43 protein-coding genes, 1 tRNA gene, 1 pseudogene and 1 riboswitch are annotated in these 57,613 nt (G+C 64.0%); of the genes and pseudogenes, 28 read left to right on the top strand and 17 right to left on the bottom strand.

The window, feature by feature from the left end:
• Positions 1-144: 144 nt before the first annotated feature.
• Both DF196_RS09405 and DF196_RS09400 read right to left on the bottom strand, forming a co-directional pair.
• Positions 145-369 (bottom strand): DUF3107 domain-containing protein, encoded by a 225-nt coding sequence (locus tag DF196_RS09405; protein WP_109057574.1) that lies wholly within the window; start codon positions 367-369, stop codon positions 145-147.
• 619 nt (positions 370-988) lie between these two features.
• A pseudogene (locus tag DF196_RS09400) lies at positions 989-2,497 on the bottom strand (phosphotransferase); the annotation flags it as partial.
• 136 nt (positions 2,498-2,633) lie between these two features.
• Here DF196_RS09400 and DF196_RS09395 point away from each other — a divergent pair.
• Complete coding sequence (locus DF196_RS09395) at positions 2,634-4,196, top strand: ATP-dependent helicase (RefSeq protein WP_109057572.1); 1,563 nt, start codon at positions 2,634-2,636, stop codon at positions 4,194-4,196.
• A gap of 124 nt (positions 4,197-4,320) precedes the next feature.
• Here DF196_RS09395 and DF196_RS09390 read toward each other — a convergent pair.
• From DF196_RS09390 to DF196_RS09380, 3 genes are all read right to left on the bottom strand, one after another.
• A tRNA-Val gene (locus DF196_RS09390) sits at positions 4,321-4,394 on the bottom strand.
• Between the two features lie 70 nt (positions 4,395-4,464).
• A complete protein-coding gene (locus tag DF196_RS09385) occupies positions 4,465-4,881 on the bottom strand; it encodes a DUF3052 domain-containing protein (protein ID WP_109057571.1) in 417 nt (138 codons plus the stop codon).
• Positions 4,882-5,019: 138 nt separating this feature from the next.
• A complete protein-coding gene (locus tag DF196_RS09380) occupies positions 5,020-5,970 on the bottom strand; it encodes a YlbL family protein (RefSeq protein WP_109057570.1) in 951 nt (316 codons plus the stop codon).
• Between the two features lie 160 nt (positions 5,971-6,130).
• Here DF196_RS09380 and DF196_RS09375 point away from each other — a divergent pair, with 160 nt between their 5' ends.
• The 7 genes from DF196_RS09375 (at position 6,131) to DF196_RS09345 (ending at position 15,557) form a co-directional block, all read left to right on the top strand.
• Positions 6,131-7,894 (top strand): zinc-dependent metalloprotease, encoded by a 1,764-nt coding sequence (locus DF196_RS09375; protein ID WP_109057569.1) that lies wholly within the window; start codon positions 6,131-6,133, stop codon positions 7,892-7,894.
• Positions 7,895-8,007: 113 nt separating this feature from the next.
• The gene (locus DF196_RS09370; protein ID WP_109057568.1) at positions 8,008-9,684 is read left to right on the top strand and encodes a DivIVA domain-containing protein; all 1,677 of its coding nucleotides are present in this window, start codon (positions 8,008-8,010) and stop codon (positions 9,682-9,684) included.
• Complete coding sequence (gene dxr, locus DF196_RS09365; RefSeq protein ID WP_109057567.1) at positions 9,681-10,874, top strand: 1-deoxy-D-xylulose-5-phosphate reductoisomerase; 1,194 nt, start codon at positions 9,681-9,683, stop codon at positions 10,872-10,874. Before DF196_RS09370 ends, dxr begins: the two co-directional genes overlap by 4 nt.
• A complete protein-coding gene (ispG, locus tag DF196_RS09360; RefSeq protein WP_170115037.1) occupies positions 10,874-12,094 on the top strand; it encodes a flavodoxin-dependent (E)-4-hydroxy-3-methylbut-2-enyl-diphosphate synthase in 1,221 nt (406 codons plus the stop codon). The genes dxr and ispG overlap by 1 nt, the downstream gene beginning before the upstream one ends.
• Before the next feature lie 152 nt (positions 12,095-12,246).
• The gene (locus DF196_RS09355; RefSeq protein WP_193852573.1) at positions 12,247-13,995 is read left to right on the top strand and encodes an alpha/beta hydrolase family protein; all 1,749 of its coding nucleotides are present in this window, start codon (positions 12,247-12,249) and stop codon (positions 13,993-13,995) included.
• 48 nt (positions 13,996-14,043) lie between these two features.
• Positions 14,044-14,763: a DNA repair protein RecO gene (gene recO, locus DF196_RS09350; protein WP_109057565.1), complete on the top strand. Its 720-nt coding sequence runs from the start codon at positions 14,044-14,046 to the stop codon at positions 14,761-14,763.
• Positions 14,764-14,765: 2 nt separating this feature from the next.
• The gene (locus DF196_RS09345) at positions 14,766-15,557 is read left to right on the top strand and encodes an isoprenyl transferase (protein WP_109057564.1); all 792 of its coding nucleotides are present in this window, start codon (positions 14,766-14,768) and stop codon (positions 15,555-15,557) included.
• A 332-nt stretch (positions 15,558-15,889) separates the two neighbouring features.
• Here DF196_RS09345 and DF196_RS09340 read toward each other — a convergent pair whose 3' ends face one another.
• The 6 genes from DF196_RS09340 to DF196_RS09315 form a co-directional block, all read right to left on the bottom strand.
• Entirely contained in the window at positions 15,890-16,666 is a 777-nt protein-coding gene (locus DF196_RS09340; RefSeq protein WP_109057563.1) for an ABC transporter permease, read from the bottom strand.
• 60 nt (positions 16,667-16,726) lie between these two features.
• Positions 16,727-17,800 (bottom strand): ABC transporter substrate-binding protein, encoded by a 1,074-nt coding sequence (locus DF196_RS09335; protein WP_421728473.1) that lies wholly within the window; start codon positions 17,798-17,800, stop codon positions 16,727-16,729.
• Between the two features lie 307 nt (positions 17,801-18,107).
• Positions 18,108-19,670, bottom strand: a complete 1,563-nt coding sequence (locus DF196_RS09330) for a glycoside hydrolase family 32 protein (protein ID WP_109057562.1) — start codon at positions 19,668-19,670, stop codon at positions 18,108-18,110.
• 176 nt (positions 19,671-19,846) lie between these two features.
• Positions 19,847-20,890, bottom strand: coding sequence for a LacI family DNA-binding transcriptional regulator (locus DF196_RS09325; protein WP_109057561.1), 1,044 nt, complete (start codon positions 20,888-20,890; stop codon positions 19,847-19,849).
• Positions 20,891-20,992: 102 nt separating this feature from the next.
• Complete coding sequence (locus DF196_RS09320) at positions 20,993-22,357, bottom strand: serpin family protein (protein WP_109057560.1); 1,365 nt, start codon at positions 22,355-22,357, stop codon at positions 20,993-20,995.
• Positions 22,358-22,477: 120 nt separating this feature from the next.
• A complete protein-coding gene (locus tag DF196_RS09315) occupies positions 22,478-23,533 on the bottom strand; it encodes a hypothetical protein (RefSeq protein ID WP_109057559.1) in 1,056 nt (351 codons plus the stop codon).
• 279 nt (positions 23,534-23,812) lie between these two features.
• Between DF196_RS09315 and DF196_RS09310 the strand changes: the two genes are divergently transcribed.
• Both DF196_RS09310 and DF196_RS09305 read left to right on the top strand, forming a co-directional pair.
• Complete coding sequence (locus DF196_RS09310; RefSeq protein WP_241519674.1) at positions 23,813-24,508, top strand: response regulator transcription factor; 696 nt, start codon at positions 23,813-23,815, stop codon at positions 24,506-24,508.
• A gap of 108 nt (positions 24,509-24,616) precedes the next feature.
• Positions 24,617-25,810: a sensor histidine kinase gene (locus tag DF196_RS09305; RefSeq protein ID WP_241519673.1), complete on the top strand. Its 1,194-nt coding sequence runs from the start codon at positions 24,617-24,619 to the stop codon at positions 25,808-25,810.
• 18 nt (positions 25,811-25,828) lie between these two features.
• Here DF196_RS09305 and DF196_RS09300 read toward each other — a convergent pair whose 3' ends face one another.
• From DF196_RS09300 to thiM, 5 genes are all read right to left on the bottom strand, one after another.
• A complete protein-coding gene (locus tag DF196_RS09300) occupies positions 25,829-27,208 on the bottom strand; it encodes an MFS transporter (protein WP_109057557.1) in 1,380 nt (459 codons plus the stop codon).
• 324 nt (positions 27,209-27,532) lie between these two features.
• On the bottom strand, positions 27,533-27,916 hold the full coding sequence (locus DF196_RS09295; RefSeq protein WP_109057556.1) for a thiamine-binding protein: 384 nt from the start codon (positions 27,914-27,916) through the stop codon (positions 27,533-27,535).
• 73 nt (positions 27,917-27,989) lie between these two features.
• Positions 27,990-28,784 (bottom strand): bifunctional hydroxymethylpyrimidine kinase/phosphomethylpyrimidine kinase, encoded by a 795-nt coding sequence (thiD, locus tag DF196_RS09290; protein ID WP_109057555.1) that lies wholly within the window; start codon positions 28,782-28,784, stop codon positions 27,990-27,992.
• A 35-nt stretch (positions 28,785-28,819) separates the two neighbouring features.
• Entirely contained in the window at positions 28,820-31,567 is a 2,748-nt protein-coding gene (gene thiC, locus DF196_RS09285; RefSeq protein ID WP_109057554.1) for a phosphomethylpyrimidine synthase ThiC, read from the bottom strand.
• Positions 31,568-31,716: 149 nt separating this feature from the next.
• Positions 31,717-32,640 (bottom strand): hydroxyethylthiazole kinase, encoded by a 924-nt coding sequence (thiM, locus tag DF196_RS09280; protein ID WP_109057553.1) that lies wholly within the window; start codon positions 32,638-32,640, stop codon positions 31,717-31,719.
• A riboswitch (TPP riboswitch) is annotated at positions 32,632-32,738 on the bottom strand. (Overlaps the previous gene by 9 nt.)
• Positions 32,739-33,026: 288 nt before the next feature.
• Between thiM and DF196_RS09275 the strand changes: the two genes are divergently transcribed.
• The 13 genes from DF196_RS09275 to DF196_RS09215 all read left to right on the top strand — a co-directional run bounded on the left by DF196_RS09275 (position 33,027) and on the right by DF196_RS09215 (position 50,244).
• Positions 33,027-34,445, top strand: coding sequence for a C1 family peptidase (locus tag DF196_RS09275; protein ID WP_109057552.1), 1,419 nt, complete (start codon positions 33,027-33,029; stop codon positions 34,443-34,445).
• Positions 34,446-34,603: 158 nt separating this feature from the next.
• Positions 34,604-36,076 (top strand): glycine--tRNA ligase, encoded by a 1,473-nt coding sequence (locus tag DF196_RS09270; protein WP_109057551.1) that lies wholly within the window; start codon positions 34,604-34,606, stop codon positions 36,074-36,076.
• A 100-nt stretch (positions 36,077-36,176) separates the two neighbouring features.
• Complete coding sequence (gene dusB / locus DF196_RS09265) at positions 36,177-37,463, top strand: tRNA dihydrouridine synthase DusB (protein WP_109057575.1); 1,287 nt, start codon at positions 36,177-36,179, stop codon at positions 37,461-37,463.
• 174 nt (positions 37,464-37,637) lie between these two features.
• A complete protein-coding gene (gene ftsZ, locus DF196_RS09260; protein WP_109057550.1) occupies positions 37,638-38,885 on the top strand; it encodes a cell division protein FtsZ in 1,248 nt (415 codons plus the stop codon).
• Positions 38,886-38,910: 25 nt separating this feature from the next.
• Positions 38,911-39,387, top strand: a complete 477-nt coding sequence (locus tag DF196_RS09255) for a cell division protein SepF (protein ID WP_109057549.1) — start codon at positions 38,911-38,913, stop codon at positions 39,385-39,387.
• A gap of 152 nt (positions 39,388-39,539) precedes the next feature.
• Positions 39,540-39,842, top strand: a complete 303-nt coding sequence (locus DF196_RS09250) for a YggT family protein (protein ID WP_109057548.1) — start codon at positions 39,540-39,542, stop codon at positions 39,840-39,842.
• A 147-nt stretch (positions 39,843-39,989) separates the two neighbouring features.
• On the top strand, positions 39,990-41,330 hold the full coding sequence (locus DF196_RS09245; RefSeq protein WP_109057547.1) for a DivIVA domain-containing protein: 1,341 nt from the start codon (positions 39,990-39,992) through the stop codon (positions 41,328-41,330).
• A gap of 22 nt (positions 41,331-41,352) precedes the next feature.
• Positions 41,353-41,889, top strand: a complete 537-nt coding sequence (gene lspA / locus DF196_RS09240) for a signal peptidase II (RefSeq protein ID WP_109057546.1) — start codon at positions 41,353-41,355, stop codon at positions 41,887-41,889.
• Entirely contained in the window at positions 41,886-42,875 is a 990-nt protein-coding gene (locus DF196_RS09235) for an RluA family pseudouridine synthase (protein WP_109057545.1), read from the top strand. The genes lspA and DF196_RS09235 overlap by 4 nt, the downstream gene beginning before the upstream one ends.
• Positions 42,876-42,908: 33 nt before the next feature.
• Complete coding sequence (gene dnaE / locus DF196_RS09230) at positions 42,909-46,463, top strand: DNA polymerase III subunit alpha (protein WP_170115036.1); 3,555 nt, start codon at positions 42,909-42,911, stop codon at positions 46,461-46,463.
• A gap of 139 nt (positions 46,464-46,602) precedes the next feature.
• On the top strand, positions 46,603-46,995 hold the full coding sequence (locus tag DF196_RS09225) for a DUF4186 domain-containing protein (RefSeq protein WP_109057543.1): 393 nt from the start codon (positions 46,603-46,605) through the stop codon (positions 46,993-46,995).
• A gap of 286 nt (positions 46,996-47,281) precedes the next feature.
• On the top strand, positions 47,282-48,166 hold the full coding sequence (locus DF196_RS09220; RefSeq protein WP_170115035.1) for an aldo/keto reductase: 885 nt from the start codon (positions 47,282-47,284) through the stop codon (positions 48,164-48,166).
• Between the two features lie 200 nt (positions 48,167-48,366).
• Positions 48,367-50,244 carry an oleate hydratase gene (locus DF196_RS09215; protein ID WP_109057541.1) on the top strand — a complete coding sequence of 626 codons (1,878 nt, stop codon included), beginning with the start codon at positions 48,367-48,369 and terminating at the stop codon, positions 50,242-50,244.
• 194 nt (positions 50,245-50,438) lie between these two features.
• Here the strand turns inward: DF196_RS09215 and DF196_RS09210 are convergent, their stop codons facing one another.
• Positions 50,439-50,945 (bottom strand): Lrp/AsnC family transcriptional regulator, encoded by a 507-nt coding sequence (locus DF196_RS09210; RefSeq protein ID WP_109057540.1) that lies wholly within the window; start codon positions 50,943-50,945, stop codon positions 50,439-50,441.
• Between the two features lie 367 nt (positions 50,946-51,312).
• Here DF196_RS09210 and DF196_RS09205 point away from each other — a divergent pair, with 367 nt between their 5' ends.
• The 5 genes from DF196_RS09205 (at position 51,313) to DF196_RS09185 (ending at position 57,160) form a co-directional block, all read left to right on the top strand.
• Positions 51,313-52,431, top strand: coding sequence for an ABC transporter ATP-binding protein (locus DF196_RS09205; RefSeq protein ID WP_109057539.1), 1,119 nt, complete (start codon positions 51,313-51,315; stop codon positions 52,429-52,431).
• Complete coding sequence (locus DF196_RS09200) at positions 52,428-53,411, top strand: ABC transporter permease (RefSeq protein WP_109057538.1); 984 nt, start codon at positions 52,428-52,430, stop codon at positions 53,409-53,411. Before DF196_RS09205 ends, DF196_RS09200 begins: the two co-directional genes overlap by 4 nt.
• Positions 53,408-54,388 (top strand): ABC transporter permease, encoded by a 981-nt coding sequence (locus DF196_RS09195; protein ID WP_109057537.1) that lies wholly within the window; start codon positions 53,408-53,410, stop codon positions 54,386-54,388. Before DF196_RS09200 ends, DF196_RS09195 begins: the two co-directional genes overlap by 4 nt.
• A 41-nt stretch (positions 54,389-54,429) precedes the next feature.
• Positions 54,430-55,545: an ABC transporter substrate-binding protein gene (locus DF196_RS09190; protein ID WP_158276307.1), complete on the top strand. Its 1,116-nt coding sequence runs from the start codon at positions 54,430-54,432 to the stop codon at positions 55,543-55,545.
• Between the two features lie 241 nt (positions 55,546-55,786).
• Positions 55,787-57,160 carry an aspartate aminotransferase family protein gene (locus DF196_RS09185; RefSeq protein WP_109057535.1) on the top strand — a complete coding sequence of 458 codons (1,374 nt, stop codon included), beginning with the start codon at positions 55,787-55,789 and terminating at the stop codon, positions 57,158-57,160.
• Positions 57,161-57,613: the final 453 nt, after the last annotated feature.

Genomic DNA, 57,613 nt, shown 5'->3' with positions numbered 1-57,613 from the left:
GGCTCGACTGTCGTCTCGCACATTGCCTACAAACAGCTCCGCTATTTGCTTCACGGCAATGTCCTGACAAGGGGAGCTGGCCGCGAAGCGGACTGAGGGGATGTCAGTTTTGGTTTAACGGAGCCAAATACGGGAAGCTGTAGGTCACAGCGCGCCGAAACCGACGGCGTGCTTGGTTTCGGAGCCGATGATGGCGTATCCCAGCGCCTTGGCCGGCACGATGATGCGACGGCCCTTGTCATCGGTCAGATCGATGGTCGCACCGGACTCGACGGCCTGCGCGATGGTCTGGCTGACCTTGTCGGCGGAGTCGTCGGTGCTGAAGTTGACCGGTCGAGCCACGTTCTGAATGCCCAGTTCGATATCCATGAATGTTCCTCACTTCCGGCCTTGCGGCCGCAGGTTGTTCGGTTGTGTGTCAATGGTTCCATTGTGCCGCGTGCGGGCGGCGGGTGCCGGACGGTTATGCGCTCGGCGTGGTGCCTTCCTCGACGCCGTTCTCCGAGATGCCAGGAACGGGCTGCGAATCGTTCGTGTCATCCGGATCGGTGGTGGCGTCGGAAGTCATGCCATTGGTGGCATCGGTGACGTCAGTAGCAACAGCGGGCTCTTCGGAACCGGCCGTGTCGCCATCGGCGGGTGTGCCGGCGTCATGCGGCGTATCGGCGCTCTCCGTCGTTTCCGGGCCGTTCGGAGTATTCACCGGGTTCCCGTCCTCGTCGTAGCCATCCAGTCCGGCGTGCGCGTCGCGCAGGGCACGTTCCTCACGTTCCAGTAGTGGAATGACCGTGGTCTTCGCGGTGGAGGAGTGCGCGAACCGTTCGCCGGTGTCGTCGGCGTCCATCAGGACATTGCCGGCCGTCGGGCCATGCAGGCTGACCGGTCCCGGGAACAGCGGCTTCGGATGGGACATCGGGCGTGTACCGGATTGCGCGGCGTTCGTGCCGTCGAAGGAGCCGCGTGCGCCGGTCGTGCCGGTCGAGGCAGCCGTGCCGGAATGCGCGCGGGACTCCTGCGATTTGGAGGACTGACCGGCCTTCTCCTGTCGATCCATCTCCAGCAGTTCCTTGAGGGTGATGGTCACCGAGGAATGTGGGGATGACGTGGAATGGGATGGCTGCGGTTTGGTCGAACCGGTGGTGCCGAATCCGGAGCGGAAGCCACCTGCAAGCGGGGTGCCGGCCAGCGGATGATCGGCGGTGCGATCGGCGGCTGGCGACGAGCCGACCGCCGGCGTCATCCCCACCTGACCCGCCGCCGAGATCTCGGCGGAACCGGTGCGGTCCGGATCGGGGGTGTCGTCGGAAACATCGGCGGACTCGGCCACGGTTGCGGCGGAACCGGACGTGCCGGAGCCACGGCGTTCATCGTCCTGCAGCAGCGTGCCCACGGTGATGGTCGACGGCGAACCGGGTTTCGTCTCGCGCGCGCTGGCTTCCTTGGCGTCAGGCGCCGGCGTGGTGTCCCGGCTGATGATGCCGAGCTGGTGCGCAAGACGCTCCACCTGCGCCTTGAACTGCATGATGCGATCGTTGTCGCCGCGGTTGATGGCCTGGATGAACTCGCCCACCTGCTCCATCTGCAGCCACAGGTTGGCGCGCAGCATGATGAGGTCGTCCAGTCGCGAGCCCATCATGCGCCCGTAGGCAGCGAGTACGGCGTTGCGGTGCGACTCGTCCAGCTTGCCGAAGATCCACGCCAGGTCGCGTGCCGGATCGTTGACTTGCATGTCCTGCCAGTTGGTCACGGCGGTGATGGTGGAGCCGGAGAACAGGAAATCGCCGTCCGAAAACCCGCCGTGCACGGTGCAGGTGGCGAACGACCACAGTCCCTCGGTCTCGATGACGCGCGCCCAGCTGTTGGTGATTTCGGTGGGCACATGGCCGGCCGAACGTAGGCGCCTGATCCAGGCGGTCAGCTGCGAGCGGATCTGGCCGGTGGTGAACACCGGATACTTGGCGGCGGTCAGGAACGCGGGGGAGAGGCGATGGATGGCGCCGAGCGCGGTACCCACGGCGGCACAGTCGTCCAGTGTCAGCAGGTCAAGCGGACGCGACTGGCCGTCGCGGTGGGCGGCGATCAGCACGGTGGTCGAACCGGTGGGGCTCGGACGGCTGGTATCCACGGTGGCCGTGGCCTTGACGGTCTCCTCGTCCTTGTTGAACGCTTGGGCGGTGGCGGTCTGACCGGGCTTGGCCACGTCGCCGGGCGCGAACGCGATCACGCGGTCCAGATCAAAGCCCAAGCCGCCGGGCTCGCGTGCAGCGGCCAGCGTCTGCGCGGCCTTCACGCGACGGACCAGACGGGTGCGGCCCGCCGCGGTGTCGGTGGCATATACGTCATACAGGCGGCCCGAGGCATCCTGCACCACGGCCTGATCGATGCCCTTGGCCTCGTCGGTCGAGCTGGCCTGCGCGCTCTCTCTCACGCCGGCGACCGCCAGGTTCGGCAAGACGGCCGAAGTCAGCGCCGCCAACACATAGTTGCTACGTTTCATCACCCTTTAACACTAATACATGCCTTGTGCGGAAAGGCCGGTCGACACCAGCGAATGAGCCATTTGCGCGCCTTTGCGCGCCTGCCCATGCCATGGTCCGTTTCGGTCCAGACCGGTCCGTGCCACAATGGAGGGCATGGAACAGGCGCAGACGATCCTCGAAGGCCTTGACGAGCAACAGCGGCGGGCGGCCACCACGCTGAACGGGCCGGTGCGCATCATCGCGGGCGCGGGCGCGGGCAAGACGCGCACGGTCACGCGGCGCATCGCCTACGCCTGCGCCACCGGGGCATGGAAGCCCGAGCGGGTGCTCGCCGTCACGTTCTCGGTCAAGGCGGCCACTGAAATGCGCGTGCGCCTCGAGCAATTAGGCGTCGGCGGCAACGCACGGCAGGGATCCGGCAACGGGGTCACGGCCGCGACCTTCCACTCGGCCGCCCTGAACCAGCTCAATAGCGTCTGGGCGGACGTGTGCGAGGCGCCTTTCCCGCATCTCATCGAGGATCAGCGGGACACCGTCGCCCGCGTCATCACGCACGTCACCGCGCAGTCGGACGTCGATCCGCTCACCGTGCGCGATGTGCTCGCCGAAATCAACTGGGCCAAGATCTCGCTGGTGGCCGTCGAGGATTACGTGCGCGTGTGCGCGGCGGCGAACCATCTGCCGCCCGCGGGACTTGACGCCGAACGGTTCAAGGCCATCTACGACGAATACGAGCGGGAGAAGACCTCCCGCGGCGAAATCGACTTCGACGACATCCTGCTGCTCGTCTGCCACATCATGGACGACTTCCCCGAGGCGGCGGCGCAGATCCGCTCCACCATTGGCTGGCTCACCGTGGACGAGTACCAGGACGTCTCCCCGCTGCAGCACCGGCTGATGACCCTATGGCTGGGCGGCGGCGGACCGGACGGCAAGGCCGCGATGAACCGTAACGTGTGCGTGGTGGGGGATCCCGCACAGACCATCTACTCGTTCGCCGGCGCATCCAGCTGGGATCTGCTGCGGTTCGCGGACGAATTCGGACCGCTCGCCGCGGACATCAACCTCGGCACCGACTACCGTTCCACGCCCGAAGTGGTGAACCTCGCCAACCGGGTGCTTGCGGCCGCGCCGAACCGCGATGATTATCTCAAGCTCGTCTCGGCACGTGGTTCGGGACGCCGCGTGAGCCGGACCGTGTACGAGACCGACATGGAGGAGGCGCAAGGCGTGGCGGCCCGTATCCGCAAACTCGTGGCCGCCGGGGTCAAACCGTCCGACTGCGCAATTCTGACGCGCATCAACGCGCAGCAGCCGGTGTTCGACGCGGCGTTGCGTGCGGCCGGCATCAAATTCCGCGTGCGCAAGGATGCGGGCTGGCAGTCGTCCGCGCTCGCCGGCGAGGCCGCGACCAAGCGTGCGCTGCTGGAGGCCATGGGGTTGGACGCCACCGGATTGAAGCTCGAGGATGATCCGGGCGTCACGATCTCCACCATCCATGCGGCCAAGGGTCTGGAATTCAAACACGTGTTCCTGGTGGGTTGCTCCGAAGGTCTGCTGCCGTACGGTGCGCCCGAACCGGGGGAGACGCTTGAGGAGGAGCGGCGGCTCATGTACGTGGGCATCACCCGAGCCGAGGACTCGCTGCACCTGTCCTACGCCCGCACCAAGGACGGCTACGGCGCCCAGCAGCGCCGCCCCTCGCGGTTCTTGTAAGGCTCAGTTTTCTTGGCTCCCCTTGTCAGGGGAGCTGGACGCGAAGCGGACTGAGGGGTAGTCACACAAAATTAATACCGCCGAAATGGCTTGATTTCGTTGATATTCCAACGGTCTGGAAAGGTGGGCAATGAGGGACTCGAACCCCCGACATCCACCGTGTAAAGGTGGCGCTCTAACCAACTGAGCTAATTGCCCGCGGATGTCAAGAATAGCGCATGGGCAGACCCGACGCGACACTTGACGTCGAAGAAGTCTCGAAAACCGGTCAGCGACCCTTGCCGAAGGCGCGCAGACGGATGCCGTTCCAGTCCGGTCCCACGGTCAGCGGGGTGGCGGCGTTCATGCCGGCGGTCTTCGCGGCGGACTGCACGGTGGAGGAGCTGGCCGCACCCGGGCGACCGGGCTTCGGGGTCAGCACCCACAGCGGGCCGTCGTCGCCGAGCACCGCGTACGCATCGACGATCGTGTCGGACAGCTCGTCCTCGTCGTCGCCGTCGCGCCACCACAGAATGACGCCATCCACCGCGGAGTCATAGTCCTCGTCCACGAGCTCCTCGCCCGTGAGTTTCTCGATCTCGGCGCGGATGGAATCGTCCACGTCGTCGTCCCAGAGCCATTCCTGGATGATGTCTCCAGGCTTGAAACCGAATTCTTCCGCGTTCTGTGATGCCGTTTGATTCACAGGGGATACATTAGCAAGTCACCGCGAACAATCGCGTTAACGGCACAGGAAAATCCTTCGGATTGTGGACACCGTTCGTCCATCTTGGTGCCCCGCCGCCGGTCGCGGACCGTCATGGGATGTACGCGACCAGCGCGATCACGCGGTGCAATGCGGCATGTCGTCCGCCTGTCCCTTGCCGATGGCGACAAGCGCCTGGTACGCCTCGTCCAGCGTGGAGACCTTCACGTCCCGCAGTCCGTCCGGCACGTGCCCCACCACGTCCGCGCAGTTCGACTCGGGTGCCAGGAACCATGTGGCCCCGTCGCGCTTGGCGCCCAGCATCTTCAATCGGATGCCGCCGATCTTGCCCACCTTGCCCTTCGCGTCGATGGTACCGGTGCCGGCGATGGTCTCGCCGCCGGTCTCCTCGGCCGGGGTGAGCTTGTCGATGAGTCCCAGCGTGTACATCATGCCGGCGGACGGGCCGCCGATGCTGTCCACATGCATCGTGACTTTGAGGTTCTTCAACGTGCTTTGGCTGATGCCGAGCTCGTCCGCATGCGCCTTCATATACGCGAGTCCGGCTTTGGCCGCCGAATCCTGCGAGCCGGTCATGTCCGAATCGACCTTCTTCTGGTACTCGTCGGCGGTCTGGCCCACCGGCACCACGGCCTCGCGCGGCATAACCTCCACATGCGGGTTGGCCCAGCCCCACACGGCCTGCGCGTTGATGATCGGGTAGCCGGGCACGCCCGAGGCGCTCACCGTCACCAGCAGCAACTTGCCGGAATCACGGTGCGTTTCGACGCCGCTGCCGGACACGGCGATCACCTGCCCCTCCTTGACCTTGCCCAACACGTCCTGGGTGGGGCCGGGCATCTCGATGACGTACGGGCTTGGCAGCAGCAGAATCACCGCGCCCAGGATCACGGCCAGCGCACCGACGAAATACCGGGGCGAACGGCTCGTGACGTAACGGCGCACGTCCCGCCAGTACCCGGCAAGGAAACGCTGCACCCGCGCACCGAGACCGTTAGCCGTGGCTTCATCGGCCCGTCCGATCGGGATATGCTGCTCGGACTGTTCATTCCTGTGACGTGCAAACATACCCAACAGTGTATGCAACGGCCCTGCATGAGCCGCGCGCGGAATCCGTCAAGACGCGCGGCGCGAAAAAATCCTCGGCCGCAGGCGAACGGGCGCGGGAAGACCCTACACTTGGGGTAACAGACCTTGGGGTAACACACCGCGGCAAAGAAGGATACGCATGGACGACAACGCGATTCACGAATGGCTCATCAAGTGCTTCGGCCCCGTGCAGGGGGAGATGGCCTGGCAGCAGATCAACCAGCTGCCCGCCGAGATCCGCGAGCAGCTCATGAGCCAGGATCCCGGCAAGCTGCCCGATCCGTCCGAAGTCCAGCAGATGATGGCCGCGTTCACGGCCGGCGGCCTCAACACCATGGGCGACATGCAGCGTACGGTGGAGGAGGGGCCGATTAATGTCAAGCTCGCCAAATCCATCGCACTGCAGCAGGCCAACGCGGCCGGTTCGGCCTCCAGCGTGACCGCCATCGAGGGCGAGGCCGCTCGTCGTGCGATGAGCGAGGCCAACCTGTGGCTGGACACCGCATGCGAATTCAACCCCGCGCCCGGTGAGCCGGACGTGCTCACCCGCGCCGGATGGGTGGAAGGCACCATCGACCAGTGGGCCAAGTTCGCCGCGCCCGTGGCCGAATCGATGAACGACGCGCTCGCCTCCGTAATCTCCGAACGACTCGGCGGCATGTTGGGCGACGGCGAGATCGCCGGCATGTTCGCCGGTCCGGTGCCGATTCCGATCCCGAACGGCATGAAGGACCCGGCCCAGCTCATCAAACTGCTCGGCAACACATCCTTCGCCATGCAGCTCGGCCATGCGGCCGGCAACCTGAGCCATGAGGTGCACGGCAGCTTCGACCAGGGCATCGCGCTCACCAAGAACCCCGCCGGCGCGCTGATCGCGCAGAACGCCACTGAATACGCCAAGGCGCTCAACGGTGAGACGACGACCGACGGCACGCAGGGGAGCGGCGCCTCCGGTGCGGCAGGCCACGCCGATTCCGGCAACCCGATCGGCTTCACGTCCGCGCACAAGGATGACGCCGACACCAGTCCGGACGAATCCGCCCAGGCCAATGAATCCGCCGCCGACAAGGCCGCGTTCGAGGCCGCCTTCGCCGGCTTCAACGCTACCGAGAAGATCCCCGAATCCGAGGTCCTCTCCTATCTGGCGCTGCAGGAGATGGCCCATGCCCGCCTGTACGCCTCCGTGCCATGGCTGATGCCCCGCTTCGAGGCGCTCATCGGCAAGTACGCGCGTGGCATCTCCATCGATTTGGACGCGATGGAGGAGCAGCTGCGCGATGCCACGTCCATGGACCCCGAGTCCATCTCTGACGCGGTCAACCTCACCAAGGTGGGTATCCCGGACACGCCCGAACAGCGGGAGGCGCTTTCCTCGCTCGAATCGTTGCTGGCCATGGTCGAAGGCTGGGTCGATTGCGTGGTGTGGCGTGCGGGCATGGCCCACCTGCCGCACATCGAGCAGCTGCGCGAGATGACCCGCCGCGAACGTGCGATGGGCGGTCCGGCCGAACGCACCTTCGAAAGCCTGCTCGGTTTGCAGCTGCGACCCAAGCGCATGCGCGAGGCGGCCGGTCTGTGGGAGATGATCACCGCCGCGGAAGGTTCCGAAGGCCGCGACGCGAAGTGGTCCCACCCCGATCTGCTGCCCGTCCTGCCCGGAGACAAGACCGAGTCGGATGGTGCCGGTGCATCCGGTCCGTCCGCCGGTTCCGTCGCCTCCGGCAGCGGCACCGCGCATCCGGCGGCGGACGGCAAATCCGGCGACATCGATTGGGATGCCGAACTGTCCAAGCTCCTCGGCGAGGACGGTGGTGAGGGCACTGGTGAGGACGGCCCCGACGCCGAGCCCGGCGATCCGTCCGATTCGAGCGATTCGGACCGTCCGTCAGCCGGCGACGAGTGACCTTACCGGTCTCCCCGGCGCGGTGAAACCGGGGAGACGAAGACGGCAGGCGTCGCAACAGTCACGTAAAGTTGTGTTCGGAGTGTTTCATTCAGCAGGAGGTCGGACAGCCGATGGCGCAGAAACTTCGTGAAGGGGAAAGCAAGTCGGGCATCGCCCGTGCAGGCAAGCGCAAGTGGGGGTACGATCCGGCTCAGGTCGATGGCTTCCTGGAACGGGCTCACGCGCTGTATGACAGCGAAGGTGCCAAACTCACCCAGCGCGACATCCAGGACGTCTCCTTCGACGTGGCCAAGAACGGGTACGTCATCAGCCAGGTGGACGCCGCGCTGAGCCGTCTCGAACGCGCCGTGGTGGACAAGCAGACCACATGGGAGATCTCCCAGCATGGTCGCGTGACATGGAAGGCGCAGACCGAAAAGCTCTACCAGGAGATCGCCAAGCACGCCGAACGCGCCGAACGCGAGCGCTTCCGCTCCGGCAACGCCAAGCAGCCCTCCTACGACAAGAAGCAGGTGGACCGTCTCATCGACCAGATCGTGGACAAGGCCGCCGCATCCCTGGGCGTGGACGGCGTCAACCCGGAGGATGTGCGCAAGCTCGCGGACCTCAACGCCAACGCGGTCAACAACGTGGTCTTCACCCAGCGCAAGGGCAAGAAGGGCTACGACGAACGTCAAGTGGACTATTTTCTCAACACCTGCGTCCAGCTGCTGAGCCGCCTCGAATCCTACGCCCGCGTGGCCGATTTCGTGGGTGATTCCTCGGCCTCCGCGACGACGGCCGAAGCTGCGTCCCCGGCACCCGCCGCAGATGTCTCCTCCCTGTTCGCCTCCGCCGCGCCTCAGGCGCCGGCCGCCGAACCCGCCGTACAGGCACAGCCCCAGATGGCGGCCTCCCCGGTCTACCACGAGTCGTTCGACGCGCTGCATCAGGCCGAACGGGACCTGTTCACCGCTCCCGCCGCGCAGGAGAAGCCGGTTTCGTACGCGCCCGCCTTCTCCGCATCCACGCCTTCGGGCCCGTCCGCGCCGCAGCCCGTTTCGTATGCCCCGTCCGTCAAGCCGGAACACCGGCACGCCGAACCGGTGACGCCCACGCCTGCCGCCGCTCCTACGGTCGCACAGTCCGAAACCGTCCAGTCCGAAACCGTGGTGCTTTCCCCGATTCCGGACGACCCGTTCGGCACCAAGGCCGCAGCCAGCCAGACGACCGCGCAGCCGCAGCCCGATTCCCATGCCGCGGTATCCGCCCCGGCCGCACCGTCCGACCATGCCGCTCCGGCACAAGCCGCGGCGCAGCCGGCACCGGAACCGCCCGCCGCGCCTTCGTTCAAGCCCCTGCACACCCGCGATGCCGCCGTCCAGCACGCCCCGGAAGCCGCCGAACCGGTCATCGACACCGCGCGCGACGACTCCTCCCTGGCCGCCCTGGCCCACATGGTGGAGATCTCCCAGGAGATGCCGGCCATCCGCACGCAGGCCTTCGAACCCAAGATGCCGAGCCTGGACACGCCAAGCGTCCTCAAGCTCAACAACATGCCCGAACCCGTCATGCCGTCGTCCGTCGGACATGCCGGAACCGGCGAGACCCAAACCGACGGTTCGGACGCGCAGCCGAATGAACATCGTTCGGCGCAACAGCCCGCGGTACCAGCGTCGGCGTCGGCCCTGCATCGCACCGACGATCTTTTCCCGTCGTTCTTCCCGTTGGAGAACGGATTCGACACGGACATCCCGGATCTGTCCTTCCCGACCCTGAACGACCCTGAACCGAAGAAGGAACAGTGAGCGTGGTCTCCAACTCCAGCGTCGTCATCCTCGGATCCACCGGATCCATCGGCACCCAGGGGCTTGACGTCATCGCACGTCATCCCGAGCGCTTCACCGTCACCGGACTGGCCGCGGGCGGCGGGCATGTGGAACTGCTCGCCCAGCAGGCGATCCGGTTCCGAGTGCCGGAAATCGCCGTCTATGACCAATCCAAGGTCCCGGCCCTGCGCGAGGCGCTCGAACAGGCCGGCGCCCGTTCCTCGGTGCGTGTCAGCGGAGGCCCGGAAGCGGTCATCGCCATGGCCGGCTCCGGTGCGAACGTGGTGCTCAACGGCATCACCGGCTCCATCGGCCTCGAACCGTCTATCGCGGCCCTGAAGGCCGGATCGCAGCTCGCGCTGGCGAACAAGGAATCGGTGGTGGCCGGTGGCCATATGCTCTTCGGCGCCCAGGTGCGCGAACAGCAGATCAACCCCGTGGACTCCGAGCATTCCGCCATCTGGCAGTCGCTGAGGAGCGGCACCCACACCGAGGTGGCCAAACTCGTGGTCACCGCATCGGGCGGCCCGTTCCGCGGCTGGAAGCGCGCGGATATGGAGCACATCACGCCTGAACAGGCGCTGCACCATCCCACCTGGAACATGGGCCCTGTGGTCACCATCAACTCCTCGACCCTGATGAACAAGGGCCTTGAGGTCATCGAGGCGTCCCGCCTGTTCGACGTGCCGCCTGAGCGCATCGATGTGACCGTGCACCCGCAGTCCATCGTCCATTCCATGGTCGAATTCGTGGACGGTGCCACCATCTGCCAGGCCTCGCCGCCGGACATGCGTCTGCCCATCGCGTTGGGCCTGTCCGCGCCCGACCGCATGGGTGACGTGGCCGCCGCCTGCGATTGGACCAAGGCCGCCACGTGGACCTTCGAACCGTTGGACGACGAGGCGTTCCCCGCCGTCTCGCTGGCACGCCACTGCCTGACCGCATCCGAGAAGCATACGGCCGTGCTCAACGCGGCCAACGAGCAGGCCGTGCATGCCTTCCTCGACCACCGCCTGCCCTACCTCGGCATCGTCGATACGGTCAAGGAGGTCCTTGACGAGATGGACGCCGAACTGCGAGGCAACCCGCTGTTCGCCGACGTGGAGGAAATGGGTCAGGTTGAGCGCGAGGCCCGCCGCCGCGCCGACGACCTGATAAACAAGCAGTGATGAATACGTTGAGCACTGAACTACCTGTCAACAAGCCGTTCCGTAAGACCGGGGACCCGGTGGAGCTGACCAGCGAGTCCCCGTTGCATCCGCGCCGCAAGTCCCGCCGCATCATGGTCGGACCGGTGCCGGTGGGCGGGGGAGCCCCCATCTCCGTGCAGTCCATGACCAACACGCTCACGGCCAATGTGCCCGCCACACTCCAGCAGATCGCCGAGTTGACCGCCGCCGGCTGCGACATCGTGCGCGTGGCCGTGCCCAGCCAGGACGACGCCGACGCCTTGCCCGAGATCTGCCGCAAGTCGCCGATCCCGGTCATCGCGGACATCCACTTCCAGTCCAAGTACGTGTTCCAGGCCATCGACGCCGGCTGCGCGGCCGTGCGCGTGAACCCCGGCAACATCCGCAAATTCGACCAGGTCGGCCCGGACATCTGCAAGGCCGCCACGGACGCGGGCATCTCCCTGCGCATCGGCGTGAACGCCGGCTCGCTGGACAAGGAGCTCTACGCCAAGTACGGCGGCCCCACCCCCGAGGCGCTCGTGGCCAGCGCGCTCAAGGAAGCGCACATGTTCGAGGACGTGGGCTTCCATGACTTCAAGATCTCCGTCAAACACCATGACGTGATCACCATGGTCGAAACGTACCGTCTGCTCGCATCGAAGGGCGACTGGCCGCTGCACCTCGGCGTCACCGAGGCCGGCCCCGCATGGCAGGGCACCATCAAATCCTGCCTCGCGTTCGGCGCCCTCCTGGCCGAGGGCATCGGTGACACGATCCGCGTATCCCTCTCTGCCCCGCCGGTCGAAGAGGTCAAGGTGGGCTGCAAGCTCCTGGAATACATGGGACTGCGCCCCCGCAAGTTCGACATCATCTCCTGCCCGAGCTGCGGGCGCGCCCAGGTGGACGTGATTCAGCTCGCCTCCGCCGTGACCGAGGGCCTCAAGGACGTGACCGCGCCAATTCGCGTGGCCGTGATGGGCTGCATCGTCAACGGTCCCGGCGAGGCGCGCGAGGCCGACCTCGGCGTGGCCTCCGGCAACGGCAAAGGCCAGATCTTCATCAAGGGCAAGGTCATCGAAACCGTGCCCGAGGACCAGATCGTGGAGACGCTGCTCACCAAGGCGCAGGAGATCGCCGCCCAGATGGAGGCGGACGGCCAGGTGCCCGCCGGCTCCACCGGCCCGGTCGTCGTGCCGATCCAACATCCGAACCGCTAAGCCCATCCCGCCGTCGGCCCCCGTGAGGAGCCGGCGGCGTTTTCATTGTTCGCCGCCGACATAACAGGGCAGGCCCGGTGCCTACAATGGTCTGCGTGTCGAATCAGGAACAGCAGAGCGAAACCCGGCCATGGACCCGCGGCCATCGGCTGATGGTCAGCCTGCCCATCTTCATCATGCTGTTCGGCATCCTCGTGGCCGTATCCAACATCACCATCGTGCCGTGGAACATCGAACCCACCGGCCAATCGATGGCAACCCTCAGCGACGATACGACGGTCACCTTCGACACCGCAACCGGCGGCACCGACCTGCCGGACAAAGGCTCCTATACCGTCACCGAACGGTACGTCACCCTCAACGTCGCGCGCGACGGCTCCCTGACCAAGCAGGCGGGTGTACGGAACAAGGCCAACGACCAGGGCGTGCAGGCCATCAAGGTGCTCATCCGCGAGCCCGAAGGCGTCTCCGGCAAGCGTCCGGCCGTCGTCTTCATGCACGGTGCGGGCTACGGTACCTGCGACAACTCCTTCGGCGACGTGGCCGCGGATATGGCCTCCGCCGGCTTCGTGACCGCCGTGCTGGACAAGCCCGTCTGGAACACCACCGACATCAACCGTGACTATCCCGCCTCCGCCAAGGCCTACGACCAGGTCATCAGCTACCTGCGTGACCAGGACAACGTGGACGCCACGAAGGTCGGCATCTACGCCACCTCCGAATCCACGTGGATCTCCTCGTACCTGCTTGAGGACGACCCGGACATCGCCTTCCAGATTCTCCTGAGCCCGATGGTTTTCAGCCCACGCCAGTCCCTCGGCTTCTTCGTCACCCAGGACTTCACACTGGCCGGCGCGAACGACGGCTACCAATCCATCGTGCAGCGCCTGTTCAGCGCGGACGGCACCGTGGTGGGACTGACGAACTTCGACATCCGCACCCTCGGCCCCGGCGCATACGACATTCCCACCTACGTGGCATACGGGTCCAAGGACGTGATGACCGCGCAGGTGGACGGCGTGCGCGCAATCCTGTACGAGGCTCATCGTGCCGGCAACTGGGACGTGACGGTCCGCAGCTATCCGGTGGCCAATCACGTGCTGCGCTTGGGCGACGAATCCGAAGCGGGCACGCCATTCGCCGACGCCTACGTGGACGATCTCATCGACTGGGCCGTCGGCACCGCCGCGGGCCTCAAGCAGACCAGCGAACGGGTGGCCGGCACCGACCTGTACCAATCCATCGGTTTGCCGGGCGCGCTGAAGGCACGTCGAGCCGGCACCATCTACGGCCTGATCCTGCACGCCACGCTCATCCTGCTACTGCTCGCCTCCGCGGTGCTTGCGCTCGTGGCGCTGATCCGTGTCATCGTGGCACGATCCCGCTGGCGGCGTGCGCGCAAGCATGCACTGAAACGGCGCGGACAGGACGAGTCGGACGGAACGACAATCATCGCGCCGACGCCCGCCAAACCGGTCGTGCTCGGCTTCTCGCACGGCTTCGGCGGAGCGCTGCTGACCCTGACCTTCACCACGCTGGCCACGCTGCTCATCTTCGCCGCCGGCCTCGGCCAGGTGGTCATGGGCGTGGTCAAACTGGCGTGGGGCGGCGCGCCCACCGAAACGCCGGGCGTGATGTATTGGAGTTGGCCGGTGATTCAGGTGGTCTCCGTGCTGGTGGTCTGGGCATGGTCGCGCGTGTTCATGCGACTCATCGAAGTCGCCTCCGCACGCGGACTCATCCAATGGCCGCCGCGCAAAGGGGCCGTCCGCGGCATCGTCACCGGTGCCGACCCGGTGCTCGCCTCCACCAGACTCGGGCGTGTGCTGTTCTGGCTCGTCACCTTCACCATGCTCAACGTGCTGCTGTTCTTCGCCTTCTGGGGCCTGTTCATCTACTGACCGTATTCCGGTCCACCGGCGAAAACGGGAAAGGAGAAGGAAAAGCCAATGTTGCTTTACCGTGACGAGGCCGTGGTCCTGAGGACCGCCAAACTCGGCGAGGCGGACCGCATCATCACCCTGCTGACCCGCGGTCATGGCAAGATACGCGCGGTGGCCAAGGGCGTGCGACGCACCAAATCACGCTTCGGTGCCCGACTTGAACCGTTCATGCGCGTGGACGTGCTCATCGCCGAGGGACGTTCGCTGGACGTGGTCTCCCAAGCTGAATCCGTGGCCGCATACGGGGCCTCCATCGCCACCGACTACGCGGCGTACGAGGCCGCCAACGTCATCGTGGAGACCGCGGACAAGCTGGTGAACACCGAACACGAGCAGACCGCGCATCAGTATCGGCTCGTCATCGGCGCGTTGAACGCGCTTGCCAAACACGCCCATGCGCCGCGGGCCATTGGAGACTCCTACGTGATGCGCGCGCTCGCCCTGGCCGGCTGGACGCCGCGGCTCGCCACCTGCGTGGTATGCGGCCAGCGCGAAGGCGCCTACCTGTCCATCGCGGCCGGTGGCGTGATGTGCGAGGCCGACCATACCACGGATGCCCGCCGCATCTCCCCGCTCGCCCTGCGCCAGTTCGCGGCATTGGTGGATGGCGACTGGTCGGTGCTCGACGCCGAGCCGCTTGAAGCCACCGCCGAACAGTTGGTTGAAGATTGGGGGGAGTATTACCTGGAGCGGCCGATTCGTTCGCTGCGCTTGATAGATTCGTGAGTATGGCTTTTGAGAACGTCGACTACACTTCGTTGAGCATTCCGGCGGCACCGTTTTCCGACCCCGCCCGCATCCCCGATTTCCCCAAGGACAAAGTGCCCCGCCATGTGGGCGTCATCATGGACGGCAACGGCCGCTGGGCCAAACAGCGCGGCATGATCCGCACCAACGGCCATCAGGCCGCCGAACCGGTGGTGTTCGACACCATCGCCGGTGCCATCGAGGCGGGTGTGCGGTATCTGAGCCTGTACACGTTCTCCACCGAAAACTGGAAGCGCTCGCCGCAGGAGGTGCGTTTCCTCATGGGCTTCTCGCGTGAAATCATTCACCGCCGTGTGGCGCAGATGGACGAGTGGGGCGTGCGCGTGCGCTGGTCCGGCCGCCGTCCGAAGCTGTGGAAGTCGGTGATCGACGAGCTGGAGATCGCGCAAGAACGCACCAAGAACAACAAGACCATCGATGTGGTGTTCTGCATCAACTACGGCGGCCGCGCCGAAATCGCCGACGCCTGCGCCGCCATCGCGCGTGAGGTACGTGACGGCAAGATCTCGGGCGACCGCGTCACCGAGAAGATGATCGCCGACCATCTGTACAACCCGGACATTCCCGACTGCGATCTGGTGATCCGCACGTCCGGCGAACAGCGCACGTCGAACTTCCTGCCGTGGGAGGCCGCCTACGCCGAACTCGACTTCGTGCCCGAACTCTTCCCCGACTGCGGCCGTGAGGTGCTCTGGCGTTCCATCGACCACTACATTCACCGCGATCGTCGATTCGGCGGCGTGAAGAAATAAGGTCGTTGGCTCCCCTCAGTGAGGGGAATGCCACGTGTATCTATGGCTCTGTTACACCAAGATTGACGTGCCCCTTATCCTTGGTTCTCCTTGTCAGAGGAGCTGGAGGCGAAGCCGACTGAGGGGTAGTTCTGTCGGATTCGTGTCAATCTTGGTATAACGAACCCTTCCGATAGGGTGTCCGGCGGCTGGTGGGATGCGTGTTGTTCCGACACACTCAAGGCCGTTCGGCCTCGCTCCGGCGCATGCTCGCAGAGCTTAGCATGTGCCGGAGCTGCTTACGGTCTGAACAACACGCATCCCACCAGCCGTCTCTTGCCTGGGCCAGGCTTTTACTGGTCGAGATCCTCGTCCTTGCCGTTGCCGAGTGTGAGCCATTCGATCAGCGAGATGACGCCGAGCAGTATCGCCGTCTGGGCGATCACCACCACGGTGGCGGAGAAGATCAGCGGCGTGCGGAACGAGTTGAACGCTGCCTGCAGCCAGATGCCCAGGCCGTTCATCGCACCCAGATATTCGGCGGTGGCCGCCGTGCCGAAGACATACGCGGCGGCGATGCGCAGACCGCCGAAGATCTGACGGGCCGCCACCCTGAGCTTGACATGCGTGAGCGTCCAGAAGCGTGTGGCGCCGCAGGTCAGCGCCACGTCCTCATAGAATTGCGGCACGGCGTTGAGGCCGCGCGCGGTCTGCACGGCGATGGGGAACACGCCGAACACGGCCACGATCACGATCTTGCCCAATGGTTCGAAGCCGAACCAGATCATGAACAGCGGCGCCACCGTGATGAGCGGGATGGTCTGTGCGGCCGCCAGCAGCGGGTAGAACGCCCGGTACATGGTCTTGGACACGTACAATCCGATGCCGATGGCGATGCCCGCCACGATCGCGATGGCGAAGCCCGTGATGCCCTCGTACGCGGTGATGGAAGCGGCCGTCATGAGGTCGGGCCAGGTATCGACCATCGAAGCCACGATCTGGGTAGGGGCGGCGAGCACACGTTCCGAGATGTGCCCGGCCCGGACCGCCGCCTCCCAGACCACCAGCAGGACGCCGATGGTCAGGACGGGCGGTGCGATGCGCGCGAGCCAAGATTTCAGTTGCTTCATACCAGTCTTCATACGATGAATAGGCCCCCTCGCGAAGAGGGGGCCGTGTGGTGTCCGTCGTCAGGCCACGTAATCGTTCGTGGCGAGTTCCTTGGCCTGCGGGGCTTCGGCCGGGTCCTTGCCGTCCTTGTCCTTGTATGTGCCGGCCTTGTACTGGAAGTCCAGATACGGCTGGGCGTCATCGAAGTTCACGGTGCCGGGCAGGGACTTCGCGTCGTCCGTGGTCCAGTAGCCGTTCTTGGTGATCTCCTCCATGGAGGTGCGGGTCAGCTTGGAATCAAGCTGGGCTTCCTTGGCCTGCTCGACCAGCAGGTCGGCGGCCTTGTCCGGGTTGGCCAGGGCGTAGTCGTAGCCCTTCTTGGTGGCCTCGATGAACTTCTTGAGCGCGTCGGCGTTCTTGGAATCCTTGAGCCAGGAGGACTTCACGGCGAAACCGAGTTGATCCGGGTTGCCGGGTACGCCCCAGTCGGAGGCCACGAAGCAGTTGAGGGCCGGGCCGTTGAGCTCGCTCTCCACACCCTCCCAGGTCACGTAGAAGCCGCCGAAGTCGCCCTTGCCACTGGTCAGCGTCTCGAAGGTGTTGGTGCCGGCGGTGGCGGTCTTGATCTCGCCGGTGCCGCCCGCGTACTTGATCATCTGCTGCACCACGGCGGTCTGCTCGGCCGAGCCGAAGCTCACGAAGGTCTTGCCGGACAGGTCCTTCGGGGTCTTGATGTCCGTGCGGGAGGCCAGTGCGCACCAGCGGGCCACCGGCTTCTGGGTCAGGTCGAACACGAACTTCAGGTCAGCGCCCTGCGAGTTGAAGGCTGCCACGTTGCTCAGCGTGGTGAAGCCCACGTTGGCCACGCCGTTCTCCACGCTGGTCTCCGCGCCGGCCTGCGCGGTGGGCAGAATCTTCACGTTGACGCCGGCGTCCTTGTAATAGCCGAGCTTCTGGGCCACATACAGGCCGATGTGGTTGGTGTTCGGCGTCCAGTCCAGCATGAACGAGACGGTCGGGGTGCTCGAATTCTTGGACGAATCGCCGGAATCGGCGGTGTTGGTGGATCCGCAGGCCGCGATGGATAGGCCGAGCGCGGCGGCTCCGAACACGGCCGCCAGCTTGGTCAGACCCTTCTTGACTTCAATCTTCATCTCAATGTCACCTTGCCTTCCGCGCATAGTGCGCTACAGTCCGACTCTCGGCAGACGGGAAGGTGAGGAGCCCGCGCGAGACATCGGACCAACGCCCCTTGTCGCGTATGCGAGGGGCGTGATTCCTTATGATGTGGGCACGGCTGCTGCCACCAACCGCGCGAACGGCTCCCAGTATAACCGCGATGATGCCAACCGCGGGATGCGGGGCGGGACGGGCATGAGGATACGAAAAAGCCCCACTGAGCGTGACTCAGCGAGGCTTTTCCGGGATTGACCGGCTGTATGGCCGCGGGATGACCCGCCGTTACTCCAGTCCGATGGACTTCAGATGATGCAGTTTCAGCGAGCTGACGGTCAGCGAGCCGGATTCGGCCGCGAGCCTGATGGCGCGCGGGCCCTCGGAGGCGTAGGAGTAGGAGCTCAGCACCTGATGTCCACCGTTGACGTACACCTCCACGGAGCCGCGATCCACGAACACACGCAGGTCCAGCGTGCCGGAGGCGAGTTCGGCCTCGGTCAGGGGAGCGGTGCGATAGCCGCGGTCGCCGTGCTTCATGGTCTGACGATCCACCACCACGCGGCCCAACTGGTCGTCGTACGCCACATACGTGTACGCGCCGTCCTCGGTGGCATGAATCTTGAGACCCGCGCGCTCGGCGGTGGACCGCTTGAGATCGATGGTCATCTCGATCTCGACGGCCTCGGCGTCGTCGGAGATGATCTTCTCGTCGTCGGCGTCGAGCACGATCGCGCCATGATCGTACGTATCCTCGCGCAGCCACTCCATCTCGGCCACCGGGGCGGTCACCACATCGCCGTCCGCGCCGAGCGTGATCTCGCGCGGCAGGGTGAGCTGGCCGCACCAGCCGTCCTCCATGGACGGCGCGGGATCCATGAACGGGGCCATCCAGCCGTAGACGATCTGGCGGCCGTCCTCGCCGCCGGCGTTGAACGACTGCGGTGCGTAGTAGTTGTGGCCGCAATCCCACGGGCGGAACTCGGTCTCCGGCTTGAATTCGCCGCCCGGCTCCCACGTGCCGATCATGTAGCCGGCGTTGGCCTCGTTGCGGTTGGCGAAGCCGTTCGGCTTGGAGCCCATCGCGGAGAAGCCGATGACCCACTTCTCGTTGCCGTCCTTGTCCTTCAGCGGGAAGAAGTCGGGGCATTCGAGCATGAACACGTTCGGATCCGGGTGTTCGAACAGCACGCGCTCGTACTTCCAGGACACCATGTCCTCGGAGGTGAACAGCCACATCTGGCCACGCTTCTCGGCGGAGGAGACGCCGAACGTCATGTACCAGGTGTCGCCGGTCTTCCACACCTTCGGGTCGCGGAAGTGGTGGTCCACGCGGTCGGTCGGGCAGTCGATGATCATGCCCTGCTTGGTGGCGGAGGTGAGTTCGTCATTGTCCGGGGTGGCGAGCAGCTGCACCTGCCAGTCGTCGGTGCGGTCCTCCGGGCTGCGCCAGCGGTGACCGGTGTAATAGAAGCGCAGCTTGCCGTCGTCGCCGATCGCGGCGGAACCGGAGAACACGCCGTGCTTGTCCTCTTCCAGGGAGGGGGCGAACATGATCGGCTCGCGCTTCCAATGGAGCATGTCGGCCGAGGAGACGTGGCCCCAGTGCATCGGGCCCCAGTGGGAGCTGTACGGGTGCAGCTGGTAGAAGACGTGCCAGCGGCCGTGGTAGTGGCACAGGCCGTTCGGGTCGTTGATCCAGCCGCCGTTGGAGGCGATGTGGTACTTCGGGTACCAGCGGTCGCGGCGCTTGGCGGCCAGCTCCGCGACGCCGGTTTCCGCCTTGGCCAGTTCGGCCTGGTGATCGAGGATGGGGTTGAGCACGGGGGTTGCCGGGGTGAAGTCGGTCATGGCTGTCCTTTGCCTTGAGATGGTGCGTTCCACGGTGATGGCGCCGTTGCGATGGATGTGGGTGTTTCAATTGCTATTATGCGATGTCAATCGATTTACGTCAATCGATTGACATACAGGGTGTGTCGCATTCGGCGCTGACGTGATGAAGTGTTTCGGCGAACGCGGCCGACCGGTCAGCTCCGCACCGACTCCTTCTCGATCAGCGTGCAGCGAATCTTCGCCGGCATCGGCCCGTTCAGCAGCGGCAGGGGAGCGGTGGTCTCGGGCCATTCCACGTCGTCCAGCGGGCTGTTCTCGATGATCGAGACCAGTTTCGCCACGGACCAGTAGCCCATTTCGAAATGCGGCAGTTCCACGGTGGTCAGCTGCGGGGTCAGCGTATCCGCGAACACAAGATGGTTGTCCACGCCAACCACGGAGATGTCACGGCCCACCTCAAGGCCGCGTCGGGCCGCGCATTCGTAAACGTACCAGGCGCGGGCGTCGTTGAAACAGAAGAACCCGTCCGGCCGTTCGGCGTCGAACAGGGCACTGACCGCCTCCAGCGCCGGTTCGTTGTTGGACACGTTGGCCACCAGTCGAGCGTCGAAGGCACGCCCGGCCTCCGCCAGCGCTGCGCGGTACCCCTCCAGACGTCCCTGCTCGGCGATGATCGGATCCGCGGCGCCGATGTAGGCGATGCGTTGGCATCCCGCATTGATGAGCCGGCGGGTGGCGTCATAGCCGATATGGAATTCATCCGGCTCCACGCTGGGCACGATACCCTTCTCGTCCGTGGCATCCACCAGCACCAGCGGCGTGTCCTTGAGCGCGGCCGGCACACCGGTCAGACGGTTCGACATCTTGGCGTACAGGAATCCGTCCGTGCCGTACCGCTGGAGCGCGGCGATCTCCTTGGCCTCGCTGTCCCGGCCGTCCGTACTGACCACGATAAGCATGTAGCCGAGCTGCTGGGCCGCGCGCTGCGCGCCGAGGATGATGCCGCCCGCATACGGGGTGGTGGCCACGTCCTCGCTGATGAAGCCGAGGATATGGGTGCGTCCGGTGCGCAGCGAACTGGCCAGCGGGTTGGATTTGTAGCCGAGCTCCGCGGCGATGTCCCGCACGTTGGCGGCGATTTCGCTCTTCACGCGCCCCTCGTCACGGTTGTTGAGCACCAGCGATACCGTCGAGACCGACACCCCCGCCTGCTTGGCGATTTCCTTCATCGTTACCATAACGTCAAACGATACACCCAAGCGTTTCGGCGTCTTTGACATTCATGGCCAGGACGTAAAGAAGAGCATGGGCCGGGCGCACGCGAGACCAAGTCCCCCCGGCTACAGGTTCCGCACCGCCCCGACGAACAACGGTACATCATCCGGCGTGGTCAGCGCGTACAGAAACGGACGGTCCACGGTGAATTCCACGTACTTCGGCTGTGCCGGCGCGCTTCCGGATTTCGCGTCCACCTTGGTGAACGCCGCCGCCTTGGCGCCGTTCTCGTTCACTTCGATGCGCGTGCCTTGGATGATCGAGCCGATGAACAACTCGTCGGCGGACGAGGCCGTCATCTTGCTCAAATCGGCGGTTCCGGGCGTGAAGGCGTCGGTGACGCCCAGCTTTTCAAATGCCGCGATGGTTTCGCCGGAGGCGAACGTGCTGTCGATGGTGAACTTCGGCAGCCTGACGTTGACCAGGGTGGGGTTGGAGGACACGCCCCATCCGGCGGAAGCATCGACCGCGCAGCCGTACTCCTCGCCAAGGCATGTGCCCAGCGCCCAGCGCAGTTTCTGCGTATCCGAGGCGATCTCGTCGAAATGGCCGGCCGCCGGCAGCAAGATGGTCAGCGCTCCGCCGTTGTCGAACGGGATCGAGACCCGCTGCCAGGTGTCGTTGTCGTTGTCGCGCGCCCAGACCATGCCGTCGAAAAGCCGCTGCATCATTGGCACCTCGGCATCGCCGTCCTCGCCGTGGAACGTCTCGGTGGTGGTCGCCTCGGGATCGAACGGATCCTTCCAGCGGCCATCCGCGTACACGGTGTTGATGATGGAAATGACATCCCCATCCCGCAGGGTGATGTCCGGTTTCAGCGCGTCCTTGGTATGGCTGGCAATCCAGCGGCTCATACGCTTCGCCGCGGCATCGTTGAACGGCAGCGACTCCACGTCCGCTCCGAAGGTATCCTTGACGGTCGCTTTGAAATCGTCGGACAGCGTATACCGGTTGTCCACCCACAACGAGTTGGCCGCGCTCATCTCGGATTTCGAACCGTTGTACCGACCGTTGATGGAACTCAGCAGCGACCGGTAGTCGTTTGCTTCCAGCGATCCCGTGCCCAGCAGATCGTTCATCTGCGAACGGGTTGTGCCGTCAGCGCCCTGCGTGGCGATCGCCAACGCCAGCCACATCGAGGCGGGGGAGTAATTCACGTTGCCATTTGGATCCTGGGCGGACTCCATCGTGAGGAATTCCGGCGAGGACCGATACGTGAATTCCGAGACGCCGTCGATCGTGGCCGTCGTCGCGGGTCGCGCGGCCGGCTTGAACAGGTTCATGCCGATGAGTCGTCCATCGCCGGCCGTCCACCACACGCCTCCGGCGATGACCAGCAGAGCCGCCGCTATGATGCCCGCGGTGATACGGACCAGGCGCTTCCGTTCACGTTGCCGTGCGTGGTGAAAATCGAAGGTCGTCGTGCTCATGATGGGCTCCTTCCGCCGCATCGGTTCCGTGCCGCATCGCACGAGAACGTATTTCTATTGTATGGAAGGCTGCCCTCGCACAAGCGGGGCGGATGGAATTCGCCTCGCGTTTTTCACCTCCTATAGCCGATTCCGGTGTGCCCGGACCGCCGCGGCAATCCGCCGGACAACCCATACAGCACCGAATCCAAGGAAGGAGAAGACCGCGAACACCACGGTGAAGTGCCACACATCCGATAGCGCCGACCAGTCGAAGGAACCCTCGACCGCCGCCGGTTCGCACATGATGGCCAGCGTGCAGACATCGTCGAACGGATGAATCAACGCCACAAGCAGAGGTATCGCCACCAGCGTGCAGGCCAGGGGAAGCAGCAGCGCCCGCCACGGATGGGTCAACGACTCCTCACGCGAGGCGTACGCGCCGCACACCACCAGAAGCACCGGCGGAATCACGAAGTTGATGAGCAGGGCGCCGACCATCGCGGCGCCGCCACCTGCGATGGCGCAATACAACAGCGCACCGTAAGTCAGTGCCACCGTCAGCCAGCAGCCGAACCGCACCGCGTCCCGCCGAACCCATGCCAGCAGACGGCCGCTTGCGCTCGCCTGCGGCGGATCCACGAACAGCTCGCGCAGCCCGTACCGGCCGATGGCGAAGCAAATGAACGCGATTGCCGCATAGACGGCCAGCAACATCAGGCAACCCTCCAACGTCGTCGCCACAAGCCGGAGACCCTCGGTACGCATCAGCGCCAGCCAATCCGCGAACGGCAGATACCTCCAGTCCGTTCTGCCACCGGGCATCAGTCGGAGGTTCGACCAACCGAAGCCGATCGGGCCGAGCAGCGCGCTCGCCAACGGGAACGACAGACTTCCGGAACGAATCGAACCAAGCACCAGATTGGCGAGGCCCAATCCCATCGGCCACAGACCGATCATGCTGGTCTGCCAGGCGAACCCCGGCAGCACGGTTCGTGTGGATTCCGAAGCAGGCGTCGAATCGATGACGAACAGTCCCGATGCCCAGACGAGCAGTATCAGCAGCACGCCGAGCGCCGCGATACCGATGCCGTGCGCACGATTCCATGTGAACAGGGGAAGGACCGCACGTCGTGCGCCGTCACCATGGGAATCCGATGGGCGCGGGGAACGGGAAGTCAATGGTGCAGAGGTCATGACGGCCTCCTTTCCTGCCGGCTGACCGGCATCCGGCCGATGAACTCCAACGTTCACCGGCGTACCTGGTGATTCCATCGTAAAACGGCGGCGACCGGTGGGATGATGGTTGTCATAACCGTTATGACAACGTGGCACGACGGCGTGTCCGAACATGGCACACTGGGATTTGGAAGACACGAAAGTCGTGTTCGGCCGTTCTGCGGACGCATTGCGGCGTGAAACGGACCGGACACGTTTGAACGGGCAAACGGACGGATGGGTTGGGAGGAGGCAGTCATGATACGCATCGGCATCGTGGACAACGATCCGTATGCCCTTTCGGCATTGGGCGATGTTATCGAACGCCTGGACACGGAATTCACGCTGGCCTGGACCGCCACATTGGGGGCCGTGGCCATCAGCCGGTGTCTGAACCCCGCTAAACGGCCGGACGTGCTCCTGACCGACATGTCCATGGGAGACGTGCCCGGCACGGAGGTGTGCCGCGCCATCCGCGTCAAAACACCCGCAGTGGGATTGGTGGGCGTCACCTCATACGCCATCGCATCCTTCAGGGACGAGGCGGCCCGGTGCGGCGCGCAGGCGTTGGTCGGCAAAACCGATTTGCCCGGCATGGCGCTCGCCATCCGCAACGCCGCGCGGGGATTGCCTACCGAACCGGCCATCGCCGGCCGTGGCTCCGATGGCGAAGAGGCTAGCGGCGTCGATGATGATCATCCTCCGTTCCTGGATGCCGCCAGTGCGCATACGCTGCTGGAGGATTCCGCCTACGCCACCAGAGGGGCGCTGTCCGCCAAGGAACGCGACACGCTCCGCCTCTACGCCGAAGGACTGACCACCAAGGAGATCGCCGAACATCTTGGCGTCAGCGGTGCCACCGTGGCCACGTTCGAACGCCGGGCGCTCGCCAAACTTGGCGCGCGCAGCCGGGCCCACGCCATCTCCATTTGCATACGGCGCCACGAGATATAGCCGTCAGCGGATTGGACCGCCCATTTATGCCTGGTTCGGCAGATAAGGAGGCACGTCATGGGCCGGATATGCGAACTCATGCACAGACTCGGCGCAATTGACGGTCGCGTGCGCAACGCATGGCTGTTGGTCGCCACGCTGGTCACGGCTTTGATCTGCACCATCGAAATCCTGGGCGGCATGCTGAGCGGCGATATGGGCATCATGGATGCCATCGCCTCGTTCGTATTCGTCGCGGCCGTCATCCTGATGGCGTTCCGTCCCGTCACCGGTTGCGTGCTGACCGGTATGGCATGGGTTGTCCTCTGCCTTGTTCCGGTGCAGATGCCATCGGCCATGCTGCTGTCCGTACTGCTGGCGGTGGGCGTCGCCGGATATGCGGATGGACGATTGGCATTCGCGATCACCGTCACCGGATTACTGGCATGGCTCGCGGGGCCATCGACCGCATCGGGAACGCGATTGCTGTTCGGCACCATGGCCATGCACGGCGTCGCGCCGGTGGCCGTCCTGTTCCTCGGGTCTCTGCTGGGCGGCCTGGCGGTCCGGTGGAACCATGAACGGGGTATGGCACAGGCCGAGCTGGAACATCGGAAACGGCAGGAACGCGCGGCCCGGGACATCCATGACTACGTATCCAATGATCTGGCGTATCTGATCCTGCGGTTCGACAAGGATATCGTCGATGGTCACACGCCCTCCGTGGAGGAACTGCGTGAGCTGCGGTCGATCGCCTCGCAAGCACTGGAACACACGCATCAGGTCATCGGTGTCATCGAAGGACTGGCCGATGCGCCGGAGCTTGCCGGAGACGCCGCCGGAGCGCGGAATCCAGGTCTGGCGCAGGCAAGGAAGGGGGAACGGACCGACTGTCCCTTGGCTGAGCAGGTTCGTGGCATCGTGGCGGCGGGCGACCACAGGCTCCGGGAATTGGGATTCGACGGACAGACGATCGTTTCCGGTACCGGGGCCACGGCGAATCGCAACGTACTCGTCGCCGGACTGCTGGAAGAGCTGTACGGCAACATAGCCAAACACGCCGATCCGGCACAGGGGTATGTGATGACGGTGGGCATCGGAACGGACGCCGTGCGCGTCACCTGCATCGATACGCCGAAACCTGTGGAAGCAACGGGCGATGACAGTGCCGGCGGCATGACTGCGGGCGACGGTGTCTTGTCGTCGGGCACCGGTCTGGACCGATACCGCCGGTTGCTGGAACAACAAAACGGCGTCCTGCACATCGAAATGCAGGACGCCGAATGGACGCTGTCAGCGGTCATGCCGCTGACAGCACATTGACGGAACTAACGGAATCGATCAGCCGACCGACTTCTGGGCGGTCTCCACACCGAAGAAGCCGACGATGAGCATCGAGGCGATGGCGATCACGCTGATGGATACGAAGATGGACGTGGCACCGAGCGAGACGAGCATCCAGCCCACCACCATAGGCATCAACACGTTGAGCAGCTTGGCGATGGCGTTGGCCACACCCACGCAGCGGAAGCGCACCTTGGTGGCGAACAGTTCGGGGGCGTACACGGCCACCACGGAGGCCATGAGCACGTAAAGGCACATCATGAGCAGGAAGCCCACGATGATGGCGCCGGTTGTGGAGGTCTGGAAGGCGTAGAGCATGCCGAACACGCCCGTGAACAGGAAGGCCGGCACGATGGTGCGCTTGCGGCCGATGCGGTCGATAAGCAGGGAGCCGATGAGGCAACCCACCGGGGCGCCGAGCATCATCATCGTGGAGGTGGTCAGCGAAGCGGACAGGTTGATGCCGCGCTTGACCAGGATCGTCGGCACCCAGGAGGTGAAGGCGTAGGAGCACACGTTGGTGGCGCTCACGGCCACGATGGCCACGAGCAGGCAGATGCCGAGCGAGCGGCCACCGGCGTTGCGGGTGGAGTCGGTCTTGGCCGCCGCGACGGATTCAGCCGGTTCGGAACCATTGGCCTCAAGCTGCTTGACGATGGCGTCGGCCTCGTCGTAACGGCCATGCACCGCAAGCCAGCGCGGGGATTCGGGGATGTCGCGGCGCAGCCACCAGATCACGGCCGCCACCAGACCGATGCCGACGAACAGCGGGCGCCAGCTCCAGCGGGGGATGATGAACGCGCACAGCAGCATGGCGATTGGCACACCGCAGTTGGCCACGAGCGAGACGATCGCGCACCAGTGGCCACGACGGTTCATCGGGGCGAACTCGTTGACCATGGCGAAGCCGGTCACGATTTCGGCGCCGAGGCCGAGGCCTGCGCCCAGGCGACACAGGGAGAGGATGGCCATGTTCGGGGCGAACGCACCGAGGAACGTGAAGCCGCCGAACAACAGCAGGTTGATCTGGTAGGCCACGCGGCGGCCCTTCAGATCGCCCACGAAACCGGCCAGCAGGGAGCCGACCAGGAGGCCAAGGAAGCCCGCGGACATGAATGTGGAGTTCTGGGCCACGGTGGACCAGTGGGTGGACAGCGCGCTGGAAGCCACGGCGCTGCCGATGTATACGTCGATGCTGTCCATCAGCATGCCGGCCGCCACCAGGGCGACGATGCGGTGGAACATCGGGGTTTCATGAGCGCGATCCACGCGCGAGATGATTTCTTCTACCTGAGTGCGATTCGCAACGGTCTCACGCGCCTGCGTGGAATTCATGGCCGTGGAATTGCGGGAAATCTGCTGTTCAGCAGCAGTCATAATGAGCGCCTCTTCTACATCCTGCCCGACGGCAACCGCTCAACGGTATATTGCCGGCGGACGAACTCTTGACCCCGCCCGCGATCCCGTTCTCCCTCCCATTGTGTGGGATGGGCGTCGGACGCGGTCGGCGTCTTGAATTCACCTACGGTGGGCAATCGTTGTGAGACTGCTCACGTACGTCAGGAAAGTACTATAGGTGCGCTCCCGCAGGCTGCCTGGCGACGGCCACATTGTGAACGGTAACCGTCGGAGGAAACAACGAAAAAAAAGGGCGACCCGGTAAGGGCCGCCCTGAAATCATGATGCCGCGGTAACCGCGGACTACTGCTGTTTCTGCTGCTTCGCCGCCAGAATCTCGTCCACCAGCTTCGGCTTTTCCGTAAGCTGTCCGGTGAATCCTGGGCGGATGTCCATGTGCAACACCAGCGACGTGCGGTACCCCTGCTCCGCGAGCTTCTTGGCGGCCTCGCCGGCCACCTTGAGCACGTCGTCCAGGTTGCCCTCCACGTTGGTGAACAGGGCGTTGGTTTCCTGCGGCAGGCCCGATTCGCGGATCACCTCGATGGCCTGCGCCACATACGGCGAGACCTCCGAACCCACGCCCGCGGCGGACACCTGGATGGCGGCCACGGTGTTAAGGTACGGCTTGCCGGTCGCCGGGTCCACCGGCACCTCCTGCCTGACGGCATTGCGATCAAGAACCATGGGTATTCCTTTCCCTATACAAACATGGGTGGCTCCCCTCGAAAGCGAAGGGAGCCACCCATTGCCGATAACGTCAGCGGTACTTCCAGAAGTGGTCCATCGGACCGGAGCCCTGACCCAGGTCCAGCATGGCCTTGAGCGCGCCGGTCAGGTACTTCTTGGCGTGCTTGATGGCCTTCGGCAGCGAGTCGCCCTGTGCCAGGTAGGCGGCGATGGCGGAGCTCAGCGTGCAGCCGGTGCCGTGGGTGTTCGGGTTGTTGATGCGTTCCCCGTCGAACCAGGTCACGGTGCCGTCCGTCTCCACCAGCACGTCGTTGGCGTCCTCGGTGCCATGGCCGCCCTTGACGAGCGCCGCGCAACCGAACTTGTCCACGATGCGGCGGGCGGCGGCCTCCATGTCCTCCTGGTCATGGATCAGCGTGTCCGTGAGTACTTCGGCCTCGGGGATGTTCGGCGTGACCACCGTGGCCATCGGGAACAGGCGGCCGGTGAGCGCGGCGATGGCGTCATCGCTGATGAGCTTGGCGCCCGAAGTGGCCACCATCACCGGGTCGAGCACGATGTTCGTGGCGTGATGGGCGGTCAGGCGGTCGGCGATGGTGTCGATGATGTCCGTCGCGGAGACCATGCCGATCTTCACGGCCAGCGGCGGAATATCCTCGAAGACCATGTCGATCTGATCGGCCAGGATCTCCGGCTTGGTGTCCTGGATGGAACGCACGCCGGTGGTGTTCTGCGCGGTGAGCGCGGTGATGGCGCTCATGCCGAACACGCCGCAGGCCATCATGGTTTTGAGATCGGCCTGCATGCCGGCGCCGCCGGAGGAATCCGATCCGGAGATGGCGAGTACAGGCGGCAAGGTGGACATGGTTCTTCCTTTCTGATGGATGAGTCGGCTTTATGTTACTGCGCGCTCTGGTACAGCTTGGAGCCGCCTTCCTGGAATTTGCGGCTCATCTCGGCCATGCCGGCCTGGATGTCCTCGGCGGTGGCGGTGGTGCCGGAGGTCGCCGGGGCGGTCATGGCGCCGCGCGCCTCCTGAGCGGAGGGGATCTTCCCGGCGAGCGTGTCCTGTACCAGCTGTTCCTGGGCCGCCGCGCCGCCGAACTGCTTGCGGATGTTCTGCGAGATGGCCATCGAGCAGAACTTCGGGCCGCACATCGAGCAGAAGTGCGCCATCTTGGCCGGCTCGGCGGGCAGCGTCTCGTCATGGAAGGCGATGGCGGTGTCCGGATCGTAGCTCAAGTTGAACTGGTCGAGCCAACGGAACTCGAAGCGGGCCTTGGAGATGGCCAGGTCGCGATCCTGCGCGTGCGGGTGGTGCTTGGCGATGTCCGCGGCGTGGCAGGCGATCTTGTACGCGATCACGCCCTGCTTCACATCGTCCTTGTTCGGCAGGCCCAAGTGCTCCTTTGGAGTCACGTAGCACAGCATGGCCGTGCCGTAGCGGGCGATCTCCACGCCGCCGATGGCGGAGGTGATGTGGTCGTAGCCCGGCGCGGTGTCCGTGGTCAGCGGTCCCAGCGTGTAGAACGGGGCGTCCTTGCAGATCGCCTTCTCCATCTCGATGTTCATGCGCACGGTGTCGAACGGGATGTGGCCCGGGCCCTCGATCATCACCTGCACGTCCTTGGCCCACGCGCGCTGGGTGAGCTCGCCCAGCGTCATGAGTTCGGCGAGCTGGGCCGCGTCGTTGGCGTCCGCGAGGGAGCCGGGGCGCAGGCCGTCGCCCAGCGAGAACGCCACGTCGTACTTGGCGAAGATGTCGCACAGCTCGTCGAAATGCGTGTACAGGAAGCTTTCCTGATGATGCTGCAGGCACCATTCGGCCATGATCGAGCCGCCGCGGGAGACGATGCCGGTCACGCGGTTGGCGGTCAACGGCACGAAGCGCAGCAGCACACCGGCATGGATGGTCATGTAGTCCACGCCCTGCTCGCACTGTTCGATCACGGTGTCGCGGAACAGCTCCCAGCTGAGCTTGGAGGCGTCGTCCTCGACCTTCTCGAGTGCCTGATACATCGGGACGGTGCCGATCGGCACGGGGGAGTTCCTGAGGATCCACTCGCGTGTGGTGTGGATGTCGTTGCCGGTCGAGAGGTCCATGACCGTGTCCGCGCCCCACTTGGTGGCCCAGGTCAGCTTCTCCACCTCCTCGTCGATGGAGGAGGTCACGGCCGAGTTGCCCATGTTCGCGTTGAGCTTGGTCAGGAACGCGGATCCGATGATCATCGGTTCGGCTTCCGGATGGTTGATGTTGCACGGCATCACCGCGCGGCCGGCGGCGAGCTCCGAGCGGACGAGCTCCACATCGCAGTTCTCGCGTTCGGCCACGTACTTCATTTCAGGGGTCACGATGCCGTGGCGGGCGTACCACATCTGGGTCACCGGGTGGTCCTTGGCGCGCATCGGCTGGTGCGTGCGGCCTCGCCATTCCTTGGTGGCGCGGCCGCGCTTGATGGCGCGCTTGCCGTCGTCCTCCAGGTTGCGGGCGCGGCCCTCGTACTCCTCCACGTCGCCGCGGTCCTTGATCCAGTCGAGGCGCAGGGGCTTCAAGCCCTCCTTCGGATCGCACTTGGGACCTTCGGTGTTGTAGTCGATGAACGGCGGGTTCGGTCCCACACCGGGGGTGTCGGACAGTTTGATCTCGGTGTATGGCACCTCGAGGTCGTAGGAACCGAATTGGTTCTCGAAATGCACGGGCTTGGTCTTGCGGATATGCGCCTTGTCGCGCTGCGCCGAACCGCGGGCGGCGATGTCCACGCGCTGCTGCTTGGCGAGCTTCTGCGCGGCCTTGGCCTCCTTGGCATTGGTGAACTTCTGCTCCGTGGCCTCGGCCCCGGCGGGCGCTGTGCCCTCCTGGGCGGCCTGCGTGTCCGCCGCGGGGGAGTGGGTCACGATGCGCTTGGCATAGCCGTGCTTCGTCTCGCCGCGCACGGCCTTCCAGCCCTCGACCATCGCGCGGGTGGTCGCCTCGGGGTCGTCGGCGCCGGCGATGGCGGATACCGCGAACCAACCGGCGGCCTTGGTGCGCGCCAGCATGTCCATGTCGGCCGCGGTCACGCCGCCTCCCACCACCACTGGGAAGTCACAGGCGGCGCAGATGGTGTTGATCTGCTTGGCGTCCAGGGTCTTCCCGGAACCGTCGTTGCCGCCCACGGAGGCCTCAGGCTTGGTGGTGGAGACGTGCAGCGGGCCAGCGCCGATGTAGTCGATGCAGCCATCCGGCAGTTCATTGATGAGCTTGACCAGTGCCTCGGTCTCGGCGGACAGGCCCACGATGGCGTCGTCGCCGAGCAGCGCACGGGCCTCGCGCGGCTCCATGTCCGTCTGGCCGATGTGCACGCCGTCCACCTTGATGCCTTTGCGGCGAGCCTGCCAGACCACGTCCGCGCGGTCGTCGATCACGAAGGCCACGGAGTCGGACTTGTCGTTGTCCTCGATGATCTGCGCGATGTCCTGCGCCATCGCGGTCAGCTCGGAGGCGTCCGCGTGCTTGGCGCGCAGCTGCAGGAAGGTCGCGCCGCCGCGCAGGGCCTGGTCCACCACGTCGGTCAGCGGGCGGCCCTTGCAGTCCTCGGGGCCCACCACGAAGTACGCGGACAGGTCGAACGAGTCGCGCATGGATGCGTACGGATATTCGTTGCTCATGGGTTATTCCTTTGATTTGAAATATAGGAAGTCTGTATGGTCTATATGGAATAGGGAGATTGACAAGTTTGGGTGTGGCTCCCCTCAGTCACCTACGGTGACAGCTCCCCTCAGAGAGGGGAGCCTAGAAACTGCGGAAAGCAGTACGATTAGTACGTCAGAATCTCGGATGCGGCCACTTGCTCGGGCGTGAGGTTCCACAGCGCATCGAGCAGATGCACCTGGAACGAGCCCGGTCCCTCGGCCTTGGCCTCGGCCACTTCGGCTGCGCGGTTGTACAGGAGGGATGCGGCCAAGGCGGCCGTCAACGGTTCCGCCACCGCCAGATACGTGGCGGTCACGCCGCCCAGCGAGCATCCCGCACCGGTGATCTTGGCCATCAGCGCGCTGCCGCCCGGCAGCCGGTACACCCGTTCGCCGTCGGTCACCAGATCCACGGCGCCGGACACGGCCACGGCGGCCTTGCCCTCGGGCGCCGAATCCGCAAGGAACCGGGCCAGACGCTTTGCGGGCTCCACGGCAGCGTCCACCTCATCCACCGACTCCCCGCCGGCCGGGCGGCTCGTTTCGCCATCGACGGCGGCCAGCCCCCACATGTTCGTCAGGGCGATGATTTCCGAGGCGTTACCGCGCACGATGGTCGGGGGAGCGGCGCGGAACGCGCGCAGGATCTCGGTACGGGTCCTGCCGATGCCGGCCGCCACAGGGTCGAGCACCCACTTGTGCCCGCTCTTGTGGAATGCGCGGGCGATCTGCGGCAGCGCCTCCGCATAGAACGGCAGCAGCGTGCCCACGTTGATGTAGTCCGCGCCGGAGATTGAGGCCGTGTCGATCACGTCGTCCGGCAGGAAGCTCATCGCCGCGGTGCCGCCGGCCGCAAGCTGCGCGTTGGCCACCAGGTTGATGGTCACGAAATTGGTGAACGACTGCGCCAGCGGCGTCCTGTCCTTCACGTTGCGCACGGCCTGCGCGATGGAAGCGCGCAAAGCCGTCAGGTCGGGCTGCCCGTCCGTGTGTGCGCTGTCATTCACTGGATTGGATGTACCACAATGTACGTGCGAATCATCGCTCATATCACTGCTCCCTACGATGGTCTTAACCAACAGGTTCAAAGGGTCAGGCCCAAGGCCTTCTCAACCCGCCGTTGTCGCGGGTTCCCCTGCATTACAGTGCCCAACGTATGCCCGAATCCAGACAATTTCGTCACAAAATCGCACAGAAACCGTTGATTTCCCGCCCCTGCCTCTGGCGCGTCGCCCATCGTCGTGGTATTGGGCCGGCGCTCAGGATTTTAGCTCCCCTCGATGAGGGGAGCTGGCCGCGAAGCGGACTGAGGGAAGCCCGGTCGGACGGCTTTCGGCAATCATATGGCGGTCAGGTCTCTCCTGCGTCCGCTCATACCTCCTTCTCCCGTGTAGGATGAAACCGTTTGCATGAGCCCATCTACAGGGGAGGAACCATGACCGATCAATCCGCCGTCGACATCGACCAGCTCAGGGACTATTCGCGCGCGTTCAACGCCGACCGCGCCAATCTCGTGGCCGCCAACGCCGCCGTCTCCACCGGCGTGCTCGCCGCCGCCACCGACTACCAGGGCCTGCGCGCCCTGCCGCGCGACTTCTCCATCGAACTCAAGCAGGGTTCGATCACCAACCAGGAACGTTCCGGCCGCTGCTGGATGTTCGCGTCCCTCAACACCCTGCGCTACGAACTCATGCACCACTGGAACCTCGAGGACTTCGAATTCTCCGAAACCTACCTCTTCTTCTGGGACGCCATCGAGAAGTCCAACACCTACCTCGAGCACGTGCTGGAAACCCTGGACGAGCCCACCGATTCCCGCATCTTCGAAGTCATCAACGACGGTCCATCCGACGACGGCGGCTGGTGGCAGATGTTCGCCGCACTGGTGAACAAGTACGGCCTCGTGCCCAAGTCCGCCTACCCCGAATCCGCGAACTCCCGCGATTCCGATGCCTTCAAGCAGTACCTCAACACCAAGCTGCGCGAGTTCGCCGCCGACCTGCGTCGCCGCCATGCAAACGGTGAGACGCTGGACGCCCTGCGCGAGGCCAAGCGCGAGGATATGGCCACCGTCTACCGCATCTGCGCGATCGCCCTCGGCGAGCCGCCGGAGACGTTCGACTTCCTGGCCCGTGTCAAGGACGACGATGACGACAAGGACGGTAAGGAAGGTGCGGCCGAACAGTCCAAGTCCAACACTGAGTCCGGCATGGACGAGCGCAAGCAGATCCGCGAGACCGGCATCACCCCGATGGAGTTCTATCGCAAGTACGTACCGGTGAACGTCAACGACTTTGTGACCATCTCCAACGCCCCGATGAAGCGCACCCCGTTCAACACGCGCTACCGCATCCGCTACACCGCTAACGTCATCGAGGCGGGCGACATGGAATTCGTCAACGTGCCGCTCGACGTGTTCAAAAAGGCCGCCGTGGACCAGCTCAAGGCCGGCCATCCGATCTGGTTCGCTTGCGACTGCATGCAGTTCGCCCTGCGCGGCGAAGGCGTCTTCGACCGCGACACCGTGCGCGTGGATCAGCTGTTCGGCACCGAATTCACGTTCAGCAAGGCGGACGGCCTCGAATACGGCGACCGTCCCAGCAACCACGCCATGACCCTCACCGGCGTGAACCTGGATGAGAACGGCAAGCCGAACCGTTGGAAGATCGAGAACAGCTGGGGCAAGGACAACGGCAAGGACGGCTACTACGTGGCCTCCGACGCCTGGTTCGACCAGTTCGTCACCGAAATCATCATCCGCAAGGACATGCTCGACGAGGCCACCCTGGCCATTGCCGAGTCCGAACCGGTCGAACTCGACCCCTGGCAGCCCCTCACCCGCCCCTGCCGCTGATTCCATACATTTGGCTCCCCTTCTCTGAGGGGAGCCGGCAGAAGACGGATCTGCAAAGTACTTTGTTCCTACGTTTTATAAAAGTGATGTAGGGGAGTGCCGCTATTCTGAAGCGGTTGTAACCAAGTCCCCAAACCGTTCAAACCAGAAGGTGCATTGTGGCTCAATCCAAACTCGATGAAGTCGTATCCCTTGCGAAGCGTCGCGGCTTCGTGTTCCCCGCCGGCGAAATCTACGGCGGCACCCGTTCCGCTTGGGATTACGGTCCTCTCGGCGTCGCGCTGAAGGACAACATCAAGCGCGAATGGTGGCGTTCCATGGTCGTCACCCGCCCCGACGTGGTGGGCGTCGACACCTCCATCATCCTGCCGCCCGAGGTGTGGGTCGCTTCCGGCCACGTGAGCGTCTTCAACGATCCGCTCGTCGAGTGCCTCAACTGCCACAAGCGCAACCGTGCGGACAAGCTTGAGGAGTCCTACGCCGAAAAGCACGGCGACAAGATGCCCGAGAACGGCATGAAGGACATCGTCTGCCCGAACTGCGGCACCCGTGGCGAGTGGACCGAGCCGCGCGACTTCAACATGATGCTGCGTACCCACCTGGGCCCGGTCGAGGACGAGAACAGCCTGCACTACCTGCGCCCGGAGACCGCCCAGGGCATCTTCGTGGACTTCAAGAACGTGATGACCTCCTCCCGTTCCAAGCCGCCGTTCGGCATCGCCAACATGGGCAAGTCCTTCCGTAACGAGATCACGCCCGGTAACTTCATCTTCCGTACCCGCGAGTTCGAGCAGATGGAGATGGAGTTCTTCGTGGCTCCCGGCACGGATGAGGAATGGCACCAGTACTGGATCGACGCCCGCACCCAGTGGTACCTGGATCTCGGCGTCAAGCCGGAGAACCTGCGCCACTACGAGCACCCGAAGGAGAAGCTGGCCCACTACTCCAAGCGCACCGTGGACATCGAATACAAGTTCGGTTTCCAGGGCTCCGATTGGGGCGAGCTCGAGGGCATCGCGAACCGCACCGACTTCGACCTGTCCGCGCACGCCAAGCACTCCGGCGAGGACCTGAGCTACTTCAACCAGGCCACCGGCGAGAAGTATGTGCCGTACGTCATCGAACCGGCCGCCGGTCTGACCCGCTCCCTCATGTGCTTCCTGGTGGACGCCTACGACGTGGACGAGGCCCCGAACACCAAGGGCGGCGTGGACAAGCGCACCGTGCTGCGCCTCGACCCGCGTCTGGCCCCCATCAAGGCCGCCGTGCTGCCGCTCTCCAAGAAGCCGGAACTGCAGGAGGTGGCCCAGAACCTCGCCGCCGACCTGCGCTTCAACGAGTGGATGATCGACTACGACGAGTCCGGTGCCATCGGCCGCCGTTACCGTCGCCAGGACGAGATCGGCACCCCGCTGTGCATCACCGTGGACTTCGACACCCTCGACGATCACGCCGTGACCATCCGCGAGCGTGACACCATGGCCCAGGAGCGCGTCTCCCTGGACAAGGTGGCCGACTACGTCTCCGCGCGCATCGGCGAGAAGCGCACCCGCGTGCCGCTCAAGCCCGTCGAGATGGGCGGCGAGCCCTGGCCCGCCTCCGGCATCCAGGAGGCCGGCGGCCTGTACTGATCGGGCAATCCTCGGCTCCCCTTGTCAGGGGAGCTGGATCGCGAAGCGAGACTGAGGGGTAGTCAAGGTCATGGAGACCTGGCTGCCCCTCAATCGGCTCATGCTGACAGCTCCTCCGACGGGAGCCAAGGAGACGGAAACAAACGTGACAGACACCCCCGAAACCGTAATCACCGCACCCCACGAGACCGGTAACCTCGACCCGCGCACGGATGCGCCGGCCCGTGCGGCCGAACCGGTGCACATCGCCCCCGTCAAGCTCGGGAACATCACCGTGCCCACGCCGGTCGTGCTTTCACCCATGGCGGGCGTGACCAACTGGCCGTTCCGTGTGATCTGCGAGGAGTACGGTCCCGACGGTCTCTACGTGGCGGAGATGATCACCGCCCGCGCGCTCGTGGCCCGCAACCCCAAGGCCCTGCGACTGTGCCATTTCGCGCCCAGCGAGAAGATCCGTTCGCTCCAGCTGTACGGCGTGAACCCCTCCATCACCGAGCAGGCCGCCAAGATCGTGGTGGACGAAGGCATGGCCGACCATGTGGATCTCAACTTCGGCTGCCCGGTGCCCAAGGTCACCCGTCGTGGCGGTGGTTCGGCCCTGCCATGGAAGACGGATATCTTCACCGAGCTCATCCAGCGCGTGGTCGCCGTGTGCGAACCCGCCGGCATCCCCGTCACGGCCAAGATTCGCGTGGGCATCGACCACGCGCACGAGACCTTCCTCGAAGCCGGACACATCGCCCAGGAGGAAGGCTGCCGTGCGGTGACGCTGCACGCCCGCACCACCGCCGAATACTATGGAGGCCACTCCGACTGGTCCCGCATCGGCGAGCTCAAGAGCAGCCTTGACATCCCCGTGTTCGGCAACGGCGACATCTGGGGCGCCGAGGACGCGCTCGAAATGGTGCGCGAGACCGGCTGCGACGGCGTGGCCATCGGCCGCGGCTGCCAGGGACGCCCGTGGCTGTTCGCCAATATCAAGAACGCCTTCGCCGGCAACCCCGAACGCCTCAACCCGAACCTCGGCGAGGTCTGCCGGGTGATCCACCGTCACGCCGAACTGCTCACCGAGTTCTACGAGGGCGACGAGATGATGGCAGTGCACGACCTGCGCAAGCACATCGCCTGGTATCTCAAGGGATTCCCGGTGGGCGGCTCCACGCGCAAGGCCTTCATGGAATGCGAGAGCCTGGCGGACGTGGACCGCGAGATCGGCCGTCTGGACCCGACCATCGAATACCCGCCGCGTGTGGTGGACAAGCCGCGCGGCCGCGTGCGGTTCGCCAAGAAGGTCCATCTGCCCTATGGCTGGCTCGATTCGCGCACCACCACCCATGAGGAGCGCGAGGCCCTCTTCGGCGACGACCCGATGGACGCCAGTTACTGACCGCACGCCGTGCGGAACCGGTCCGGCGGCCGCCTGGGACCCGAAAAACGGCAAACGTACGCAAAAAGACGAAAATATCCACACAACACGCGCGGTTGGGCGTGTGAATTTCCCCCAGGCAGTAGCCTAGGTGCGCTACTCTTGGGTGTAACCGTGAAGTGACAGGAGCCAAACGTGAGCGAGATCGCGCAGACAGAGTTCAACGACAAGACCAATATCAAGGTCGTCGGCGTCGGTGGTGCCGGCGGAAACGCCGTTAACCGCATGATCGCCGAAGGCTTGCAGAACGTCGAGTTTGTAGCGGTAAACACCGACGCGAAGGATCTCCTCCGCTCCGACGCGGACGTGAAGATCTCCCTGTCCGATCAGACCAGCCGCGGGCTCGGCGCCGGAGCCGACCCGGAGAAGGGCGCCAAGGCCGCCCAGGACCACCAGTCCGATATCGAGGAAGCCCTGAAGGGCTCCGACATGGTGTTCGTCACCTGCGGTGAGGGCGGTGGTACCGGTACTGGCGCCAGCCCCATCGTGGCTCGCGCGGCCCACCAGCAGGGTGCCCTGACCATCGCCGTGGTCACCCGCCCGTTCAGCTTCGAAGGCCCGCAGCGCGCCGCCTCCGCCGATTACGGCATCGACAACCTGCGCAAGGAGGTCGACGCCCTCATCGTCATCCCGAATGACCGCCTGCTGGAGCTTTCCGACCGTTCCATCGGCATCATCGAGGCCTTCAAGACCGCCGACACCGCACTGCTGGCCGGCGTTCAGGGCATCACCGATCTGATTTCCGCGAATTCGTACATCCACGTCGACTTCAACGATGTGAACTCCATCCTGCGCGGCGCCGGCACCGCGCTGTTCGGCATCGGCTCGGCGCGGGGCGAGGACCGCGCCACCCAGGCCGCCGAAATCGCCATCAGCTCCCCGCTGCTGGAGGAAAGCATCGAAGGCGCCCACGGTGCGCTCATCAACATCGCCGGCCCCACCGACCTGAAGCTGCAGGAGGCGTCCGCCGCCACCGAGCTGGTCCGCAAGGCCATCCACCCCGAAGCCCAGATCATCTGGGGCCTCGCGCTGGACGACGCCTACGGCGACGAAGTGCGCGTCACGGTCATCGCCGCCGGCTTCGACCCGGTCTCCGCCCAGGAGGCCGCCCAGCAGCAGAAGCCCGTGAGCCCCGTGGTGCCCACGAGCGCGCTGAGCCATCCGCCGGTGCGCCAGACCACCCACGAGACCCCGGCCGCGCAGCCGCAGCCTGTCCAGCAGCAGCCCGTCGCCCAGCCGCGTCCGGCCACGCCTCAGCCGACGTACGCGCCCGCCACCAGCACCCCGACCTCGCTGCCGTTCGACGACCCGACCACCGAGCGTCCGGCCGTCGCCCCGAGCGACCCGATGGGCGATCTCGACATTCCCGACTTCCTGCGCTGAAGCTGACCGCTGAAAGGATCGAACCATGGCAGGGTTCATGAAGAACGCTATGTCCTACCTCGGCATGAGCGACGTGGTGGATGACGATGACGACTACATCGAGGAGGAGGAACCGGTCCAGCCGGCCCCCAAGCCCACGTTCGACTCCGACCACACGGTGACCCCGATGCCGGCGGCCACGACCACCACGTCGTCCTCGACCAAGCAGTTCCCGGTCGGCCGCGTCAACCGCATCACCACCATCCACCCGAAGTCCTACGAGGACGCCCAGCTCGTGGGCCGCGCCCTGCGCGACGGCGTGCCGGTGGTGCTCAACCTGACCGGTGTGTCCGAGGCCGTGGCGTACCGCATCGTGGACTTCTCCGCAGGCGTGGTGTTTGGCGTGCGCGGATCCCTGGAGCGCGTCACCCCGCGTGTGTTCCTTCTGAGCCCCGCCCAGGTGAACATCAAGGTCGAGGAGCCCACCGCCCCCGCATCCGCCCACGACCTGTTCGCGGATTAGTCCCATCTTGAGGGGAGTGGATCCGAACATGGTTCGCCGATAATCGGACAATCGTTCTCCCATCATCTTTCCAGCCGACTTCCAGCAGGGAGTCGGCTTTCGCATATCCGGCCACCAGCGAACATTTCACCGCCGCTTGTTAGGCTGGCAGCATGTTATCCCTGACTTTCGCCATGATCGGCCGCATCCTCGCATGGCTGATCAACGCCTACATCACAGTCCTGTTCATCCGCATGATCCTCGACTGGGTCTCATTGCTCGCCCGCAACTGGTACCCGCGTGGCGTGGTGGCTCAGCTCATCAATGCCGTGTACACCGTCACCGAGCCGCCGCTTCGATGGCTGCGCCAGTACATCCGGCCGCTGCCTCTCGGCGGCATGTACCTGGACATCAGCTTCATCGTCCTGTACTTCCTGCTCGTCGCCCTCGAATCCGTGATCATGATCATCTTCTGACCTCGCGGCGGCCGGCGCCGCAACACGGTTTGCGAACTTTATCCGCCATAAAACCGCGTTACTTGCCATGAAACGATGGGGTCGTGATAGCATCGTGATGATACCAACGTAAGCGAGGGCACTGCCCCAAAGCGAGGTGCAAGATTTATGGCTCTGTTGACGCCGAAGGATATTAGGGAGCATACCTTCCAGACCGTTCGATTCAAGGAAGGCTATGACGTCGATGAGGTTGACGACTTCCTTGATCAGGTCACGGAAACGGTCGAAGCTCTGGGACGTCAGGCGGTAGCCGGCGGCCAGTCCACCCAGGCCCTGGGTCCGGACGTGACCAGCCTCAACAACAAGATTTCCGAGCTGTCCGGTCAGGTGCAGCAGCTTCAGGCCGAGAACGAGAACCTGAAGAAGTCCGCCGCCGAGGCCCAGCAGGACGCCCAGTCCCGCGGCGATCAGGCCGCCCAGCTGGCCGCCACCAAGCTCAGCGAAGCCGAGGAATCCAACCGTGCGCTGGCCTCCCAGAACGAGCAGCTCAAGGGGCAGGTCGACCAGCTCAACGCCCAGATCGACCAGCTGACCGCCCAGGCCGCCCAGGCCTCCGGCAACCAGGAGGCCGTCGGCCAGCAGATTGCCGCCATCCAGCAGGAGCGCGACAAGTTCCGCGCCTCCGCCGAGGAGCTGTCCCGCAAGCTCGCCGCCGCCCAGCAGCAGGGTGCCGTGGCCCAGCAGCAGGCCGCCCAGATTCAGGATCTTTCCCGTCAGCTCGAAGAGGCCAAGCAGCGCGAGAACCAGCTGCGCAGCCAGGTTTCCAAGGTCGAGCCGAGCACCGAGACCGGCTCTCTGCAGAAGATCGCAGGCGCCGCCTCCATGCCGGGCACCGAGCCTGAGCGCGCCACCGCCATGCTCACCCTGGCCATGCAGCTGCACGACCAGTACGTCGAGAAGGGCAAGAACAAGGCCCGCGAGATCGGCGAGGCCGCCCAGAACAAGTACGAGGACCTGGTCACCAAGGCCAACAACTACTCCGATCGCACCCGTGCCGAGGCCGACGATTACTCCGCCCGCACCCGTTCCGAGGCGGACACCTATTCCGACCGCACGCACTCCGAGGCCGACGCCTACCGTGATAAGACGCACGCGGACGCCGAGAACTACGCCAAGAACGTGCACTCCGAGGCCGACGCCTACTCCGTCAAGACCCGTCAGGATGCGGACAACTACTCCAAGACGCAGCACACCGACGCCGACAACTACGAGGCTGAGGTCCAGCGCCGCGCCGCCGAGTACGACAAGAAGACCCGCTCCGCCGCGGACACCTACGCCGAGCAGGTGCGCGACAACCTGCAGGCCCAGTCCAAGGTCATCGAGGGCAACATCCAGAGCCTCAAGCAGTTCGAGACCGAGTACCGCGCCCGCCTCACCGAGTTCCTCGGCCAGCTGGTTTCGCAGGTCTCCGAGTCCAACAACTACGAAGACCAGACCTCGAACAACTAAGGCATAGGCAGGGTCAAGTCGTATGACGAACCAACAGGGACGGCTGCGCACCCGCGCGGCCGTCTTTGCATGTGTGGCCGCGGTCGCGCTGATCGTCGATCAGCTCACCAAGGCCTGGGCCATGGCGGCACTGTCCGCCGGCCAAACCATCCGTATCATCCCCGGACTGCTGTCACTCACGCTCGTGCGCAATCCCGGTGCATCGTTGGGCATGGGATCGGGTGCCACGTGGGTGATCAGCCTGCTGGCCGTCGTGGCATGCGTGGCGCTGGCGGTATTCGGCGTGCGTACCGTATCCATGAAATGGACGGTCACGCTGTCCTTCGCATTCGCCGGCGCGTTCGGCAACCTCATCGACCGCGTGATGTACGCGGACGGATTCCTCAACGGCAAGGTGGTGGATTTCCTCAACTACGGCTGGTCTGTGGGCAATGTGGCGGATATCTACCTCGTGGTCGCCGGCGTGGTGCTGGTGCTGCTCATCCTGAAGGGCGAGCCGTTCAGTTCCAAGGATCTGGAAACGTCCAGTGACACCCCGGAGGCGGACGCCCAGCAATGAGTCGCATGGTTCCCGCCCCCGATGCCCTCGTGGGCAAGCGTTTCGATGTCGCCGTGGCCAAGATGCTCGGCATTTCCCGGTCCAAGGCCGCCGATCTCATCGATTCCGGCCAGGCTCGCGTATTAGGCCGTGACGTCGCCCGGTCCAGCACCTTGGCGGCGGGGGAGACCGTCGAATTCGATCTTGTCGAGGAACACTCCGAACCCGAACCCATCGCCAACGACATGGCCGTGGTCTACGAGGACGACGACATCGTCGTGGTGGACAAGCCGGTCGGTGTCGCCGCCCATGCATCCGTCGGCTGGACCGGTCCCACCGTGTTGGGCTCGCTGCGCGATCGCGGCGTGCATATCACCTCCTACGGCGCCGCCGGACGCGAAGGCATCGTCTCCCGCCTTGACGTGGGCACGTCCGGTCTCATGCTTGTATGCAAATCCGATCTGGCATACACCGAGATGCGCCGGCAGTTCGCCGAACATGAGGTCAAAAAGACCTACCACGCGCTCGTGCAGGGCTCATTGAAGCAGGACAAGGCCACCATCGAAGCGCCCATCGGCCGCGCCAAGGTCTCCGATTTTCGATTCTGCGTGACCCCGGCCGGCAAGCCCGCCGTGACCCATTGGGACGTTCTGGAGCGATTCGGCCACGAGGCCACGCTTGTCTCCGTGAACCTGGAGACCGGCCGCACGCATCAGATCCGCGTGCATTTCTCATCCATCGGGCATCCCCTGTGCGGCGACCCGATGTATGGCGCCAATCCGGTGCTTTCCGAGGCACTTGGTCTCGACCGCCAGTGGCTGCACGCCATGAAACTCGAATTCCGACACCCCCGCACCCGCGTGTGGACCACCGTGGAATCCCACTACCCGGCCGACCTCGCCCAGGCCCTCGCCACCATGCGAGCCCGCCACGCCGAGGCCGACGTCGCCCCGACCGATCCCGACATATCCGTCTCCGCTTTGGATGAAACGATTCTGGTCGACTAAGCGCTGCCAAGACCACAAGGTATGGTGGAACGCATGGCTGAAACCGGAAACTTCGTACATCTGCACAACCACACGCACTACTCGCTGCTGGACGGCGCCTCGAAGATTCCGGCGCTGGCCAAGCGTGCGGCGGAACTGGGCATGCCTGCCATCGGCATCACCGACCACGGTAACATGCACGGCGCGTACGAGATGTACACCAACTGCGTGGCCAACGGCGTCAAACCCATCATCGGCATCGAAGCCTATGTGACCCCGGAAACCGCGCGACAGGATAAGTCCCGCGTGCACTGGGGCACCGAAGCGCAGCGACGTGACGACGTCTCCGGCGGCGGTCTGATCACCCACATGACCATGTGGGCGGAGAACGATGAGGGACTGGTCAATCTCATCAAGGCGTCCTCCGTGGCCAATCTCGAGGGCCGTGTCATGCGTTACCCGCGTATGGATAAGGAGGTGCTTGCCACCTATTCGAAGGGTGTGATCGCGTCGTCGGGTTGCCCGTCGGGGATCATCCAGACCCGCTTGCGTCTGGGCCAGTTCGATGAGGCGCTGCGTGCGGCGGGCGAGTTCCAGGACATCTTCGGCAGAGACAACTTCTTCATCGAGCTCATGGACCATGGCCTCAAGATCGAGACCCAGGTCACGAAGGATTTGCTGGACATCGCCAAACGATTGAACGCGCCCCTGTTGGCGACGAATGATTCGCATTACGTGCATGCGGAGGATGCTGGCGCGCAGGATGCGATGCTGTGCATCAACTCGGGTTCCCGCCTGGATGATCCGGACCGGTTCAAGTTCGACGGCACGGGCTATTTCATCAAGACCGCGGACGAGATGCGCGACCTGTTCCGTGAGCTTCCCGAGGCGTGCGACAACACGCTGCGGATCGCGGAGCGTTGCAACGTGATGTTCGACGATCACGAGGACGGGGCGTTCATGCCGAAGTTCCCCTGCCCGGACGGGTGGGATGAGACGAGCCTGTTTTTGAAGAAGGTCGAGGAGGGCCTGGAGAAGCGATATGACGGGCATCCGCCCCTGGAGGTGTTGAAGCAGGCGGATTACGAGTGCGGCGTGATCTGCCAGATGCAGTTCTGCGGCTACTTCCTGGTGGTCGCGGATTACATCCAGTGGGCCAAGGACCATGGGATCATGGTGGGTCCTGGCCGTGGCTCGGCCGCAGGCGCGATGGTCGCGTACGCGATGGGCATCACGGAGTTGGATCCGTTGAAGCATGGTCTGATCTTCGAGAGGTTTTTGAACCCGGAGCGCGTCTCCTTGCCGGATATCGATGTGGATTTCGATCCGGAGGGCCGTGGCCGGGTGATCGAGTACTGCGGCGAGAAGTACGGCACGGACAAGGTCGCGCAGTGCGTGATTTACGGCACGATCAAGACCAAGCAGGCGTTGAAGGACTCCGCGCGCATCATGGGCTACGAGTTCTCCGTAGGCGAGAAGGTCACCAAGGCCCTGCCCCCGGCGGCCACGGGCGGCAAGGACATCAGCCTGCACGACATCTTCGACCCGACCGCGAAACGATACGCCGAGGCGCGTGAGTTCCGTGAGATGTACGAGTCCGATCCGGACGCGCGGCGCATCACCGACGAGGCCAAGGGCATCGAGGGCCTGATCCGCCAGACGGGTGTGCATGCCTGCGCCACGATCATGGGTAGCGCGCCCATCACGGACACGAGCCCTTTGTTGGAGCGTACCGACGGCACGATCACCACGACGTTCGAGTACCATACGTGCGAGACGCTGGGCCTGGTGAAGATGGACTTCCTGGGCCTGTCCAACTTGACGACCATCCATGACACGCTCAGGAACATCGAGGCGAACGGCAAGCCCGCCATCGACTACACCAAGATTCCGCTGGACGACAAGCCGACCTACGAGCTGCTGTCCCGTGGCGACACCCTGGGCGTGTTCCAGCTCGATTCCGACGGCATGCGCGCGCTGCTCAAGACGTTGAAGCCCGATAACTTCAACGATATCTCCGCACTGATCGCCCTGTACCGTCCGGGCCCGATGTCGATGGACTCGCACACCAACTACGCCAAGCGCAAGAACGGGTTGCAGAAGATTACGCCGATCCACCCCGAGCTCGAGGAACCGTTGAAGCAGGTGCTCGACGAGACGTACGGCCTGATCATCTACCAGGAGCAGGTGCAGTCCGCCGCGCGAATCCTGGCCGGCTATTCGTTGGGCAAGGCAGACGTGCTGCGTCGAGCCATGGGTAAGAAGAAGCCCGAGGTGCTGGCCAAGGAGAAGGTCCCGTTCTTCGCGGGCATGAAGGAGCATGGCTACTCCGAGGAGGCCGCCACCGCCGTGTGGGACATCCTGGTGCCGTTCTCCGGCTACGCCTTCAACAAGGCGCATTCCGCCGCCTACGGGCTCATCTCCTACTGGACCGCGTACTTGAAGACCCACTATCCGGTCGAGTTCATGGCGGCCCTGCTGCAGGGCGCGGCCACCAACAAGGACAAGACCGCGCTCTACCTGGGTGAGGCGCGCCGCATGGGCATCCAGGTGCTCTCCCCGGACGTCAACGAATCCGTGTACGAGTACTCCGCCGTCGGCGACGTGGTGCGCTTCGGCCTGGGCGCGATCCGTAACGTGGGCGCCAAGGCCGTGCAGGATATCATCGCCGAGCGCGAGGGCCCGCGCGGCAAGTTCGTGAACTTCATGGACTTCATCCGTCGCGTGCCGCTGACCGCGTTGAACAAACGTCTGGTGGAATCCCTGATCAAGGCCGGTGCGTTCGACTCCATCGACCCGAACCGCCGCGCCCTGTTCACCGTGCACGAGGCCGCCATCGACTCGGTCGTCAGCCTCAAACGCAAGCAGGCTGAAGGCCAGTTCGACCTGTTCTCCGATGACGAGGACGGGGGAGCCGAGGCCATGGGCGACGCCTCCGTCAGCGTGCCGGACATCGAGGAATGGGACAAGAAGACCAAACTCAACTTCGAACGCGAGATGCTCGGCCTGTACGTGTCCGATCATCCGTTGTCCGGCATGCAGTCCGTGCTCGCGTCATTGCGCGAAATGTCCATCGCGCACCTCATCGACCGGGCCAAGACCATGCCCGAAGGCCAACAGGTCACCTTGGCCGGCCTCGTGACCGGTGTGGACCGGCGCGTCTCCAAGAAAGGCAACCCATGGGCCATCGTCACCATCGAGGACATGGAAAGCAGCATCCAATGCATGTTCTTCGGCAAGGTGTACGAGGCGGCAGCCGCCGAACTCGCGCTTGATTCCGTGGTACAAATCCGCGGCCAGGTGGAACTGCGTGACGAGACCGTCTCCCTCCGGGCCACGGAGATGCAGGTGCCCACGCTGGAAGCCGAGGACGAGCGTCCGCTGGTCATCACGCTGCCGTCGGTGGCGCTCGACCGTCGCCGCATGATGGAGCTCGGACAGGTGCTTTCCAACCACCCCGGCTACTGCGAGGTGCATCTCGCGGTGATGGACGAGAAGGGCAACGCACAAGTCCTCACCTTCGGCGACCGGTTCCGCGTCAAGCGCGACACCTCCCTGTTCGCCGAAATCAAGATCCTCTTCGGCCCCAGCTGCCTGCCTGCTGCCTGAGCCGTTCATTTCCCGGAGATTGTGGCCTCCCGGAGATTGCGGCGTTGTTCCGGCTCCCCTCTCTGAGGGGAGCTGTCAGCGAAGCTGACTGAGGGGAGCCTGGCTTGGGGAGGATCCATCGCTACTACCATATCGAACCGTGACCAACACAGCAGAAGACGAGCAACGCTGGATAGCGGAGACGCTGGAACGACTCTCCCATTCGCAATTCCGCGCCAAATTCCAACTTGCGGACAAGGACCGCGCGTACGCCCGGGCCAAAGGCAAGGCGACCATCGACCGCCACGCGCACGAGATGCTGCATGACCGGGTCGGCGCCGCCGAACCGAAGAACGACGGTCGCCAGACCCCGTGGCGCGGACATCCGGTCTTCACCGCCCAACACGCCACCGCCACCTGCTGCCGCGGCTGCATCGAAAAATGGCATCACATCCCCAAAGGCCGTGAGCTGACCGATGATGAGGTGAACCGTCTCGCGGACCTCGTGATGGCATGGATTGAACGCGACCTTGTCAACCATCCCGTCCGCTAAACGAATCGTCGTGATTCTTTTCTCGGCTCCCCTTGTCGGGACATTGCCGTGAAGCAAACAGCGGAGCTGTTTGTAGGCGATGTGCGAGACGACAGTCGAGCCAACAAAACGCGAACGAAGTTCGTCCTAAATTGCAGGACGAGCTGTCGCCATAGGCGACTGAGGGGTAGTTCTGCAGGATTTCATGCAATGCTTCACATTGATATTCCAATCGACCAGTGACCTTCCCTCGTTCCGGGAGTAGCATGAAGGCGAACATTCGTTTTCCATGAACGAAAGGATCGTCATGAGCGAGCAGCAACTGGTTTCCCCCGAACTGACGTTGAACGACAAGGCGCATTCGGTGATTCCGCAGATTGGCTTTGGCACGTTCCAGATTCCCCCGGAGGATACGCAGCGAGCCGTCGAGGAGGCACTGGAGATCGGCTACCGCCACATCGACACCGCGGCCGCCTACTACAACGAGGAGCAGGTGGGCGACGCGCTCAAGGCCACCGGCATGGCCGGCAAGGTGTGGGTGACCACCAAGCTGCGCAACTGCGATCAGGGCTACGACTCCGCCATGGTGGCCTTCGAGGAGTCCCGCAGGAAGCTCAAGGTGGACGTCATCGACATGTACCTCATCCACTGGCCGTTCTCCGCCGCCGGCTTCTACAAGGAAACCTGGCGCGCGCTGCTCAAACTGCGCGATGAAGGCGCCATCCGCGTGCCCGGCGTGAGCAACTTCCTGCCCGAACATCTACGCGGCATCATCGAGGACTCCGGTGAGACTCCTGCGGTCAACCAGATCGAGGTTCATCCGCGCTACAACCAGCCTGGCAACCTCGCTTTCTGCAAGGCCCACGGCATCGTGGCCGAGGCATACAGCCCGCTCGGCCACGGCAAGGACATCGAATCCGATCCGGTCGTCAAGGCCGCCGAGGCCCACGGCGTCACGCCCGCACAGGTCGTGCTGCGCTGGCACACGCAGGAAGGTCGCATCATCATCCCGAAGTCCAAGCATGTCGAACGCATGAAGGCGAACCTCGCCAGCGCGTCCTTCGACCTGACGGACGCCGAACTCGCCGCCATCGATGCGCTCGACGACCCGCACGCCAACGTGAGCGCCGATCCGGCCACGTTCACCCACTCCCAGTCCTGGGCCGACCAGCACGTGCGCGGCAACATCTGATACTCCGATCGGGGCGGCTTCCCGTGAACAGGGGAGCCACCCCGCCCGGTAATGCGGTCGCACGTCCTTCGCATCCCTCGCAAAATCCATAAACCCCACACAACGCCGGCGTCTGCCCATGGCGCGCCGGCGAATAATGCGACAAGATGTCTGTCAAAAGGTTGACGCAATGTCAATGCATTCTCCAAAGGAGGAGTGTCATGTACTATTCCAACGGAAACTACGAGGCGTTCGCCCGTCCGAAGAAGCCGGCCGGCGTCGACGGCAAATCGGCCTACATCATCGGCACCGGACTCGCGGCCCTGTCCGCGGCCTGCTATCTGGTGCGTGACGGCCAGATGCCCGGCGACCGCATCCACATCCTCGAAAAGGACCCGGTGCCGGGCGGCGCATGCGATGGCGCCGAAATCCACGGCCTCGGCTACGTGATGCGCGGCGGACGCGAAATGGACAACCACTTCGAGGTGATGTGGGACCTGTTCCGCTCCATCCCCTCCATCGAGACCGAAGGCGTCTCCGTGCTGGACGAGTACTACTGGCTCAATAAGGAGGACCCAAACTACTCGCTGTGCCGCGCCACCAAGACCCAAGGCAAGGACGCCGGCACCAATGGCAAGTTCGGCCTGTCCGACAAAGCCTCCCAGGAGATCATGAAGCTTTTCTTCACCCCGGACGAGGAGCTCTACGACAAGCCCATCACCGACTTCTTCGACGACGAGGTCCTGAACTCCAACTTCTGGATGTACTGGCGCACCATGTTCGCGTTCGAAAATTGGCACTCCGCGCTCGAGATGAAGTTGTACATCAAGCGCTACATCCACCACATCGGCGGTTTGCCGGACTTCTCCGCCCTGCGCTTCACCCGCTACAACCAGTACGAGTCGATGATCCTGCCCATGGTCAAGTACCTCGAAGGCCACGGCGTCAAGTTCCACTACAACACGAAGGTCGAGAACGTCGAATTCGCCATCGGCGGGGGAGACGGCCCCAAGCGCGAGCACACCGGCGTGGGCCAGGACACCATCCTCAAGATCCAGGCCACCTCCGGCGTCTTCAAGCGCAACCCGTACTCCACCCCCACCAAGAAGCTCGCCGTGCGCCTCGACATCGATCATGAAGGCGAGAAATCCTCCATCGACCTGACCGAGAACGACCTCGTGTTCATCACCAACGGCGGCTGCGTGGAGAACTCCGCCATGGGCTCGCAGCACGCGCCGGCTCCGTGGAACCCGGACCTGAAGCCCGGCGGCGGTTGGGACATGTGGCGCAACATCGCCAAGCAGGACCCGAGCTTCGGCCACCCGGACAAGTTCTGCTCCGACCCGCAGGCCACCAAGTGGATGAGCGCCACCGTGACCACACTGGACAATGAGATCCCGCCCTACATCCAGCGCATCTGCAAGCGCGACCCGTTCACCGGCCATGTCGTGACCGGCGGCATCGTCACCGTCACCGACTCCAACTGGCTCATGAGCTGGACCCTCAACCGCCAGCAGCAGTTCCGCGACCAGCCCAAGGACCAGTTGTGCGTATGGGTCTACGGCCTGTTCCCGGACAAGCCCGGCAACTACGTCAAGAAGCCGATGACCGAATGCACCGGCGAGGAGATCTGCGAGGAGTGGCTCTACCACATGGGAGTCCCGACCGACAAGATCGAAGCGCTCGCCAAGAACCACGCCAACACCGTGCCGGTCATGATGCCGTACATCACCGCGTTCTTCATGCCGCGCGCCGCCGGCGACCGCCCGGATGTGGTGCCGGATGGTGCCGTGAACTTCGCGTTCCTCGGTCAGTTCGCCGAAACCCCGCGCGACACGATCTTCACCACCGAGTACTCGATGCGCACCGGCATGGAAGCGGTGTACACCCTGCTCGACGTGGACCGCGGTGTGCCGGAGGTGTGGGGCAGCGTCTACGACGTGCGCAACCTCCTCAACGCCACCGTCAAGCTGCGCGACGGGGCGCCGGTCACGGACATGAAGCTCAACTTCGTGGAAAAGGCCGTCCTCGGCAAGGTTCTCAAGAAGCTCGACGGCACCGACATCGCCACGCTGCTCAAGGAATACCACGTGATCTGATTTCGCGAGGCGTCGTATCGCCCGTGCCGTAGGCGGCGTGACACGCACCTTGGCTCCCCTCAGAGAGGGGAGCTGTCGTCGAAGACGACTGAGGGGAGCCGCAGATTGAATGAACCGCAGCTCCCCTCAGTCTCACTCCGTTCGACAGCTCCCCTCAGCGAGGGGAGCCAATGCCATCCGTCGGCATATCCGCCCTACCGCACGCCCCAGTCGTAACGCTGGGATTCGAGGCGCATGTAGGTGAACAGCTCAGTGCGGTCGATGCCGTCGATCTTGCGGATATGCCGGTTCACCAGCTCCAGCATGCTCTCGTCGTCCTCGGCGAAGATCTCCGCGAGAATGTCGAAGCGTCCGGCCGTGATGATCACGTAGTCGATCTGGTGGATCTCCTTGAGCTCACGCGCCACGTATTCGATGTCGCCGTTGACGGTGATGCCCACCATCGCCTGGCGTTTGAAACCCATGTCCATCGGATTGGTCACAGCGACGATCTGCATGATGCCGTCATCCAGCATCTTCTGCACGCGCAGGCGCACCGCCGCCTCGGACAGACCGATCTGCTTGCCGATCGACACGTACGACCGGCGGCCATCCTCCTGCAGCAGCGTCACGATCTTCTTGTTCGTCTCGTCCATCGACTGCGCGGTGGTGTCCGATGCCGTGCCTTCGGTGCCGTCCTTACTGCTTTTCGCCGCCGCCATGATCGCCGTCCTTGTCCTGATTGGTATGCATTCCTGTCTTCTGTGTCCCATTATGCCCGTTGGTGAAGTCGGAATGATTCGAAATCGTTAATTCGCGTGTCCTGGATCTGCGATTTTCGTATTATCTGTGGTTCACTATGTGACATATTTTCACTGGAGTATATGCCGCGCGGCTTCCGGCAAGTTGATGCCGGAAAATCAGTGCAAATATGCGATTTTCGTTATATGCAAACAAGGCTAACGCGCTTTTCGCATAATCTCCTGTTTTCATTGCGAAAAGAATCGCAATGTTCTGTTTACTTTATGGAAATCGCGGTCTTCTTCACTGACAGTTGTGATGGTACGAGCCGAAAAGTAAGGAGACGCGATGAGCAAGACCCAACCATTGGTGGCACGCGACCCTGAAGTCGAATCAAGGGAATCCGGACTGACGATCAACCGTGCGTTCAAGGTGTTCCAATCCTCCGAAGGCAAGGAAGTCAAGGCCATCAACGACGTGAGCCTGGCCATCCGCCAGGGCGAGTTCTTCATCCTGCTCGGTCCCTCCGGCTGCGGCAAGACCACGCTCCTACGCTCCATCGCCGGTCTCGAAAGCCTCGACGCCGGCGAGATCTACCTGGGCGACCAGCGCATCGACCAACTACCGCCGTACGACCGTCCGGTCAACACCGTCTTCCAAAGCTACGCACTGTTCCCGCATCTGACGGTGGCGCAGAACGTGGCGTTCGGCCTCGAAATGGAGAAGAAGCCGAAGGCTGAAATCGCCAAAACCGTGCAGGAAATGCTCGATCTCGTCCATCTCGGCGAATTCGGCGGCCGCAAGCCCCATCAGCTCTCCGGCGGTCAGCAGCAGCGCGTGGCACTCGCCCGGTCGCTCGCCAAACGCCCCAAGGTACTGCTGCTTGACGAATCCCTTTCCGCCCTCGACTTCAAGCTCCGCCGCCAGATGCAGGTGGAACTGAAGCGCATCCAACGCGAGACCGGCATCACCTTCGTGTTCGTGACCCACGATCAGGAGGAGGCCCTCTCGATGGGCGACCACATCGCAGTCTTCTCCAAAGGCCGACCCGAACAGGTGGGCACGCCGGAGGAGATCTACAACGAACCCGCCAACCGTTTCGTGGCCGACTTCATCGGCGACATCAACTTCGTGGACGCGGTCAAAAGCGCGGACGGCGAAATCACCGTGGAAGGCGTGCCCTTCCGCGTGAAGCAGGACATCTCCGATCTCCCGATGGACGCCGAAGTGAGTGCCGCCATCCGTCCCGAACGCATCACCCTGACCGCCCCGCGCGAATCCGCGCTCACCGGCACGGTCGAAACGCTCATGTTCATGGGAGCCGACGTGCGCTGCGAGGTCCGGCTCACGGACGGCACCAAACTCCTCGTCCGACTCTCGCCCCCGTACGACACGGCCGTGCTGCACGAAGGCGCCACGGTGTCAGTGGAGGTCGAGGCCGCACACATGAGGGTGGTGGAACGATGAGTGCCGCCGACCGCAAAACCGAGGCGCGCGAGGAACGGGTGGACGTCCCCGCCGCAAAGACCTCCGCATGGAGCCGCTGGTTCGGCTCGCCCCACGCCGCCAAACCCGGCATGCTGAACCGTCTCTACTCCCTGCCGTCCATCATCATCGGACTGCTGTTCACGCTTGGGCCGATCGGCGTCATCATCGCCTTCTCCTTCATGAGCCGGCCGGACATGGGCGGCGGCGTGGTCTTCAAATTCTCCACCGACGCCTACGAAAAACTGCTGTTCCGCCACGACTTCTTCGGCAACCGTTCCTTCGACGCCCGCTACCTGCAGGTATTCGGCACATCGCTCTGGCAGGCGCTGCTCACCACCGTGATCTGCGTGGCGCTTGCCTTCCCAATCGCGCTGTGGATGTCCATGAAAAGCGCCAAGATCCAGCAGATCCTCGTACTGCTGGTCACCATCCCGTTCTGGACGAACCTGCTGGTGCGCACCTATGCGTGGATGCTCATCCTCAACGAGAACGGCCCGATCAATTGGGCGTTGCGGCTGCTCGGCATCGGCTCGCAGCAGATGCTGTACACCTCGTTCGCCTCCGTGATCGGCCTGATCTACACGTTCCTGCCGTTCGCCATCCTGCCCATGTATTCGGCCCTGTCCGGATTCGACTTCCGGCTGGTCGAGGCGGCCTATGATCTCGGTGCGCACAAGCTCACCGTCATGCGCCGCGTGATTTTCCGCGCCGCCATGCCCGGCGTGATGAGCGGCATCGCCCTGTGCTTCATCCCCGCGTTCGGTTCATACGTGCAGCCGGTGCTTCTCGGCGGCGGCCGCGTGCTCATGGTCGGCAACCTCATCGCCTCCCAATTCGCGGAGGCTCGCAACTGGCCGTTCGGCGCCGCACTGTCCACGGTGATCCTGGCGGTGACGCTGTTCGGCGCACTGGTCGCCTCCATCCTTGGCAGCCGCGCTTCCCGGAAGGCAGGTGAATGACGATGACCGTGATGCATGACGATACCGACCCGAACAAGGTGCGCTACGGCAACGCCGGCGAATTCGGCGCCTTGGTGGCCAAGACCGAACGGGAGCGCGGGGAAGCGCAGGACGTGCCCGGCGTGCGCATGCCCGCCGACCTGGAACGCAAGCAGCCCGACCGCATGTGGAGCACGCGCCGTTCCGGCAAGCAGGGCAACACCCTCAAGCGATTCCCGATGGTCGGATTCGTGAGCGTGGCCGTGCTCGCGTTCCTCTACGTGCCGATGGTGATCGTGGTGTTCTTCTCCTTCAACGGCGGCAAACAGGCACTCCTGTGGCAGGGATTCTCGCTGCGCTGGTACGGCGAGGTATTCACCAACGGCGCCATCATCAACGCCACCGAAACCTCGCTGCTCGTGGCCGTGATCGCCACCGTGCTCTCCACGGCGCTGGGCGTGCTCTACGTACTGGCCGTGGATCATATGTCCCGGGCCGGCTCGGCGCTCGCCTCCATGCTGATCAACGCCTCCATGCTCATCCCCGAGATCGTGCTCGGCGTGGCCACCATGGCGTTCATCAGGCTCATCGGACTCGCTCCCGGATTCGTGCCGCTGGTGCTCGCGCACACCACGTTCTGCATCCCGTTCGTGGTGATGCCGATCCGGGCAAGACTGGCGACCATCGACCATGCCTGCTTCGAGGCCGCCGAGGATCTGGGGGCCTCCGGACCCGTCACCGTGTTCCGTGTGACGTTGCCGCTGCTGGTGCCCGGCATCGTGTCCGGTGCGCTGATGGCGTTCGTGGTTTCGATGGACGACTTCATGATCTCGAACTTCCTGACCACGGCCGGCACCACCACGCTGCCGATCTATATATTCTCCCTGATCCGTAAGGGCGTGAACCCCAGCGTGAACGTGGTGGCCTCGCTGCTGCTCTTGCTGGCCGTCGTGGTCACGGTCACCTCCACGCTGCTGACGAACCGCAAATCGAAGTGAGGCGCATGATGACGAATACGAGACATCCACAGCATGATGCGATGCGAATCCTGATGCGGCGTGGCTGCGCCTGCATCCTGGCCGGAACCATGGTGTGCGGGATCGGCGCCTGCTCGGGCGGCGTCAGCGACGTGGCCTCCGGGCCGGCGGTCAGCGCGGTCGCCCCCTACCGCGCGGCCGCCGGCGGCGAACTGCACGTCTACACATGGGCCGGCTACATGCCGGACAGCGTGATCAAGGCTTTCGAAAAGGACACCGGCATCTCCCTGACCGTGGACACCTTCGACAGCAACGAGGCGTTGGAAGCCAAGCTGCAGTCCACCGGCGGCGAGGGGTACGACATCGTGATGCCCAGTGATTACATGGTCGAACAGCTCATCCATGAAAAACTGCTCATGAAATTCGGTGTCAGCACGCTGCCGAACGCCAAGAACATCAAAACCGAGTTCCGCAACCCCTATTACGACAAGAAAATGGAGTATTCGGCCCCCTACATCGTCAGTTACACAGGCATCGTCTACGATGCCAAGGCGATTCCCGCGTCGGATGCACCTACGTCTTGGAACGATTTCTTCCATCCCAAGGCCTCATGGGGCAAGACCCAGCTGCTCGGCGACCAGATCGAAGTGGTGAACGCCGCCCTGCGTGCCGTCGGGGCCGACCAGTGCGCCACCGATCCGCAGGATTACCAGGACGCGGCCAACCTGCTGGAGAGGTACAAGTCAAAGCTAGGTGTCATGAGTTCCGAGGGGGTGGCGGACCGGCTCGCTTCCGGCGAACAGAAGGTCGGCATGGCATGGAGTTACGACGCCTATCAGGCCATGGCGAGCAATCCCGACCTGAAATTCGTGTTCCCCTCGGACGGGGCGAACAAGTTCGTGGACAATGTGGCCATCTCGCGAGGTGCCAAGAACGTGGCTCAGGCCAAGACGTTCATCAATTGGATGCTTGACCCGGCCAACAAGACCACGGTGGAACAGAATGCCGGCGCCGGTAGCGTGCTGAAGGGCGGTGACGAGCTGCTGCCCGCCGCGATGCGCAAATTCAACGTGGTGGTGCCCTCCGCCGAGGAGGAGAAGCACGCCATCCTGGAAAAGCGTTGCTCGAACAAACTCAATGACAACTACACCATGATGTTCGAGGACTTCCGCAACTAGTGCAAACATTGGCTCCCTTCCTCCGAGGGGAGCCTTTTTCATGCCTGTTTTCATATTATCCAACGGTTTTCGCAACACTCACGCAACATTGGTTTGTAAATCGTGGAATATTGAGTTAATAGCTACGAAATAAATAGGTGATTACCTAAAGATGTCGAGAAAAACGCAGGTTGAACTTACGGTTCATGCGAAATCCTGAATCGCAACCAACCAATCACTGAAGAATCCAAGGAGCGACACCATGGCGGCTACCATCGATGAAACCAGAATCAAGGAACTGACCGCGAAGGAAGGCGACAAGCTCAACGCCAAGCTCGGCAAGTCCCGTGAAATGTACGAGCGTGCCTGCAAGCACCTGTGCAACGGCGTCGCCTCCTCCTACCAGCTGCGCGATCCGTGGCCGATCTACGTGGATCGCGGCCAGGGTGCCAAGATGTGGGACGTGGACGGCAACGAATACTACGATTTCAACAACGGTTTCGGCGCCATGCTCCAGGGCCACGCCAATCCGATCATCGCCGAGGCCGTCAACGACCGCTTCTCCAAGGGTTCGCATTTCGCCATGCCCGACTGGGACGACGTGGTGGTGGCCGAGGAGCTCGCCGAACGTTTCGGTCTGCCGAAGTGGCGCTTCAACAACTCCGGTTCCGAGTCCACGATGGATGCCATCCGCATCGCCCGCGCCTACACGCACCGCGACCACATCATGAAGATCTTCGGTTCCTACCACGGCCACCATGACGCCGTGATGATCTCCATCTCCGAGGACTACAACAACATCGGCGACCGCTACCACCTGAAGTCCCTGCCGTACGGCGCGGGCATCCCGAAGGCCACCGTGGAGCTCACCGTGCCGGTGCCGTTCAACGACCTCGACGCCCTTGAGCACCGCGTCAAGGAAATGGAGGAGGAGGGCAACCCGCCCGCCTGCCTCATCATGGAAGCCTGTCTGATGAACATGTCCATCGTGCCGCCCGAGCCCGGATACCTGGAAGGTGTGCGCGAACTGACCAAGAAGCACGGTATCGTGCTCATCTTCGATGAAGTCAAGACCGGTCTGACCGTGGGCCCCGGCGGTGCCACCAAGCTGTTCGGCGTGACCCCGGACATGGTGACCATCGCCAAGTCCCTGGCTGGCGGCCTGCCTTCCGGCGCGATCGGCGGCACCGACGAGGTCATGCACGTGGTCGAGGACGGCGAGGTCTATCAGGTCGGTACGTTCTCCGGCAACCCGCTGTCCATGGCGGCCGCCCGCGCCAGCCTGGAGAAGGTGCTCACGCCCGAAGCCTACGAGCATCTCGACCACATGAACCAGCGTCTGATGGACGGCTGCCGGGCGATCATCAAGAAGTACGACTTCCCCGGTTACGCCCAGGGCTTCGGAGCCAAGGGCTGCGTGACGTTCTCCCCGCACAAGATCACCGACTACGTGAGCTTCCGCAAGGGACAGAACGCGGCGCTCAACCAGCTCGCCTGGCTCTACGAGGCGAACCGAGGCATCTACATGGCCCCGGGCCGCGAGGAGGAATGGACGCTGTCCGTGGCGCACGACGACAAGGCCTGCGATACCTACCTCGCCGCATTCGAGGAGATGGCGCACGATCTGACCGCCTGATCGACTCCGTCGGTTTTCTGACGATCGGTCCCGCAGTGTGAGGCATGAACAACGGCGTTCATGCCTCACACTTTTTTGATGGAACGGGGAGCAAGTGTCCGGTGGATGAATGCCGGTTGAGGTCGGACTGAATTCTTCCGACACGCCGTTGAACAATGAATGTTGATGCATCGGGGCCGGGGTTGAGAGGCTTATTCTGTCTGTAGAACAGCGTTGTGGGCTGTTTGCGACACGCCGAGGGAGCCTTGCTATGAAGCGGTTTTCCCTCGTTTTGGCATGCCTCGATTTGCGTGTTGGTTGTGTTGCGTGTAAGTTATTCACCTGTTGCCGCTCAGCACGGCGGGTTTCCTTCCCTTGGTTGGTTGGCTGCCTGTTGGTGTGGTGGTGGTTTGAGAACTCAAGAGCGTGTTTGTACTACTTCTTTATAGTCAATGATTGCCAGTGCGTCCCAAG

The organism is Bifidobacterium callitrichidarum, from assembly GCF_003129905.1.
Lineage (GTDB): Bacteria > Actinomycetota > Actinomycetes > Actinomycetales > Bifidobacteriaceae > Bifidobacterium > Bifidobacterium callitrichidarum.
This window is presented reverse-complemented; position numbering and strand designations above follow the sequence as displayed.

Coding starts and splice junctions, on each gene's coding strand:
- DF196_RS09405 (WP_109057574.1), bottom strand. CDS start 369: ATGGATATCGAACTGGGCATTCAGAACGTGGCTCGACCGGTCAACTTC.
- DF196_RS09395 (WP_109057572.1), top strand. CDS start 2,634: ATGGAACAGGCGCAGACGATCCTCGAAGGCCTTGACGAGCAACAGCGG.
- DF196_RS09380 (WP_109057570.1), bottom strand. CDS start 5,970: ATGTTTGCACGTCACAGGAATGAACAGTCCGAGCAGCATATCCCGATC.
- DF196_RS09375 (WP_109057569.1), top strand. CDS start 6,131: ATGGACGACAACGCGATTCACGAATGGCTCATCAAGTGCTTCGGCCCC.
- DF196_RS09370 (WP_109057568.1), top strand. CDS start 8,008: ATGGCGCAGAAACTTCGTGAAGGGGAAAGCAAGTCGGGCATCGCCCGT.
- ispG (WP_170115037.1), top strand. CDS start 10,874: ATGAATACGTTGAGCACTGAACTACCTGTCAACAAGCCGTTCCGTAAG.
- DF196_RS09355 (WP_193852573.1), top strand. CDS start 12,247: ATGGTCAGCCTGCCCATCTTCATCATGCTGTTCGGCATCCTCGTGGCC.
- recO (WP_109057565.1), top strand. CDS start 14,044: ATGTTGCTTTACCGTGACGAGGCCGTGGTCCTGAGGACCGCCAAACTC.
- DF196_RS09345 (WP_109057564.1), top strand. CDS start 14,766: ATGGCTTTTGAGAACGTCGACTACACTTCGTTGAGCATTCCGGCGGCA.
- DF196_RS09340 (WP_109057563.1), bottom strand. CDS start 16,666: ATGAAGCAACTGAAATCTTGGCTCGCGCGCATCGCACCGCCCGTCCTG.
- DF196_RS09335 (WP_421728473.1), bottom strand. CDS start 17,800: ATGAAGATTGAAGTCAAGAAGGGTCTGACCAAGCTGGCGGCCGTGTTC.
- DF196_RS09330 (WP_109057562.1), bottom strand. CDS start 19,670: ATGACCGACTTCACCCCGGCAACCCCCGTGCTCAACCCCATCCTCGAT.
- DF196_RS09325 (WP_109057561.1), bottom strand. CDS start 20,890: ATGGTAACGATGAAGGAAATCGCCAAGCAGGCGGGGGTGTCGGTCTCG.
- DF196_RS09320 (WP_109057560.1), bottom strand. CDS start 22,357: ATGAGCACGACGACCTTCGATTTTCACCACGCACGGCAACGTGAACGG.
- DF196_RS09315 (WP_109057559.1), bottom strand. CDS start 23,533: ATGACCTCTGCACCATTGACTTCCCGTTCCCCGCGCCCATCGGATTCC.
- DF196_RS09310 (WP_241519674.1), top strand. CDS start 23,813: ATGATACGCATCGGCATCGTGGACAACGATCCGTATGCCCTTTCGGCA.
- DF196_RS09300 (WP_109057557.1), bottom strand. CDS start 27,208: ATGACTGCTGCTGAACAGCAGATTTCCCGCAATTCCACGGCCATGAAT.
- DF196_RS09295 (WP_109057556.1), bottom strand. CDS start 27,916: ATGGTTCTTGATCGCAATGCCGTCAGGCAGGAGGTGCCGGTGGACCCG.
- thiD (WP_109057555.1), bottom strand. CDS start 28,784: ATGTCCACCTTGCCGCCTGTACTCGCCATCTCCGGATCGGATTCCTCC.
- thiC (WP_109057554.1), bottom strand. CDS start 31,567: ATGAGCAACGAATATCCGTACGCATCCATGCGCGACTCGTTCGACCTG.
- thiM (WP_109057553.1), bottom strand. CDS start 32,640: ATGAGCGATGATTCGCACGTACATTGTGGTACATCCAATCCAGTGAAT.
- DF196_RS09275 (WP_109057552.1), top strand. CDS start 33,027: ATGACCGATCAATCCGCCGTCGACATCGACCAGCTCAGGGACTATTCG.
- dusB (WP_109057575.1), top strand. CDS start 36,177: ATGCTGACAGCTCCTCCGACGGGAGCCAAGGAGACGGAAACAAACGTG.
- DF196_RS09255 (WP_109057549.1), top strand. CDS start 38,911: ATGGCAGGGTTCATGAAGAACGCTATGTCCTACCTCGGCATGAGCGAC.
- DF196_RS09250 (WP_109057548.1), top strand. CDS start 39,540: ATGTTATCCCTGACTTTCGCCATGATCGGCCGCATCCTCGCATGGCTG.
- DF196_RS09245 (WP_109057547.1), top strand. CDS start 39,990: ATGGCTCTGTTGACGCCGAAGGATATTAGGGAGCATACCTTCCAGACC.
- lspA (WP_109057546.1), top strand. CDS start 41,353: ATGACGAACCAACAGGGACGGCTGCGCACCCGCGCGGCCGTCTTTGCA.
- DF196_RS09235 (WP_109057545.1), top strand. CDS start 41,886: ATGAGTCGCATGGTTCCCGCCCCCGATGCCCTCGTGGGCAAGCGTTTC.
- dnaE (WP_170115036.1), top strand. CDS start 42,909: ATGGCTGAAACCGGAAACTTCGTACATCTGCACAACCACACGCACTAC.
- DF196_RS09220 (WP_170115035.1), top strand. CDS start 47,282: ATGAGCGAGCAGCAACTGGTTTCCCCCGAACTGACGTTGAACGACAAG.
- DF196_RS09215 (WP_109057541.1), top strand. CDS start 48,367: ATGTACTATTCCAACGGAAACTACGAGGCGTTCGCCCGTCCGAAGAAG.
- DF196_RS09210 (WP_109057540.1), bottom strand. CDS start 50,945: ATGGCGGCGGCGAAAAGCAGTAAGGACGGCACCGAAGGCACGGCATCG.
- DF196_RS09205 (WP_109057539.1), top strand. CDS start 51,313: ATGAGCAAGACCCAACCATTGGTGGCACGCGACCCTGAAGTCGAATCA.
- DF196_RS09200 (WP_109057538.1), top strand. CDS start 52,428: ATGAGTGCCGCCGACCGCAAAACCGAGGCGCGCGAGGAACGGGTGGAC.
- DF196_RS09195 (WP_109057537.1), top strand. CDS start 53,408: ATGACGATGACCGTGATGCATGACGATACCGACCCGAACAAGGTGCGC.
- DF196_RS09190 (WP_158276307.1), top strand. CDS start 54,430: ATGCGAATCCTGATGCGGCGTGGCTGCGCCTGCATCCTGGCCGGAACC.
- DF196_RS09185 (WP_109057535.1), top strand. CDS start 55,787: ATGGCGGCTACCATCGATGAAACCAGAATCAAGGAACTGACCGCGAAG.